53 protein-coding genes and 3 tRNA genes (1 of these 56 running past the window's edge) are annotated in these 57671 nt (G+C 64.7%); 25 read left to right on the top strand and 31 right to left on the bottom strand.

All coding sequences use genetic code 11. From position 1 onward, the window contains the following. The 3 genes from ACHIRB_RS19805 to ACHIRB_RS19795 all read left to right on the top strand — a co-directional run. Window positions 1–1537: the 3' portion of an oxidoreductase gene (locus ACHIRB_RS19805; protein ID WP_395124763.1), read on the top strand. Its footprint begins 491 nt before the window's first position; the window shows 1537 of its 2028 coding nt (coding positions 492–2028); its start codon lies beyond the left edge, outside the window; its stop codon occupies window positions 1535–1537. A 73-nt stretch (window positions 1538–1610) separates the two neighbouring features. Beyond that, entirely contained in the window at window positions 1611–2414 is an 804-nt protein-coding gene (gene cmrA / locus ACHIRB_RS19800) for a mycolate reductase (protein WP_395114512.1), read from the top strand. 138 nt (window positions 2415–2552) lie between these two features. After that, window positions 2553–3812 (top strand): diaminopimelate decarboxylase family protein, encoded by a 1260-nt coding sequence (locus tag ACHIRB_RS19795; protein WP_395114514.1) that lies wholly within the window; start codon window positions 2553–2555, stop codon window positions 3810–3812. 1 nt (window position 3813) lies between these two features. Here ACHIRB_RS19795 and ACHIRB_RS19790 read toward each other — a convergent pair whose 3' ends face one another. The 5 genes from ACHIRB_RS19790 to ACHIRB_RS19770 are packed head-to-tail and all read right to left on the bottom strand — an operon-like array spanning window position 3814 to window position 8430. Further along, a complete protein-coding gene (locus ACHIRB_RS19790; RefSeq protein ID WP_395114515.1) occupies window positions 3814–5463 on the bottom strand; it encodes a helicase HerA-like domain-containing protein in 1650 nt (549 codons plus the stop codon). 37 nt (window positions 5464–5500) lie between these two features. Beyond that, the gene (locus tag ACHIRB_RS19785; RefSeq protein ID WP_199707888.1) at window positions 5501–5734 is read right to left on the bottom strand and encodes a helix-turn-helix transcriptional regulator; all 234 of its coding nucleotides are present in this window, start codon (window positions 5732–5734) and stop codon (window positions 5501–5503) included. 7 nt (window positions 5735–5741) lie between these two features. After that, the gene (locus ACHIRB_RS19780; protein ID WP_395124765.1) at window positions 5742–6593 is read right to left on the bottom strand and encodes an ABC transporter permease; all 852 of its coding nucleotides are present in this window, start codon (window positions 6591–6593) and stop codon (window positions 5742–5744) included. Next, on the bottom strand, window positions 6593–7444 hold the full coding sequence (locus tag ACHIRB_RS19775; protein WP_395114519.1) for an ABC transporter permease: 852 nt from the start codon (window positions 7442–7444) through the stop codon (window positions 6593–6595). Before ACHIRB_RS19775 ends, ACHIRB_RS19780 begins: the two co-directional genes overlap by 1 nt. Then, the gene (locus ACHIRB_RS19770) at window positions 7441–8430 is read right to left on the bottom strand and encodes an ABC transporter ATP-binding protein (RefSeq protein ID WP_465254676.1); all 990 of its coding nucleotides are present in this window, start codon (window positions 8428–8430) and stop codon (window positions 7441–7443) included. Before ACHIRB_RS19770 ends, ACHIRB_RS19775 begins: the two co-directional genes overlap by 4 nt. Window positions 8431–8567: 137 nt before the next feature. Between ACHIRB_RS19770 and orn the strand changes: the two genes are divergently transcribed. Then, window positions 8568–9182 (top strand): oligoribonuclease, encoded by a 615-nt coding sequence (gene orn, locus ACHIRB_RS19765; protein WP_395124766.1) that lies wholly within the window; start codon window positions 8568–8570, stop codon window positions 9180–9182. A gap of 79 nt (window positions 9183–9261) precedes the next feature. Continuing rightward, a tRNA-His gene (locus ACHIRB_RS19760) sits at window positions 9262–9337 on the top strand. A gap of 132 nt (window positions 9338–9469) precedes the next feature. Here ACHIRB_RS19760 and ACHIRB_RS19755 read toward each other — a convergent pair. Next, entirely contained in the window at window positions 9470–10699 is a 1230-nt protein-coding gene (locus tag ACHIRB_RS19755; RefSeq protein ID WP_395114522.1) for a L,D-transpeptidase, read from the bottom strand. A gap of 298 nt (window positions 10700–10997) precedes the next feature. On the opposite strand from ACHIRB_RS19755, the gene ACHIRB_RS19750 reads away from it, so the two are divergent. Beyond that, window positions 10998–11070: transfer RNA gene (locus ACHIRB_RS19750), tRNA-Lys, on the top strand. A 233-nt stretch (window positions 11071–11303) separates the two neighbouring features. Continuing rightward, on the top strand, window positions 11304–11894 hold the full coding sequence (locus ACHIRB_RS19745) for a hypothetical protein (RefSeq protein WP_395124767.1): 591 nt from the start codon (window positions 11304–11306) through the stop codon (window positions 11892–11894). On the opposite strand, the gene ACHIRB_RS19740 is transcribed toward ACHIRB_RS19745, so the two are convergent. The 3 genes from ACHIRB_RS19740 to ACHIRB_RS19730 form a co-directional block, all read right to left on the bottom strand. Then, window positions 11882–12343 (bottom strand): hypothetical protein, encoded by a 462-nt coding sequence (locus ACHIRB_RS19740; protein ID WP_395124768.1) that lies wholly within the window; start codon window positions 12341–12343, stop codon window positions 11882–11884. The two genes, ACHIRB_RS19745 and ACHIRB_RS19740, sit on opposite strands and share 13 nt — an antisense overlap. Before the next feature lie 173 nt (window positions 12344–12516). After that, a complete protein-coding gene (locus ACHIRB_RS19735) occupies window positions 12517–12699 on the bottom strand; it encodes a hypothetical protein (protein WP_395124769.1) in 183 nt (60 codons plus the stop codon). Window positions 12700–12817: 118 nt separating this feature from the next. Continuing rightward, window positions 12818–13966 carry an alpha/beta hydrolase family protein gene (locus ACHIRB_RS19730; protein WP_395124770.1) on the bottom strand — a complete coding sequence of 383 codons (1149 nt, stop codon included), beginning with the start codon at window positions 13964–13966 and terminating at the stop codon, window positions 12818–12820. 202 nt (window positions 13967–14168) lie between these two features. On the opposite strand from ACHIRB_RS19730, the gene ACHIRB_RS19725 reads away from it, so the two are divergent. Beyond that, window positions 14169–14393, top strand: a complete 225-nt coding sequence (locus ACHIRB_RS19725; RefSeq protein WP_395124771.1) for a site-specific integrase — start codon at window positions 14169–14171, stop codon at window positions 14391–14393. A gap of 280 nt (window positions 14394–14673) precedes the next feature. Here the strand turns inward: ACHIRB_RS19725 and ACHIRB_RS19720 are convergent, their stop codons facing one another. From ACHIRB_RS19720 to ACHIRB_RS19695, 6 genes are all read right to left on the bottom strand, one after another. Next, on the bottom strand, window positions 14674–15825 hold the full coding sequence (locus ACHIRB_RS19720; RefSeq protein WP_395124772.1) for a lanthionine synthetase LanC family protein: 1152 nt from the start codon (window positions 15823–15825) through the stop codon (window positions 14674–14676). Continuing rightward, window positions 15815–16561, bottom strand: a complete 747-nt coding sequence (locus tag ACHIRB_RS19715; RefSeq protein WP_395114524.1) for an RNA polymerase sigma factor — start codon at window positions 16559–16561, stop codon at window positions 15815–15817. The genes ACHIRB_RS19720 and ACHIRB_RS19715 overlap by 11 nt, the downstream gene beginning before the upstream one ends. A gap of 189 nt (window positions 16562–16750) precedes the next feature. After that, a complete protein-coding gene (locus ACHIRB_RS19710; protein ID WP_199707918.1) occupies window positions 16751–16900 on the bottom strand; it encodes a hypothetical protein in 150 nt (49 codons plus the stop codon). A gap of 134 nt (window positions 16901–17034) precedes the next feature. Further along, the gene (locus ACHIRB_RS19705; RefSeq protein WP_395124773.1) at window positions 17035–20100 is read right to left on the bottom strand and encodes a lantibiotic dehydratase; all 3066 of its coding nucleotides are present in this window, start codon (window positions 20098–20100) and stop codon (window positions 17035–17037) included. A 14-nt stretch (window positions 20101–20114) separates the two neighbouring features. Continuing rightward, window positions 20115–22256, bottom strand: a complete 2142-nt coding sequence (locus ACHIRB_RS19700; RefSeq protein ID WP_395127751.1) for a peptidase domain-containing ABC transporter — start codon at window positions 22254–22256, stop codon at window positions 20115–20117. After that, complete coding sequence (locus ACHIRB_RS19695; RefSeq protein WP_395124775.1) at window positions 22253–22702, bottom strand: hypothetical protein; 450 nt, start codon at window positions 22700–22702, stop codon at window positions 22253–22255. Before ACHIRB_RS19695 ends, ACHIRB_RS19700 begins: the two co-directional genes overlap by 4 nt. Before the next feature lie 127 nt (window positions 22703–22829). Here ACHIRB_RS19695 and ACHIRB_RS19690 point away from each other — a divergent pair, with 127 nt between their 5' ends. After that, window positions 22830–23462 carry an FHA domain-containing protein gene (locus ACHIRB_RS19690; protein WP_395124776.1) on the top strand — a complete coding sequence of 211 codons (633 nt, stop codon included), beginning with the start codon at window positions 22830–22832 and terminating at the stop codon, window positions 23460–23462. A 103-nt stretch (window positions 23463–23565) separates the two neighbouring features. Then, window positions 23566–23736, top strand: a complete 171-nt coding sequence (locus tag ACHIRB_RS19685; RefSeq protein ID WP_199707926.1) for a hypothetical protein — start codon at window positions 23566–23568, stop codon at window positions 23734–23736. 78 nt (window positions 23737–23814) lie between these two features. Here ACHIRB_RS19685 and ACHIRB_RS19680 read toward each other — a convergent pair whose 3' ends face one another. Continuing rightward, on the bottom strand, window positions 23815–24789 hold the full coding sequence (locus ACHIRB_RS19680; protein ID WP_395124777.1) for a helix-turn-helix transcriptional regulator: 975 nt from the start codon (window positions 24787–24789) through the stop codon (window positions 23815–23817). A 125-nt stretch (window positions 24790–24914) separates the two neighbouring features. On the opposite strand from ACHIRB_RS19680, the gene ACHIRB_RS19675 reads away from it, so the two are divergent. The 4 genes from ACHIRB_RS19675 to ACHIRB_RS19660 all read left to right on the top strand — a co-directional run bounded on the left by ACHIRB_RS19675 (window position 24915) and on the right by ACHIRB_RS19660 (window position 28208). After that, window positions 24915–25310 carry a RidA family protein gene (locus tag ACHIRB_RS19675; RefSeq protein ID WP_395124798.1) on the top strand — a complete coding sequence of 132 codons (396 nt, stop codon included), beginning with the start codon at window positions 24915–24917 and terminating at the stop codon, window positions 25308–25310. A 43-nt stretch (window positions 25311–25353) separates the two neighbouring features. Further along, window positions 25354–25830, top strand: coding sequence for a DUF488 family protein, N3 subclade (locus ACHIRB_RS19670; protein ID WP_395124778.1), 477 nt, complete (start codon window positions 25354–25356; stop codon window positions 25828–25830). A gap of 273 nt (window positions 25831–26103) precedes the next feature. Further along, entirely contained in the window at window positions 26104–26589 is a 486-nt protein-coding gene (locus ACHIRB_RS19665) for a MarR family winged helix-turn-helix transcriptional regulator (RefSeq protein ID WP_395124779.1), read from the top strand. Window positions 26590–26657: 68 nt separating this feature from the next. Continuing rightward, complete coding sequence (locus tag ACHIRB_RS19660; RefSeq protein ID WP_395124799.1) at window positions 26658–28208, top strand: MDR family MFS transporter; 1551 nt, start codon at window positions 26658–26660, stop codon at window positions 28206–28208. Window positions 28209–28282: 74 nt separating this feature from the next. On the opposite strand, the gene ACHIRB_RS19655 is transcribed toward ACHIRB_RS19660, so the two are convergent. After that, entirely contained in the window at window positions 28283–28504 is a 222-nt protein-coding gene (locus ACHIRB_RS19655; protein ID WP_199707931.1) for a DUF3618 domain-containing protein, read from the bottom strand. Between the two features lie 127 nt (window positions 28505–28631). On the opposite strand from ACHIRB_RS19655, the gene bcp reads away from it, so the two are divergent. Then, window positions 28632–29105: a thioredoxin-dependent thiol peroxidase gene (gene bcp / locus ACHIRB_RS19650; protein ID WP_395114537.1), complete on the top strand. Its 474-nt coding sequence runs from the start codon at window positions 28632–28634 to the stop codon at window positions 29103–29105. A gap of 2 nt (window positions 29106–29107) precedes the next feature. On the opposite strand, the gene ACHIRB_RS19645 is transcribed toward bcp, so the two are convergent. After that, on the bottom strand, window positions 29108–29878 hold the full coding sequence (locus tag ACHIRB_RS19645) for a TetR/AcrR family transcriptional regulator (protein ID WP_395124780.1): 771 nt from the start codon (window positions 29876–29878) through the stop codon (window positions 29108–29110). A gap of 306 nt (window positions 29879–30184) precedes the next feature. On the opposite strand from ACHIRB_RS19645, the gene ACHIRB_RS19640 reads away from it, so the two are divergent. Next, entirely contained in the window at window positions 30185–31669 is a 1485-nt protein-coding gene (locus tag ACHIRB_RS19640) for a DEAD/DEAH box helicase (RefSeq protein WP_395124781.1), read from the top strand. 37 nt (window positions 31670–31706) lie between these two features. Here ACHIRB_RS19640 and ACHIRB_RS19635 read toward each other — a convergent pair whose 3' ends face one another. After that, window positions 31707–32465, bottom strand: coding sequence for a TetR/AcrR family transcriptional regulator (locus ACHIRB_RS19635; RefSeq protein ID WP_395124782.1), 759 nt, complete (start codon window positions 32463–32465; stop codon window positions 31707–31709). A 95-nt stretch (window positions 32466–32560) separates the two neighbouring features. Here ACHIRB_RS19635 and ACHIRB_RS19630 point away from each other — a divergent pair, with 95 nt between their 5' ends. From ACHIRB_RS19630 to ACHIRB_RS19620, 3 genes are all read left to right on the top strand, one after another. Further along, window positions 32561–33520, top strand: coding sequence for an ATP-binding cassette domain-containing protein (locus ACHIRB_RS19630; RefSeq protein ID WP_395124783.1), 960 nt, complete (start codon window positions 32561–32563; stop codon window positions 33518–33520). After that, window positions 33517–34284 (top strand): ABC transporter permease, encoded by a 768-nt coding sequence (locus tag ACHIRB_RS19625; RefSeq protein WP_395124784.1) that lies wholly within the window; start codon window positions 33517–33519, stop codon window positions 34282–34284. The genes ACHIRB_RS19630 and ACHIRB_RS19625 overlap by 4 nt, the downstream gene beginning before the upstream one ends. A 136-nt stretch (window positions 34285–34420) precedes the next feature. Then, the gene (locus ACHIRB_RS19620; RefSeq protein WP_199708022.1) at window positions 34421–35032 is read left to right on the top strand and encodes a TetR/AcrR family transcriptional regulator; all 612 of its coding nucleotides are present in this window, start codon (window positions 34421–34423) and stop codon (window positions 35030–35032) included. A gap of 70 nt (window positions 35033–35102) precedes the next feature. On the opposite strand, the gene acpS is transcribed toward ACHIRB_RS19620, so the two are convergent. Together acpS and ACHIRB_RS19610 are read right to left on the bottom strand one after the other, a co-directional pair. Then, window positions 35103–35522: a holo-ACP synthase AcpS gene (gene acpS, locus ACHIRB_RS19615; protein WP_395114546.1), complete on the bottom strand. Its 420-nt coding sequence runs from the start codon at window positions 35520–35522 to the stop codon at window positions 35103–35105. Further along, window positions 35519–44839 (bottom strand): fatty acid synthase subunit beta domain-containing protein, encoded by a 9321-nt coding sequence (locus ACHIRB_RS19610; protein ID WP_395127750.1) that lies wholly within the window; start codon window positions 44837–44839, stop codon window positions 35519–35521. Before ACHIRB_RS19610 ends, acpS begins: the two co-directional genes overlap by 4 nt. 386 nt (window positions 44840–45225) lie before the next feature. Between ACHIRB_RS19610 and ACHIRB_RS19605 the strand changes: the two genes are divergently transcribed. From ACHIRB_RS19605 to ACHIRB_RS19595, 3 genes are all read left to right on the top strand, one after another. Next, window positions 45226–45307, top strand: a tRNA-Leu gene (locus ACHIRB_RS19605). 17 nt (window positions 45308–45324) lie between these two features. After that, window positions 45325–45717, top strand: a complete 393-nt coding sequence (locus ACHIRB_RS19600; protein WP_395124786.1) for a transcriptional regulator — start codon at window positions 45325–45327, stop codon at window positions 45715–45717. Continuing rightward, complete coding sequence (locus ACHIRB_RS19595) at window positions 45717–46100, top strand: DUF3817 domain-containing protein (protein ID WP_395124787.1); 384 nt, start codon at window positions 45717–45719, stop codon at window positions 46098–46100. Before ACHIRB_RS19600 ends, ACHIRB_RS19595 begins: the two co-directional genes overlap by 1 nt. A gap of 8 nt (window positions 46101–46108) precedes the next feature. Here ACHIRB_RS19595 and rdgB read toward each other — a convergent pair whose 3' ends face one another. The 10 genes from rdgB to clpS form a co-directional block, all read right to left on the bottom strand. Next, complete coding sequence (gene rdgB / locus ACHIRB_RS19590; protein ID WP_395124800.1) at window positions 46109–46711, bottom strand: RdgB/HAM1 family non-canonical purine NTP pyrophosphatase; 603 nt, start codon at window positions 46709–46711, stop codon at window positions 46109–46111. A 97-nt stretch (window positions 46712–46808) separates the two neighbouring features. Further along, entirely contained in the window at window positions 46809–47606 is a 798-nt protein-coding gene (gene rph / locus ACHIRB_RS19585) for a ribonuclease PH (RefSeq protein ID WP_395124788.1), read from the bottom strand. 50 nt (window positions 47607–47656) lie between these two features. After that, window positions 47657–48421 (bottom strand): cyclic nucleotide-degrading phosphodiesterase, encoded by a 765-nt coding sequence (locus tag ACHIRB_RS19580; protein WP_395124789.1) that lies wholly within the window; start codon window positions 48419–48421, stop codon window positions 47657–47659. Window positions 48422–48544: 123 nt separating this feature from the next. Beyond that, a complete protein-coding gene (locus ACHIRB_RS19575; protein ID WP_395114553.1) occupies window positions 48545–49273 on the bottom strand; it encodes a rhomboid family protein in 729 nt (242 codons plus the stop codon). A 42-nt stretch (window positions 49274–49315) separates the two neighbouring features. Continuing rightward, window positions 49316–50287 carry a PLP-dependent cysteine synthase family protein gene (locus ACHIRB_RS19570; protein ID WP_199707945.1) on the bottom strand — a complete coding sequence of 324 codons (972 nt, stop codon included), beginning with the start codon at window positions 50285–50287 and terminating at the stop codon, window positions 49316–49318. A 3-nt stretch (window positions 50288–50290) separates the two neighbouring features. Continuing rightward, the gene (locus ACHIRB_RS19565) at window positions 50291–50563 is read right to left on the bottom strand and encodes a MoaD/ThiS family protein (RefSeq protein WP_199707946.1); all 273 of its coding nucleotides are present in this window, start codon (window positions 50561–50563) and stop codon (window positions 50291–50293) included. 56 nt (window positions 50564–50619) lie between these two features. After that, entirely contained in the window at window positions 50620–51042 is a 423-nt protein-coding gene (locus ACHIRB_RS19560; RefSeq protein WP_395124790.1) for a M67 family metallopeptidase, read from the bottom strand. A gap of 23 nt (window positions 51043–51065) precedes the next feature. Next, window positions 51066–52145, bottom strand: coding sequence for a P1 family peptidase (locus ACHIRB_RS19555; RefSeq protein WP_395124791.1), 1080 nt, complete (start codon window positions 52143–52145; stop codon window positions 51066–51068). Between the two features lie 31 nt (window positions 52146–52176). Beyond that, window positions 52177–52746 (bottom strand): oxidative stress transcriptional regulator AosR, encoded by a 570-nt coding sequence (gene aosR, locus ACHIRB_RS19550; RefSeq protein ID WP_395114559.1) that lies wholly within the window; start codon window positions 52744–52746, stop codon window positions 52177–52179. Window positions 52747–52829: 83 nt separating this feature from the next. Further along, window positions 52830–53162 (bottom strand): ATP-dependent Clp protease adapter ClpS, encoded by a 333-nt coding sequence (clpS, locus tag ACHIRB_RS19545; protein ID WP_199707953.1) that lies wholly within the window; start codon window positions 53160–53162, stop codon window positions 52830–52832. 68 nt (window positions 53163–53230) lie between these two features. Here clpS and ACHIRB_RS19540 point away from each other — a divergent pair, with 68 nt between their 5' ends. The 3 genes from ACHIRB_RS19540 (at window position 53231) to ACHIRB_RS19530 (ending at window position 57589) form a co-directional block, all read left to right on the top strand. Then, window positions 53231–54541 (top strand): nicotinate phosphoribosyltransferase, encoded by a 1311-nt coding sequence (locus ACHIRB_RS19540; protein WP_395124792.1) that lies wholly within the window; start codon window positions 53231–53233, stop codon window positions 54539–54541. A 27-nt stretch (window positions 54542–54568) separates the two neighbouring features. Continuing rightward, window positions 54569–55147, top strand: coding sequence for an isochorismatase family protein (locus ACHIRB_RS19535; RefSeq protein ID WP_395124793.1), 579 nt, complete (start codon window positions 54569–54571; stop codon window positions 55145–55147). A gap of 405 nt (window positions 55148–55552) precedes the next feature. Next, window positions 55553–57589 carry an ATP-dependent DNA helicase gene (locus ACHIRB_RS19530; RefSeq protein WP_395124794.1) on the top strand — a complete coding sequence of 679 codons (2037 nt, stop codon included), beginning with the start codon at window positions 55553–55555 and terminating at the stop codon, window positions 57587–57589. The last annotated feature ends 82 nt before the right edge of the window (window positions 57590–57671 follow it).

The raw sequence follows: 57671 nt of genomic DNA, 5'->3' as shown, positions 1-57671 counted from the left end.
TGGTGAAGGCTATTTCATCAACCAGTTCCTCGCCGAACGGGTGAACAAGCGCAAGGACAAGTGGGGTGGCTCGTCGGAGAATCGGCGTCGCATCGCTGTCGAGATCGTGCGCCGCATGCGCAAGGCCGTCGGCCCCGACTTCATCATCGTCTTCCGCCTATCCGTGGCCGATCTCGTCGAAGGCGGCCAGACCTGGGACGAAATCACCACGCTGGCAAAGGAAATCGAGAAGGCCGGCGTCACGATCATCAACACCGACATCGGCTGGCACGAGGCCCGGGTGCCGACCATCGTCACCTCGGTCCCCCGCGCAGCGTTCGTCGACATCACCGCGAAGCTGAAGAAGCACGTCTCGATTCCGGTATGCGCGTCCAACCGCATCAACATGCCCGAGACAGCGGAAGAGATTCTGACGCGCGGTGATTCGGACCTCATCTCGATGGCCCGTCCACTGCTCGCCGACCCCCATTGGGTCAACAAGGCCGCAGCCGATCGCGCCGACGAGATCAACACCTGCATCGCCTGCAACCAGGCCTGCCTCGATCACGCTTTCGTGCACAAGACCGTCTCCTGCCTGCTCAATCCCCAGGCCGGTCACGAGACCGAACTGAAGTTGCTGCCGACGCGCCGGACCAAGAAGGTCGCGGTCGTCGGGGCAGGGCCCGCTGGTTTGTCGGCGGCTGTGAACCTCGCCGACCGCGGACACGTCGTGCACCTCTACGAGGCGGACGACAAGATCGGCGGCCAGTTCGACATCGCGCGCCGCATCCCGGGCAAAGAAGAGTTCGCCGAGACGATTCGGTACTACACCCGTCGCCTCGAGGTCACCGGTGTGACCGTGCACCTCAACACTCGCGTCACAGTGCAGCAGCTGATCGACGCCAAGTACGACGAGGTTGTCCTCGCCACTGGCGTGAAGCCGCGCATCCCGAAGATCCCCGGCATCGACCACCCGATGGTGCTGTCCTACGCCGAACTGGTCCGCGAAGAAAAGCCGGTCGGCAAGAAGGTCGCCGTGATCGGTGCTGGTGGCATCGGGTTCGACGTCAGCGAATTCCTGACGGTCGAGGGCTCCCCCAGCCTCAAGCTCGACGACTGGAAGGAAGAGTGGGGTGTCGGCAATCCAGAAGATTTTGCCGGCGCGCTCACGACGCCCAAGCCGTCGCCGTCGCCACGTGCGGTCACGTTGCTGCAGCGTAAGAACGGTCAGCTCGGCAAAGGCCTCGGCAAGACATCCGGCTGGGTCCACCGCGCGGCGATCAAGGCGAAGGGCGTCGAGCAGATCGGCGGCGTCAACTACGAACTGATCGATGACTTGGGTCTGCACATCAGCTTCGGTGAGAAGCGTGAGCGGCGTCGCATCATCGAGGTCGACAACGTGGTCATCTGCGCTGGTCAGGAGTCGGTCCGAGACCTGCTCGACGATCTGCAGAATGCCAAGGTCAGCACGCACATCATCGGAGGAGCCGACCTGGCCGCCGAGCTCGATGCCAAGCGTGCGATCGATCAGGGCACGCGCCTGGCCGCAAAACTGTAGGGGCCTCCGGCCCTCGTGCGTCCTTTCGGAGGGCCCGCCCTCCGAAAGGACGCACGACCGATACGCTGCGCGGATGAGTTTGCCTACCCCAACAGCGGACAGCCGGGCCGTTGTCACCGGCGCATCGTCGGGCATCGGCGACGCCCTCGCCCGTGAATTGGCCGCCCGCGGCTATTCCCTCATCGTCGTTGCGCGACGAGGTGAGTTGCTCGAGGCTCTCGCCGCCGAGCTACGGTCCGCGCACAAGGTCGAGGTCGAGGTCCGGGCGATCGACCTGTCCGATCGGGACGCCCGTTCGGCGCTGTCGGCGGAGCTCGCCGAGCGAGATATCTCGATCCTCTGCAACAACGCAGGCATTGCGACCTTCGGTCCCGTCGCCAGCCTCGACCCCACCTACGAACGGGCCCAGGTCGAACTGAATGCCGTTGCCGTGCACGACCTCACACTCGCTGTCCTCCCCGGAATGTTGAGTCGTGGATCGGGCGGAATTCTCACGACCGGCTCGGCCGCGGGCAACATGCCGATCCCGAACAACGCCACCTACGCGGCGACGAAAGCTTTCGCCAACACCTTCACCGAGTCGCTGCGCAGCGAACTCAAAGGCACAGGCGTCAACGTCACGCTGCTCGCCCCCGGACCCGTTCGCACCGAGATCCCCGATCCTGCGGAAGCGTCGATCGTCGACAAGGTTGTTCCCGGGTTCCTCTGGACCTCCAGCGAGTCGGCGGCCCGAGTCTCGCTGGATGCATTGGCGCGCAACAAGATGCGAGTCGTGCCGGGCATCCTCAGCAAGAGCATGTCGGTCGCGGGCCAGTACAGCCCGCGCGCCATCGTCGCGCCGATCGTGGGCAATTTCTACAAGAAGCTCGGCGGCTGAGCAGCGTCAAAACTTCGTCAAACGCCGCCGGTCCGGCGTCAAGACGTCGTCAAGATCTGGTTCGGAGGTTCGATCCGGGCGTAGTCCTGTAAGCGCACCTGCCCGCGTTCTGCGAGCGGACCCGCCCAAGGAGACCCGGTGACCCTGCTCGATCTGTTCCCCTCGATGCATTCGGCGATGTCGCCTCGACTCGACCACGCGGTCTGGCCGACCGAAACGCACTACGATTCGTCGGGCCGCATCACTGTGGGAAGAGTTGCGCTGCAAGACATTGCAGATCAATTCGGCACCCCGACCCACGTGATCGACGAAGACGACGTCCGACACCGTTGCCGTGCCTATCGCAAGACCTTCCCGGAAGCCGACATCGCCTACGCCGCAGCGGCTTTGCCCATTCGCGCGATCGTGCGGTGGGTAACCGAGGAAGGCTTGTCCATCGGGATCGGATCCACGAGCGAACTCGCGATTGCGTTGTCTGCCGGCGTCGATCCGAAGCGGATCATCCTGCACTGCAATGCGATGACGGCGGACGAAGCACAATCAGCAGCTGCCATCGGCGTCGGCAGAATAGTCGTCGACTCCCCCGCCTGTATCGCCCATGTCTCTGCGGCGACGCGCAACCCGCAGCACGTGCTGATTCACGTTCAGCCCGAACCGCGACACAGCAACGAATCGGACGACGCCACCCGCGCCGCCGTTCGCCAATCCAACCTGAATCTTGTTGGGCTGCATTGCCACCTGGGCTCGCATCCGTCCGACACCGAATCGATCGCTTCGGCAATCCACGAGCTGGTCGCACAGCTCGATATGGTGCGCCACGATTACGGGACCATTCTCACCGAACTTGTCCTGGGTGGTGACCACGCCGTGCCTCGCACGCCGAATGGTACCGCCGTGCATCTTCCGGACTTGGCGGTCACGATCGACGACGCACTCGACAGCGCCTGTGCCACCTATCGCTTTCCGCGGCCGACGATCACGCTCGAACCGGGCAGGTCGATCGTCGCGCGCGCAGGGGTCACTCTGCACCGGGTCGTCTCGGTCGTCGGGGTCGGCGACGATCGCACAGTCGTTGCTGTGGAGGGCGGACGGAACACCGATCCGTCGACCTCCGAGGCCACCGTTGCCCTGGCCAACCGGCACCCGACCGGACCTGTCATCACCGCAACGCTCGTCGGGCGTCGCGACGAACCGCAGCAGGGCGTCGCCGTCACGTTGCCTGCCGACGTGCACCCCGGCGACGTCCTGGCCGTCGCGGGCACGGGCGCTCTTCGAAACGGTTTCACGACAACAACGTGCGTAGGTCGGCCGCCCATCGTCGCGGTGCAGCGCGGGCGAGCAACCCAACTCGTCCGCCGCGAGACCATCGCCGACCTGATGGCTCGCGACGCGGACTGACCTACCGCCTGCGACGGGTTCCGAAGATGCTGCGGCTGATCTCTCGACCCGCAGCCGATGCTGCCGACCGCAGAAAGCTCTTGACCGCAGGGTTTTTCATGATCTTCTCGGCCGCGGTCGGTTCGTTGTCCTCGCGCGCGGGGGGTGGCGGCGGGGCGTCCTGAATTTCAGGCGTCGCCGCGATCTTCGCGCTGAGCTTCTCGTAGGCCGACTCTCGGTCGATCGTCTGGCCGTACTTGCCCTGCAATGGGCTCGATGCCGCCGCCGCCTTGATCGCGTCCGCACCGATGGTGTCCATCAACGAACGCGGTGGCCGCAGGCGAGTCCACGCAACAGGTGTCGGCGCGCCGCGCTCGGACAGCACCGTCACGACGGCCTCACCGATTCCCAAGGACGTCAACGCCTTTTCGAGGTCGTAGACATCGGTCTTCGGATACGTGCGGACTGTCTTGTTGAGCGCCTTCTGGTCGTCCGGCGTGAACGCGCGCAACGCGTGCTGGATGCGGGCGCCGAGCTGACTGAGAACCGCGTTCGGGATGTCCGTCGGCAACTGCGTGCAGAAGAAGACGCCGACGCCCTTGGAACGGATCAGTTTGACGGTCTGCTCGACCTGGTCGACGAACGCCTTCGACGCGTCGTTGAACAGCAGGTGCGCCTCGTCGAAGATGAAGACCAACTTCGGCTTGTCGACGTCGCCGACCTCGGGCAACGTCTGGAACAGGTCCGCGAGCACCCACATCAGGAACGTCGAGAACATCGCGGGACGCGCTGCCTGGGCGCCGAGTTCGAACAGCGTGATGATGCCGTTGCCGCCGACCGACCGCAGTAGGTCCTCGGTTTCGAGTTCGGGCTCGCCGAAGAAGGTGTCGCCACCGTCGGCTTCGAGGTTGACCAGGGCACGCAGGATGACGCCCGCGGTCGCCGAGGAGACACCGCCGATGCCTTTGAGGTCCGCTTTGCCTTCGTCGCTCGTGAGGTGCTGGATGACCGACCGCAGGTCTTTCAGGTCGAGCAGCGCAAGCCCCTGGGTGTCGGCCCAGTGGAAGATCAGACCGAGGGTGGATTCCTGGGTTTCGTTGAGCCCCAACACCTTGCTCAGCAGAATCGGACCGAACGAGGTGATGGTCGCGCGGATGGGGACACCGATGCCGCCGGTGCCGAGGGAGACGAACTCGGTCGGGAAGCCGGCTGCAGCCCAATCGGTCGCACCGGTTTCCGTCGCGCGCGTCTTGATCTTGTCGTTGTCCTCCCCTGGCCGCGACAGACCGGACAGGTCGCCCTTGATATCGGCGAGCACCACGGGCACGCCAGCGCGCGACAACTGCTCGGCGATACCCTGGAGAGTCTTGGTCTTGCCCGTTCCTGTCGCGCCGGCGACGAGGCCGTGCCGGTTCACCGTTGCCAGCGGAATGCGCACTCGCGCTTCGGGATCGATCTGGCCGTCGACGATAATCGCACCGAGCTCGAGTGCAGCGCCCTCCGACGCGTAGCCCGCGGCAATCGCTTTCGCCTTCTCGGAACCGCCGCTGGCGGGCGCGGCTGCGGGGGCCTGCTGCTGCTCGGCAGCTTCTTTCTCAGCTGCCTCCAGTGCAGCGGCAGCGTCGGCCGCCGCCTTGCGCGCGGCGGCCAACTTCTCGTCCGGACTCGTCATGGGGAGTACCTTAGCGGCCACACCAGCGACGTGACGGCTATCCCGTCCGCTCGCCGATTCGAGGGAACGGGTCGAGCGAGAACACCACTTCGACGCTGACATCGAAATAGCGTGCGATCTGCAGCGCGAGCTGCAAGCTCGGCGAATATTCGCCGCGTTCGAGGTAGCCGATCGTCTGATAGTGCACGTCGAGCGCCTCGGCGAGGTCACGCCGCGAGATGCCACGTTCGGTTCGCAGCATCGCAATTCGGTTGTAGATGGAGTCGCTCATCGCACCCTCACTGGACCCTCTGCAGAACTTTCAACCGGCGCGCGGCCAGGTTTGCGCCTGATTCGCGGCGCGCCATGCGGCGCAACAGTATCGGAGCGAGGATCAACCCGATCACCGTCCACACACCAAGCACTCCGATCATCTCGAGGTGGCGCCAACTGCCACCGATTTCGACAGCTGCCATCGAGTCGGGCAACAGTGCCGACCGCATGCCGAGCCCGATCCAATACGTCGGCAAGATTTGCCCGATGGCCTGCAACCAGCCTGGTAGTGCCGTTATGGGATAGAAGATCCCCGAGATGGCAATCGTCGCGAGTACCGGCATTGCGATCAGGTCGATCTTCTTGGGGTCGTCGCCGAGTGAGCCGATGACGGCACCGATCGGCAGGGTTGCGAGCATTCCGAATACGAAGACCGCTGCCAGCGTTACCCACGCGGTTGCGCCCGCTTCGAAACCGTCGAACAAGATCAGGCCGGGTACGACGACGAGCACAACCGTGACGGCCGCGGATCCCGTTATGAACAACGACTTTCCGACCAGGTAGCCGGCAATGCCGTTCGGAGTGGCTCTTGCTCGCAGCAGGGTGCCGTCGTCCCTGTCGAGGTGCAGCCACATTGCAGCCGTGCTGATACCACTGAACACGATGGACATGCCCAGGATGCTCGGCAATGCCAACATCTGCAGTGCTGCGCCACTGTCACGGATCGTCGCATCGCCCATCACTACCAACGCCGCAATCGACACGATCGGGATGAAGAGGTAGTACGTGATGTCCTGCGCGTTGGTGAAGCTGTTTCGAAGATCCACCCAGCCGCCCTCGATGCCTGCCCGTACCGCTGCGGTCCGCGTGCTTGTCATCACTGGACCCGCTGCATGATGCGCTGACGACGTTCCGCCAGGTTCGAGCCGGATTCTCGACGCGCCATCCGTCGCATCACCACCGGCGCCAGCACGAAGCCGATGACCGCCCAGAGGCCAAGCATCCCAACCATTTCCAGGGTTCTCCACGATTCACCGATCTCGACGCTCGCCATCGCGTCCGGCAGCAAAACAGACCGCATGCCGAGACCGACCCAATACATCGGCAGCAACTGACCGATTATCTGCAGCCAGCCGGGTAGCGAGGTGATCGGATAGAAGATTCCGGAGACACCGACCATCGCCATGATCGGCAGGAACAGAAGTCCCATGTTGGCCGGATTGTTTCCGAGCGATCCGATGATCGCGCCGATGGGAAGTGTTGCCACGAAGCCGATCACGATGATCCCAACGAGCCCGATCCATGCCGCTGCATTGTTGATGTCGAGACCGTCGAAGATCAGCAGACCTGGCACGAACAACACCGCGACCGATACCAGCGTCACCCCGGCGAGGTAGACGACAACGCCGACCAAGTACCCGATAATGCCGTGTGGCAACGCTTTTGCCCGGAGCAGGGTGCCGTCCTCACGCCCGACGACGAGCGTTGCTGCAGCGCCCATCAGACCGCTGAACACCACACTCATGCCGAGCACACTCGGGAGCGTCAGCAAGGCAAGCGAATACGTCGTTCCCGGTGCGTCGGAGTTCCGCATCAAGATCATCACGATCAGCGAGATAATTGGAAAGATAAGGTAATTGGAGATGTCCTGGCCGTTGGTGAAGGTTTGCTTGAACTCGATCCAGCCTCTGCACAAGCCTGCCCGAACTGCGTTGACGCGCGAGTTCACAGCCGATCCTCCTGCACCGGATCACCGAATACCTGAATCACGTTGTCGTCGGCGTCGTCTCGTCCGGTCTCCACTGCATGCACCAACTTCATGTAGGTATCTTCGAGACTTGCTCTTCGCACTTCGAGGTCGGTCACGGCGCTGCCATTCTCGGCGAGCAGTTCGCGGACGAACTTCGTTGCGTCCGTTGTCGAATGGACGAATCGCTCCGGTCCGAGCCGCCATTTCACCTCGGCTTCGGTCGATACCCGACGCGAGAGTTCGTCTGCCGACCCGTCGGCGATGATGCGGCCGCCTGCGAGCACGAGGATCCGATCCGCCAGTTTCTCCGCCTCGTCGAGGTCGTGCGTCGTGAGCAGAATCGTTGTACTCGAGTCCGAGAGATGGTGGATAAGGTCGTGGAATTCGCGACGCGCTTCGGGATCGAATCCGGCAGTTGGTTCGTCGAGGAAGAGCACCTCGGGTCGCCCGACGATACCGATCGCAACGTCCATCCTGCGGCGCTGACCGCCCGACAGGTCCTTGAGCTTCTTGTTTGCATGTTCGGTGAGCCCGACGGCGTCGATCAGCGCATCGGTGTCCCACGGCCTGGTCACCTCGCCCGAATCGTAGGGGGCGTAGAAGCGGCCGAAATGGTCCAGTAGTTCCCGCGCGCGCCACTTCCCGTGATCGCGCCAGGACTGGAGTACGACGCCGATCCGCGCGCGCCACCCCTCGTCGCCGCGCGCGGGATCGACGCCGAGCACCGACACGTCGCCGGCCGACCGCATCCGAAATCCTTCGAGGACCTCGATGGTTGTGGTCTTGCCTGCGCCGTTCGGGCCGAGCAGCACAAGGACTTCGCCACGACAAGCAGTGAAGTTCACCCCCTGCAGCACATCGGTAGCGCCGTAGCGCATTCGCAGGTCACGAACGTCGAGCACCAGATCTCGCTCCCCGCGAGATGCCGACGACGCCGCGATGAAGGTCGCATTCGGAAGAGTCACGGACATTCCCCAATCTGTCTCATGTTCACCGCGAAATGTAGCACTCCTAGTACATTTGACACAAGGTGTCGGTCGCGTCGCGGATGCATCGCCCGCGGACTCGCCGACGGCGCCGCGCCAATGACTACTGTGGTCCCGTGCAAGACAAACTCGTATGGATCGACTGCGAAATGACCGGTCTGCGACTCGAGAGCGACAAGCTCATCGAGGTGGCCGCGCTGGTGACAGACAGCGATCTCAATATCCTCGGCGACGGCATCGATATCGTCATTCACGCCGACGACGCGGCGCTTGCGGACATGCCGGACGTCGTCGTTGCGATGCACGAACATTCCGGCCTCACCGAAGAGGTACGCAGGTCGACGGTGACCATGGCTGAAGCCGAGAAGCAGATTCTCGACTACATCCGCACGTTCGTCCCCGTCGCGGGAACCGTCCCGCTATGCGGCAACTCGATCGCCACCGATCGCGGTTTCATCGCACGAGACATGCCGGAACTCGACGCCTACCTGCACTACCGCATGATCGACGTCAGCTCGATCAAAGAACTGTGCCGCCGCTGGTACCCGAGGATCTACTTCGGTCAGCCGGAAAAGGGCCTCGCTCACCGCGCACTTGCGGACATCAAAGAGTCGATTCGCGAGCTCGAGTACTACCGCCGCACCGCATTCGTCGCCGAGCCAGGACCGTCGACCAGCGAGATCTCCGCGATCACCAGCGCACTCGGCGCACGTAGCGCCGAGGCCCGTTAACCGATTGGCGAGTTGCGCACCGGACACGCTAGTATCGACGACGGCACTTGGCGGGCAGTAGCTCATCCCGTGCCACATGGTGGGTGTAGTTCAGCTGGTAGAGCGTCAGGTTGTGATCCTGAATGTCGCGGGTTCGAGTCCCGTCACTCACCCCATAGAGAAGGCCCCTGATCCGTAGATCAGGGGCCTTTCTCGTGCTTGCTGGTAAAGCGACGAGCAGGCTGTTACTGCGGGACCCTCTCGGGCGATGTCGCAGTAACAGCCTGCTCGTGACGGGGTTTTTCGACCTACTGCTGGTTCGCGTTGCCAGCCTTCCAGGTGGACCACGGGATGTTCCAGTCACCGAGACCGTCAGTGCCGGAAAGTGTTCCACCAGCGGTGTTCTTGACGATCGCGATGTCGCCACGCTTGGTGTTGTTGAACACCCACAACGCATTCGAGGGGCTGAGGTTCAAGCAGCCGTGGCTCACGTTCGAGTAACCCTGCTGTCCGACCGACCACGGCGCCGAGTGGAAGAAGATGCCGCTGTAGGACATCCGGGTGGCCCAATCGACGGGCGTCTTGTAGCCGTCGGGCGAGGTGTTCGGCACGCCGTAGGTGGCCGAATCCATGACGATCTTCGCGTGCCGTTCGGCGACGATGTAGGTACCGTTCGGCGTCTCGTCGCCCGCCTTGCCCATCGACGTCGGCATGGTCATGACAACCTCACCGTTGCGGGTGACCGTAACCTGCTTCGTGTTGTCGTCGGCGGTCAGAATCACCGCGTCGCCGATCGAATAGTCCACGGACACATCTTCCGAGCCGAAGAGACCGCCCCCGAGGTCCTTGCCGTACACCTCGACCTTCACGCTCACCTTGGTGTTCGGTGCCCAATAGTTCTCGGGCCGCCAGCGGACCTCGCTGCCACTCACCCAGTAGAACGCGCCCTCGACGGGCGGATCGGTGACGACCTTGATCGCGTTCTCCGCAGCCTTCCGATCGGAAATGACCTCGTCGAAGTGCACGCCGACCGGCTGGCCGATCCCGACGACGTCACCGTCACCGGTCAATAGATACGGCTTCGTCAGATTCTCGGGAACGCTTGTGGTGAAGTTCAGCTCGGTGGCGGTCCGGCCGCCGAGTCCGTATGCCGACGCAACCAGGCGGTATTGGCGGTTGTAGCCGAGCGGCTCTGTGCTCTGCCACGACAGACCGTCCGGAGATATCGCCCCTGCGACCAGGGTGTTGTCGGGTGTGAAGAGCTCGACCTTGCCGAGTTTGCCGTCCGCAACGGTCGCGGTGACGGGAATGCTCGGCGAAACACCGACCTCACCATCCTTGACGACGGTCGTGAGCTTGGGCTTGATCAGCTCCGAAAGCGGGTTCGACTCGATCGGAACCATCGGCGCATCGCTCTTGTCGGACGTACTGCAACCGACGAGCATTGCGCCTACACCTGCTGCCGCCAATGAAAGAACGACCATTGCGCGACCCGACCGCGCCCCGGACCGGCGTTTACTGCCGCGTTGTACCTTCATGTGAAACCACCTCAGGTTCTCGATAGAACGAACACGTTCCTAGCCGACAATCGGCGAGCCCAACATCCCCGGGGTTACCCGCGTCGAGAGCGTGTGCTAACCCATTCTGCCAGTCAGCACCGTCGTGATCCAACCTGACGACGGCCCGTCGCGATAGGAGTTCAATCACTTAAATCGGACATTGCCTGGTGATCGTTAACGTGACGTCTCACACTGCTGCCAGCGCGTGAACTTACCGATTTCACTTCCGCGCCTCTCCCCTGTTATCGTCTCTTCCGCACCAAAACAACAAGTTCCGGCGCCATTAGCTCAATTGGCAGAGCAGCTGACTCTTAATCAGCGGGTTCGGGGTTCAAGTCCCTGATGGCGCACCCACGAAGTAGCACGACCTGCGGAAACGCAAAAATAAACCGGTCAAAACGGACACGCTGGCTCCACGAAAACGAAGTCACCCTGCGTTTACCCTTCGGATTCACAACCGAACAGGCACCAACCTGCACCAACGTGGACCAGTCGCAAGACACACCCGACCGTTCACAGCACTAACGTTCGAACGCCCCCGGCGATTACACTTCCGCCAATCAAACCGCCACAGGGGGCACCCATGAACCGCGTCACAGTAGCCGCAACCACACTCCTCGCAGGACTCACACTTACTGCCTGCGCACCTAGCAGCAGCGACCCTCAACCCGTCGCACAACCAGACACCACGTCCTCCACAACAACCCCGCCGCCAACCACAACGGCAGCCAAACCGGCTACCTCCAAGCGCGGCGCGATCATCAAACAAGTCGGCGAAGAAGGCGGCACCTGGACAAGCGAAGATGGCCCCAAAGCCTATTCGTTCGTGCTCAACTCAATGGAACTCATCACCGACTGCAAGGACTCCGACACCCCGTTGCTCAAGATGTCGTTCACCGTCGAGACTGGCCCCGCAGTCAAAGAGAGCCAAATCTTCAACGGGTTCAACTTCTACACCGTCGACGAAAAAGGACGCATAGACGACGACGTGTACGCATGGACAGTTAGCTCGTGCGTCTCCGACGCGTCCGGTGCCATCGACGCCCCCCTGCCGAACTCCACATACGAACCAGTCATCGTCGTAGAAGCAACCAGCCCAACCGGCATAGTCGGATACCGCCCACACTCGTCAGGCCCCGAAGCTGTCTCATGGGAATGGAACTACCCGGCCTGATCCGTTTCGGCGGCTTCTTCGATTCGTTGCAGCAGTTTCGCGGAGACGGCCAGCTTGGCGTGCGTCGCAGACTTCGCCCGCTCAACGATCCCTGATCCGTGATGGATACCGACGTACTGCCCGTCCGCCCCCTGCTCGACGGTGATGTCGTCGGGGTCGAAGAAGTCTTCCGGGGTGGCGAGCGGCCACGACCCGTCTTCGTTGCGTTCGATGAAGGTGCCCATGTCGTGTGGGTTGTTCGCACCGACACCAGGGGTCGGTACCCACTTCTTTTTGACGAGGTGTTCGTTGACGCGGACACCGAAGTCGTCGTAAAGGGCGTCGACAAGCCGGCGCGCTTGGGCGATCTGGATGCGGTCGGGCTTCATCTTCACAACAGGAGTGGGCGACCACTCCGGTAGGTGAACCACTTCCAGCAGTTCGAACAGGGCACGTTTCTCGTCGGACATTTCAGTATCGCCTGGGCCGTGCCTACCAGTGGTGGTCCCATTGAGCGCGGCCTGCACACGTTCACGGATTTCATCTAGGTTCGGAAACCCGTCAGACTTCGGCTTCTCAGGCTTCGCAGGTTTGTCCATGAACACGATTTCACGGACGGGCTGCTTCTCAGAAGGCACGTCTGTCATTTCATCAGTCCGCGGGCGTGCATCCAGTCGTACTGCATCGCCTCCATGATCTGGGTGACGACTTCCTTGCCCATCAGTTTGCGTTCGTCGTCGTCTTTCGCGGTGGCGAGGAGTGGTTCGACGTCGTTAGTTTGCCATTCACGGACGGCACGTTCGAGGTATTGCGACAAGGTAGGCACGAAACTCCCAAGGTCGAGGCTTATACACCAATCTTAGGGGCGACGTCAACCTGTAGACATGACAAAATCTGCCCCACCAACGAATGTTGGTGGGGCAGATTTCGTGCAGGTGGTGGAGCTAGAAGAACTGGATTTCAGGGAACGACCCCGACGCGCCGGCCAGCAAAGTCTCCGTCGTACCCTTCAGATAGTGATTGAAGAAGGCGAGGGTGTACGCCCTGCCAATCTCGATACCTCGAACAGGAGTGACAGAGCCGCAGTACAGCGCCTTGCTCCCCGCTGGTACGAGCGTGCAGGTGTCCATGAAGCTGTAGTGCCGTGTCCCGTTCGCTTTGACGTCGTACACGTCTCCGGTCAGCAGCGCTTTCATTGGTGCCCAGTGCGGGTCAGATCGTGAGTTGTCGTCGGTCGAGAGGAAGAAGTACGGTGCGGCGAACCCGTTAGTGGCGGCGAAGTTATCGTTACCCGTCCGGCCGGGGCTGCCGTCGTGGTTCATCGCCGCTTTGATCAGAGTCGGCTCCACGTAGGCCAACTCCCCCGCAAGGTAGCCGCCATAGGAATGACCAAACGCGCCGATGTTCGCCAGGTCCATCTGCTGATAGATGCCGTTGCCGAGCAGGGTGCTCAGGTTGGCAAGCAGATGGCGGGCGTCGGCGATGCGCTGCCGCATCATGTTGTTGTATTCAGTCGTCGTGTTGGTGTAGGTGATGTTGCCTTCGAGGCTGGACGGGAACTCCACCGATGGCGCTTCGTAGGTGTGCCCCAGCGCGAGGACGATGTAGCCGTGGGACGCCATCTCCTCGCACAGCGCCGACCCCATCTCGCGAGCGACGACACGACCTGGCGAGAAGATCAGCACTGGCATCTGCCCGAGGTCTGTTCGGATCGGGGCATTCAGATACGAGTTGACCAGCTTTGCCGCCATCGGTGGAATCAGCGTCGACGACAACCCCGAGTAGACCGCGGCGTTGGCTGTCGCCATCGCCGTGTCATTGCTCGTCTCCGTAAGGTAGCGTGCCCGACGCCCCGAGGTTGCCGTTGTCGGATACCACGCAGTGATCGCGTACTTGCGGTCGCCTGCCGCGGGTTTCACAAGGTCCGTGACACCAGTGATTGTTGCCCAGTAGTCCTGGCAGGCAGTCGGATACGGCCCGGTCGCCTCATAAAGTCCAACAGGGACGGAGGTCAGCGACGGCGCAGCACCGCCAACCAAGTCATAGACCCGGTACATGCCGATGCCTGGTTGTTGTTGCTCGACGCTGCTCACATTCAGGCAGTACAGGTACGGGCCACATCCGCGGCCCGTACCGCCGCTTGTGACTAGGTTGCCGCTGTCGGTCCACGTTGCTTGCGTCGTGGTTACGCCGGAGCGTATACGTCTGACCGTATAGACGTTGCCGTTCGCCTCTAGGTACATCGCGTCGCTTGCGGATCGGGGGACGTTGCGGTCGCCGCATAATTTTCGTCGGATGTGGCGGGATGCGCGGGGTGTGGAGTGGGCGTGGGTGACGCCGCATTCGTTTCGTAAGACGGTTGCGACGTTGGTGGAGCGTGAGCGTGGGATGGCTGCGGCGTCGAGTCAGATGGGTCATGCGGGTGAGGCGGTGACGGCGAAGCATTATGTGCAGAAGCGTGATCGGGCGGCGGATGTGACGGATGTTTTGGAGCGTTTGAGTGGGCGTGTCGAGTCTTGAACCGCCCTACGTTTACCCGACGGAAACGTGTCAGGAAAGCCCCTAACGTACACTATATGCGACGGTGCTAAATAGGCTGTTTTCGCACCTAAATGGGTGTTTTTGTCCGTTTCACGGTGTATGTTTTACCCCCCGAACGCTAACAGCGGGTTCGGGGTTCAAGTCCCTGATGGCGCACAACACAAGGCCCCTGACCTGGCATACAGGTCAGGGGCTTTGTTGTGTCTACTGACGAACCCGCTTTCGATACTTTTCAGAGCGGATCGTCAGGGCATTCGGGTCAGACAGACGACAACAACAGGGCACGATCCCAACCCGGGTCCATGTCGGTCGCCGCGGCGAGCAGCGCGAGAGCCACACCGGCCTGTCCGGAGAGAACGCCCGGAGTGTCGGGCAGCTGGCCGAATTCGGATTCACGCAGTAGTCGGAGCGCCCACTCCCGCGCTGCGGGTGCGACGGACTCGTCGAAGCCCGCGAGCCTGCCCATGGTGTGCGCGACGCCTGCAGTTCCGTGACACAGGCCTAGGCCGATCACACCCGAGGTCTCGTGGGGCCTCGCGGCCGCGGCCGCGGCGGCACGGGACGCGGCCTGCCCGATCGTGGGGTCCGCCAACACGTCGGTTGCGGCAGCAAGCGCAAGTGCCGCACCGGCGTCGCCGTAACACCACGCCACCTGGGTCGGTGCCGGCTGCACGCCCGGCTCGATCGTCGCAGGGTAGCGACTGTCGGACGAGGTGAGCGGAAACTCGTGTGCGAGAAGACTTTGCGCCGCCGAGGCAGCAAGGGCGCGGGCCAGATCGTCGCCCGACCGCGCCGCCGCACTCGTCAGCGCGAGCACTCCCGGCACCCCGTGCGCCAGACCGAGGTCGACGTACCGCGGGGGCCGTTGCGAGGCGGGGCCGAACAACGTCAGGGTGTCGGTCACCCAGTCGTCGGCAGCGACCTCGCACAGTCGCGCGAGCACCGTATCCAGGCAGCCCCCGCCGGCCTCCAATGTGTAGACCCCGACGCCGACCAACCCGTAGAGCAGTTCCCACGGACCGGCCCACTCCGCGAGCAGTGGGAGCACCAGGTTGTCCATGTCGCCGGACGTCGGTTTCACGCCCGCGAGCCGGTCGAAGTGCGCGCCGACCCACCCGACACCGCACGCCCCGGCGGCGAGGCTGATACCCGCGGCAGCAGGGTCTGCGCTGAGCGCGTCGTAGGCGGAGCCGAGGAAATCGTCGGCGGTCGACCCGTCGTCGCCGGTCGCAAGCGAGACGTAGGCGAGTGCGAGTGCGATTCCCGCCGAACCGTCACACAGTGACGGATTGAGCGCGTCGGGACGAAGCGACCGCAACCGCTGCGCGATGTCATCGACGACCCGCAACGCACGGTCGCGTTCGTCAGCGCGTAGCAGCCCGTGCCACGGCGACATCGGTTCAGGCCGCATCGCTGAGAATGGTGTCGGCGTTGAAGACGCTGCGCCGATAGTCGTCACAGCGCGAGCACGATTCGATATGGCGCGCAACGCGTTTGCGGAGCAGGACGGTGAACTTCCCGTCCGAACCGGCGAGCGTCGCGGCAAGCGTGGCGCAGCCGTTGTGCTCGGCCCGGCGCGCAACCAACAGCGCGCCGATGGATCGCGCGACAGTAGCGCGCACCCGCTGCAACATCTTCTTGGCCGAATCATGTCTTATACCAAGGGCGTTCGCCAGCTCCGGACCCGTAAGGCCCTGCTGGTAGGCGAGCTCGAGCACTCGACGATCCCGCTCCGACAAGCCATCTGTGGCCTGAGTCAGCAAGTTCGCCAGCTCGTTTCGTGACGCGACGGCGAACGGGTCCGGCTCGGACGACGGACTGTCGGCGACCTCGTCGCACGCGGCTTCACGGTTGCGATGACGCAGGGCGCGCAACGCGTTCCGGCGAACGATCGAATACAGCCACGGTGCCAGCCTGTCCGGGTCCCGCAGCTTCGGCAGTTCCACCGCCGCAGCACAGAAGGCGTCGTGGACACAGTCGGCGGCGAGGTGGTGATCGCGCACGACGGTCACGCAATAGTTTTGCAGCCGAACGGAATAGCGTTGATAGATCGCTGCGAACGCGGCGCGGTCACCTGCAGCGGCTGCAATGGCCAGGTCGGCGTCGTTGCGACACTCGCCGTTGGGCCGTCCGGATGTCGATGTCATAAAAGAAATGGTCGCCGAACTTGGCTGGTCGCAGAATCTCCCCAACACCAGAATCAACCCCCTGACAGGGAAGGTTTTCCTATCCGCGCGGCAAGTAACGTCGCGCACACGACGACCGCCCCATGACCGTGGGGCCATGGGGCGGTGGGGGGTGCGTCGACTTCACTCAGGATTCAGACCGGCGAACCACTACTTGGTCTTGCACTTGTCGGACGTCGCGCACTGGGTGCCGTGCTCGGAGAACTTGGGCTTGCCGCCGTGCGCGGTCCGCAACTCGTCGACCGTCAGCGAACGGATGCTGCTGCGACGAAGGGCAAGCTTCTCACTGTTGGTGTTCATTTCTTCTCCTTGGGGTGTTGTGTCGGCGTTGCCCCCGTGGGCCTCGCTCATAGGTAAGAGCATCGAATCGGTCTGGGGGAGACAATTTTTTCGCGAATCTTTTTGCTAACCAATGCTTTTGACGAGTCATCAGGCTACGCCGAACCTCGCGCGAGCCGGCTGACGTAGTAGCGGTCGAGGAAGCTCAGCAGGACAAGTTCGTGGGTACGCGCAGCCGAGCGGAGCAGCCGCACAGCGTTCAGGTGACTGATGCTGTGCACGACGTCGAGGTACGGCGCCGTCAACTCCTCACCCCGCGCGGCCAACTCGGCCAGCAGCGGCGTCAACCCAACCGATCGTCCCCGGAACACCTCGCGCACAGGCTCGTACGGATGATCGACGGTGTCGTCGAGAAGCCGGGTGAGATCCGCCCGCTCGGTGCGCCAACGCGCACCGATGCCCGGGTCGAGCCCAGAGGCGTTCGGGTATTCGGTTCGGTATCGGGCGGCGGCGTCCCTGACCCAGGCGCGCCGAGCCGCGATGTCGAGACCGGCGTCGGTCAGCAGCCGATCGGTCGCATACAGGCACAGCTTCCACCGCGCGTCGGCGTCGCTGTCCAACCTGCGCAGCGCCGCAACCACGGCAACGCTGTCGACCGAATGGATCCGCTCGGCAAGTTCGATGCCGACCCCACCGCCGTAACGTTCGATCTCGCGTTGGTAGGTATCGACCACGAACTTCCACACGGTGCCGTCGTCGATTCGCGGTGCCAGCGCATCGGACAAGGCGGGCATTGCCCTGCCGAGCAGCGCAGACGGTTCGCCATGCAGGCGAATCCGCAGGTGGTGGTCGGGGTCGCCGTAGCGAAGGAAGAACCACCGATCCACGATGCCCGCATCGGCGAGTTCGGCGAGCACGGGTCCGAGAGTGCCGGTGAGCACTCGGTCCGCTGTCGCCGTCCCGGTGTAGACCTTGAGGTAGAGCCACTCGCTGCCGGGGGTGAAAGTACGACGCACGGCGGCCGCGGTGGCGCGTGGCCGGTCCTCGTTGGCCGGCGCGTGCTCGGCGCGGCGCACGAACGGGACGATCAGTTCCTGCTCGAACCGACCTTGCGGGCCCTCTGCGACGCCGGTCGACAGGACCTCCTCGATAAGCGCTGACTTACGCCCGCGCAACACCTTTGCAGCCATGGCCGTCAGTGCAGCGCTGGCGGTATCCACGTACAGCCGGTTGTCACCGTCGACGATGAGCAGTTCGGTCGGCAGGCCGCGGCCGCTGCTCACATCGGCCCAACCGGCGAGCAGGTCGCCGCCTGTCACAGTGGCGATCTCAGCCGCCGACAGACGCCAGCGGGCACGGCTGAGCACCACGCGACCCGCGGTGCCGTTCGGCGTCGACCCGCCGAACGACGCGGTGACGCGGGGCAGCCACGGCGCCGACTTGCACGCGCCCCAATCCCAGCCGAAGGCGTCGGCTACTCCGTCGCCGGGCAGTGCCGCAAGGAACCGGTAGACCCCGAAGCCCCGCCATGCGGCGTTGTGCGCGGTCGTCAGGCGGGGTCGCACTTCGGCGCCAAGACGCGGGCAGAAGAGGACGATCCGGTCGCCGTCAAGACGAACCGTCAGCTCGTCGACGCTGATCTGCCGGTCCGCAGCCGCGCCCGAGCGGCCGAGCAGGATCAGCTCGTGGTCCCGTAGCACCGGGCGGGTGAGGATGTTGCCGATGCGCCCCTCCGGTAGATGGACCAGTTCGGCGAACACGACACCGGGCGCATGGGCTTCTTCGGCGCTCAGGTGCGTACGAACCGCCTGCTCCAGAGCGGCGTCGCCGTGACAGAACCGCCCGAGCAGTTCTGCACCGGACGGGCCGCAGACGCTCTCGATCTCGACGCCGTCGGCGAGCAGGTTCGCGCTCACCGCGAAAGCGTCGGGCAACGGCAACCGCGTGGGCATTTCCAGCCGCTTGATCAGGTCGGGATCGAGTTCGACACTGGTGGAACCACTTTCGCGTGCACGGAGCAGCACGTCGAGCAGCACCGTGTCGCGCTCGCTGAATTCGGAGGGCTGCGCTCCACCACCGAGGTCGAGGCCGGCGAGCAGCGGTGATTCGTCGGACGCCGGGTGGTGCGACCGGTCGTAGCCGATACCGAGTTCCTCGTCGAGCGCCTCCATGAGCGGCACCTCGCGGTCCTCGTAGCGTGCCGCGAACTCGGCCTTGAAACGCGTGAGGGCGGGATCCTCGAAATTTGCGGAAACTTTGTGCAGCAACGTCAATCCCTTGGTGAGGAGATCGACTGTGTCTGTGCCAAGGTGAAGGCCTGCCCCCGCGCGGTGCAGGTCCACCTGGATCAGGTGCGCGTCGTTGCCATCGGCGAATTCGCGCAGCGTCGCCGTCGCGGACTCGTAGGACGAGAGCGGGTTGCCGATCCCCGCCGCGTCAAGTGCGGCAAGGTCGTTCGATACCCGAGCCAGCGCGGCCACGGTCGAATCGTGCCCACGCAGGGACTCCAGGACGTGTGCCAGCGGCTCGGAGCCGGTTACCGTCGGCTCGGCCACGGGAGTGAGGACCTTTGCCTCGACGAGCGCGTCGACGTAGTCGCGTGCGTCGTCGAGATCGACGTCCACCGTAGCCGCGACAGCCTTGGCGACATCGTCGACCTCGGCACCACCTGTCGCCGCCGCAAGAGCGCACCGCAACGGGACGTCGTCCTCGACGACTACCAAATGGTGTGTGCGACGGCCCTTCTGGAGCCGGCTCTCGATCAGCCGCAGCGCGCCCGCCGCGTGATAGCGACTGGAGTTGGGTTCGACCACCATCGAAGGCCGCGTCGCAGGATCGGTGACGAGCCGCTCGACGAGCGTGGTGAGCACCTCTGTGTCGGGCCTGCTGCGCCTGGTGGTGCCGTCGGGTCCGTCGACAAGCAGGGCGGTATCGACTCCGACCGTGCCGAGCGAGCAGCCGGCGAACAGCCCGAAAGGCGTTGCCCGGGTGCACATCCGCACGAGGTAGGCGGTCACCGAGGCGACGACTCGGTCGTCCGGATCGTCGGCGTCGAGCCGCCGCAGCAGCGCTGGTGACGCCAGATGCAGCGCCTCCCGCACGTCAGGGCGCGAAACCATTGTGCGCCAATAGGTCTGGTCGGCGCGCAGCTTGTCGAGTTCTTCGAGTGGCAGCAGCGGGGCACGCATCACGAAGAAATCGGCGGCGAAAGATTCAGGCATTGCAGAGCTCCCAATCAAACCAGTTGCCCGGCAACGAGGTGGCTGTACGGGCCACCCGCGTCGACGAGCTCGAAGTGGGTACCGGACTCGACCACGCGGCCCGCGTCGAGCACGACGATGTGGTCGGCGTCGATGACGGTCGCGAGCCGATGCGCGATGACGACGACGGTGCAGCCGAGCCGGGCGATGTTGGCGTGCACCCTTGCCTCGGTGACGGTGTCGAGACTGCTCGTGGCCTCGTCGAGCAGCAGGATCCGCGGGCGCGGTGCCAGCGCTCGTGCCAGGGCGAGTCGCTGCCGCTGTCCGCCGGACAGCGACGCCCCACCGTCGACGAGCGCGGTTTCCCAGCCCATCGGCATCGCGTCGATGTCGTCGAGAATTCCGGCCGCCTCGGCAGCCTCCTCGAGTTGATGCATCGGCAGGTTCGGGTCCGCCATAAGCAGGTTGTCGCGAATGGACAATCCGAAGATGTACGGGTCCTGTGTGACGACGCCGATCTGGGAGCGCAGGCCTCGCGGATGCAATGTCGAGATGTCGAGATCGTCGATCAGCACGCGGCCCGACGACGGCGGATACAGGCCTAGCAGCAACCGGCCCAGCGTGGATTTGCCGGACCCCGATCGTCCGACGATGGCAACGACCTGACCCGGCTCCACCGCGAGGTCGATATCTTCGACGATCGGCGGACCGCCCTTGTGATAGCGGAAGCCGAGCCCGACTGCCCGCACGGAACCGGCAAGTTCGGGCGCATGACGCAGATCGCGCCCGGCGGTCTCGGTCGGTGTGTCGAACACGTCGTCGAGGCGTGCGAGGTAGCTGCCGAGCAACTGCACCTGCAGGGCCGTCGCGACCAGGACGCCGAGCGGCTCCAAGAAGCCCGACGCGAGGGCTGCGAGCGCGAGCATGGAACCGAGCGACATCTCACCGCTTGCAACCAGATGAGCCCCGACGAGCAGGACGGCAATCGGCGACAGCAGCGCCAGACCGTGGATCGCGGTCTCGACGAGAGCTTCGAGGCGACCCCGGCGCAGCGAGACGTTGAGTTCGGCGACGAACAGGTTGGTCCAGTGCGACACGGCTCGTCGTTCGGCGCCAGCGGCCTTGAGTGTCTCGACGGCCGAGAACATCTCGTACGCGTAGGACTGCGAGTGCGCCTCGGTCGCCAGCGCCTCACCCATCAGGTGCTGGTTACGGCGCCGGGCCGCCAGCAACACCGAGACCTGGGCTGCCCCGAGCACGGCCACCAGCACTCCGAGCATCGGCGACAGCATGACGATCACAACGAGATACAGCGTCGCGAGAGCGCCGTCGAGCAGCGCCGCGAGGGTGCCGGTCGTCAGGATCTCGCGGACGGTGGCGTTGCTGCGCAGCCGCATCATCAGGTCACCAGACGACCGCTTCAGGAAGAACGCGTACGGCAGATCCACGAGGTGCTCGAGGAAATCGAGTGTCATGGTGATGTCGAGTCGGCTGCGCAGGCGGAGCAGAAGATGGGCCCGCAGGTAGCTCGCGACAACCGAGTACGCGATGAGTGCGGCCATCACGGCGCCGAGGACTTTCAGCAGGTGACCGTCACCGTTGGGCACCACCCGATCGACGACGACTCCGGTCAGCACCGGCACGGCCATTGCCATGACCCGCACGACGACCGACGTCGCCAGCACCGAGCCGATCCCGCTCGAGCGGGTCAGCAAGCGGCGCGCGTGGTGCAGTGCGCCGGGTGCCCGTCGGCCGCCTGCGACGAACGATTCGGTCGGTTCGAGCATGATCGCGACACCGCTGTACAGGTCACTGGCGGTGCTCCATGAGACGCGGCACCGCCCGACGGCCGGATCGACGATGGTCACTCCACGCTTGGACGCCGCGACGAGAACGACGAAATGGGCTGAGCTCCAATGCAAGACAGTGCCGCGCGGCAGCAGGCGCAGGTCGTCGAGCTCGGTGGAAACCCCACGAGCACGCATGCCGTAGGCGGCGGCGGCCTCAGCGAGTCGAAGGGCGTCGATACCGTCGCGCCCGGTCCCGGTGGCTTCGTGCATCTCTGTCAGCGACACATGGCGGCCGTGATAGCCGAGTGCCATGGCCAACGCGGCGGCACCACAATCGGCGACCTCGGCTTGCGCGACGAACGGAATCGCTGCTCGGCGCGGCATCATCCGAGCCCCGGCACGAGGATGTCGATCAGTCGATCCTGGCCCGCGGGGACGACGAGTTCGCCGACCGTCAGCGCGCTCGGGCCGTCGACCTGGGCACGAACCTGCATCGTCGTGACCTCGACGACCGTCGCGGGCCACGACGCGCCTGACGAGTCACGAAACTCGGCGATCGCACCCAGCTCGGGTGTGGCTTCGCCCGACCGCATAGCCACGACCGAGTCGCCCTGCACCACTGCAGGCAGCGCCTCCGTGCTGGCAACGGTCACCGTGCTCGCCGCAGCGACGCCGACCGACAGCAGCACTGCGAGGGCGACGAGGCCTGCACCGATCCACTGCGGCTGCTCGACCAGTTTGCCCGGCCCCTTCGGCGCGGAACGGCTGTCGCGCCACGGCCGGCGAAAGATCGAATCCCGGTCCATCGCGACGGCGTCGGTGCCTGAAGTCATCGGCTTGCTCCCCAGAATGGTGGTCGTGTGTCAGGGGTTGGAGCAACATGGCGGCCTGGTGGGGACGCTGCTAGATGGGGTACTTCTCCCCACAGAGTTTTGCGTCCTTGCCAAATAGAATCGGCACATGGCTTCCCACCTCGAGATCTGGCGACCGTCTGGACGGGAGCTGTTCTCGTTGACCGAGCACACGGCGACGATCGGCAAGACCGTGACCATCGGCAAAGCCGTCACCAATGTGGTTTCGATCGACCACGATGCGACAGTTTCGCGCCTGCACGCGGTGCTCGAGAATCACGGGTCGGCGTGGTCGCTTCGTGACATCGGGAGCCGGAACGGTACCTATGTGAACGGCGAGAAAGTTGCAGGCGAACGCGTGCTTCGCTCCGGTGACGAGGTGCGAATCGGTAAGTCACGCTTGGTGTTCTGGGGTCGCAGTCGTCTCGACAGCACACCCGACGACGAAGCGACGCGGTCTGTCGAACCCCTCGCCGCACCACCGCGCCTGACGCCGCGCGAACTCGACGTCCTGCTGGCACTGTGTCGGCCGCTGGTCGCCACAGACGGGTTTCCCGAACCCGCGTCGACGCGGCAGATGGCACTCGAATTGGTCGTGACGGACGCAGCCGTCAAGCAACATCTGCAGAACATGTACGACAAGTTCGGGATCCCGATGGAAGGGGACCGACGCGTGCGCCTGGCCAATGAAGCCCTGCGCCGCGGGGCGGTCACACTTCCGATGCTGCGCGAGCAGCGTTAGTCGCCGTCTGGTCGGCACGAATGTGCACCTTCTGTCGCCTCCGGGCTTTGGGAGATACGTAAGTGCGCACTCGACTCAAGGCGTGACTCGCTAGGCTGGGCGCATGAACGAGGACGACCGCACGACTGCTGCACGCAACGCTGTACTCGACCTGATCGTCAAGTTGGCCAAGCAGATCGACGGGAGCTACCCCGCCGATGCGGGTAAGGCACGCGATCTCGCCGAGGCCTACGCCTGGATCGTGGAGCCGTCGCGCGGCGGTCCGACCGCCTGAGTCAGGCCGCGGGATCGGCCGTCCCAGTACGGAGCCGTTCCTCCGGCGTCCACACATTCGCTTCCTCGCCGACCGACCTCAGGACGAACGGTCGTAGAGGGTGGTGATCGCAGCGGCGCGATCACGCAGAGCGGCGCGTAACCATTGGGGGGCAATGGCTTCCGCGGTCGTTGCCAGCTGCCACAGCGCCCAGATCGCGTGTCTGGAATCTTGGAAGGTCACGTCGAGCCGCAGCCGACCGTCTGCGTCGGACTCTTCCGAAAGGACCGCCAGTGCCGTGCCGACCAGGTCTTCGCGCCGCGACGGATCCATGCGCACCGACACGGTGACCTGCTCGCCGCCGGTTCGGAATTGCGTGCTGCGTTGCTGCCAGGCCTGGTCCAGATCGACCTCGTCGGGTCGGTCTGCGGGTTCGAGAAGCTCTTCGGCGGCAACGATTCGGGACAGTCGGTAGGTGCGGTCGGCGCCGGACCTCGTGGCAAGGAGATAGCCCTGCTCGCGGACGAAGACAAGACCGATCGGGTCCACCGTGCGCCACGCGGGTGGTTGATCGGGAGCCGCGTAGTCGATGCGCAATTTGTGTCCGGCGAACACCGCGCGCCGAACTTCGGCAACGACCGCGTCGGGTACCTCCTCGGTAGCCACGCGTCGAGCGAGCAGGTCGGTCTGCGGGTCCACGAGCAAGCGCTCGGCCACATCGGTTGCGGTGTCCCGAAAGTTGTCGGGTAGTGCATCGACCACCTTGAGCATCGCGGACGAAAGCGCCGAGCCGAGGCCGAACGCCTGGGCACTGCGAACCGATCCGGCGACCAACAAGGCAAGGGCCTCATCGTGATTGAGTCCGGTGAGTTCGGTCCGGAAACCAGGGAGCAACTCGAAGCCACCGTCGCGGCCGCGCTCGGCGTATACCGGGACGCCCGCAGCAGACAGTGCATCGATATCGCGAAGCACCGTTCGAGTGGACACTTCCAGCTCGCGGGCCAGCGCGGTGGCCGACAGCCGACCGCGCTGTCGCAGCAGCAGAACCAGTGACACCAACCGGTCCGCGCGCATTCGAAAAGTATGGCACCAATACACGACACAAGATGTCGTGTATCGCTGGAAAGGTCACAGCCATGACAAACAAAATGGTCACCGCCGCACCCACCTTCGACGACTCGACCGCAGCCGATGCGCGAGTGAGCCGAACGGCAATCAACCCGTGGCCCTGGTCGCTGGAGATGGGATACAACCAGGGCGAAGTTGTCTCCGGTCCGGCGCGAACCCTGTTCTGCGCCGGACAAACCTCGATGAGCAGCGCCGGCCAGCCACAACACATCGACGACATGGCAGCGCAATTGGCACTGAGCCTCGACAACTTGGAAGCCGTCCTCCACGAGGCCGACATGACGCTGGCGAACCTGGTCCGGCTCAGCGTCTACACCACCGACGTCGACCTGCTGTTTCAGCACTACGGCGTGCTCGCAGCGCGATTGGGCGCCGCCAGGGTCGCACCGACCACCACGATGCTCGGGGTCAGCAGGCTCGCAATACCCGTCCTGATGGTCGAACTCGAAGGAACTGCCGTCGCCTGACGCGTCACCAACCGACAACCTACGGACAGGACAGGTGATTTCGGTGCTCGAAGTCGTCACAATCGGCGTCTACGGCCACACCGCCGACATCTTCCTCGACAAACTCACCGGCGCCGGCGTGGGGTTGCTACTCGACCTCCGCCAGCGCCGCGGGGTGCGCGGCCCAGACTACTCGTGGGCCAACTCGATCCGGCTCCAAAATGCCTTGCGCGCAACAGAAATCAGCTACCGCCACGTGAAAGGTCTCGCTCCGACGACCGAGCTGAGACAATTGCAATACCGCGAAGACGACCGCCAGGGCGTCGGCAAACGCAACCGCACGGCCCTCGCACCCGAATACACCGAGCGCTACACGCGCGAAATCCTGAACCCATTCGACGTCGCCGCACTGGTCGCCGAACTCCCGCACAACTCGGTAACTGCGCTCCTCTGCGTCGAGCGCGATCCCGAAGCATGCCACCGCTCCCTCGTCGCCGAACGCATGCGAATCGAGCACGGCCTCTCGGTCACGGGACTGTGACGGCGAGGGTCCACTCTCGGTGGACTGACGAGGTAGCGAGCGTAGTGACCGCGGAGGGTCAGCGTGCGCTGCGACATTGGCTCGCTCCGCTCGCTGGCTTCGGGCCTCTTACGCACGCGCTTCCCTCCTCCTCCAGTCGCTGCGCTCCCTCCCTCGTCAGTCCAGCGCGTGCTGACCCTCCGCGTCGCTACGCTCTTTTCCTCATTTACTTGCTTAGCACACGCAAACGATTTATAGTTAGCTTCGGTAAGCATGCATCAGCCGGAGGTAGCCGTGAGCGTCACACCGAGTACAGCGCAGGAGCTCGTCGAGGAGATCTTCCTGTTCGGTCGCGCGTTGCGGTCGGCTGTCATCACAAGCAGTGTCGATCCGATCCCGACGGCGCTGGTCGGCGTCCTATCGATCCTCGCCACCTACGGGGAATGCCGACAAAGTGATCTGGCAGGCGAACTGTGCATCAGCCAGTCCGTCCTCAGCCGCCAGATCGCGGATTTGGTCGACGCCGGCTACGTCTGCCGACATTCCGATCCTGCCGACGGGCGTGTCTCTCGCATCCGCGTCACACCCGAGGGCACCGCATTGCTGCACCGATCGAAGGAAGCGAAAGCAGCGCTGCTTCGCGCGACGTTGTCGCACTGGACCGAGGGCGACGCGCTCGTCGCTCTCGACGCGGTCCGCAAACTCGAGCGCACTCTTTTCGAGCACGCACACCGAGCTCGAGTATCAAATTCAGCAATTCATAGTGGGAGCTCGCTCTGATGACTCGACCCGAAACACACATACTGGAGACCAAGAATCCAGAAAAGGCCGTCGGCGCAAAGGCCGCGATGACCCACAAGGAAATCCTCGAAGCTCTGATCGGACTACTGGCCGCCCTGTTCACAGCGCTGCTGAGCACCACGATCGTTGCGACGGCACTGCCGACGATCATCGGTGATCTCAAGGGCTCGCAAACGGCGTACGCCTGGGTGATCACTTCGGCGCTGCTTGCAAACGCGGCATCGACACCGATCTGGGGCAAGCTCGCAGATCTGTTCAACAAGAAGGTGCTCGTCCAATCAGCGATCGTCATCTTCGTCGTCGGCTCGATCCTCGCAGGCTTCGCACACAACGTTCCCGTACTGCTCGCCGCACGCGTCGTGCAGGGCATCGGCATGGGCGGACTGACCGCACTTGTCGTCGCCATCATCGGCAGCATCGTGTCCCCGCGTGACCGCGGTCGGTACTCCGGCTACATGGGCGCGGTCATGGCCGTATCGATGTCTGGTGGACCCATCCTCGGCGGCGTCATCGTGGACAGTCCGCTCGGCTGGCGCTGGTGCTTCTTCGTCTGCGTGCCGCTTGCCGTCATCGCACTGCTCGCACTGCAGCGCACATTGCACATCGAGACCGACCGCAAGGACGACGTCTCCATCGACTGGTTCGGCGCACTGCTGCTCACCGCAGGTGTCTCCATCCTGCTGATCTGGGTCTCCTTCGCAGGCAAGGCCGGCTACTACGACTGGTTCTCCACTCAGTCCGCGACCTACGTCGGCGTCGGTCTTGCCCTGCTGGCGGCGACCGTGTGGGTCGAGTCGAAGGCCAAAGCCCCGATCATCCCGCTGAAGATCGTCACCGAACGGACGACCGGTCTCGCGATCATCGCCTCGATCGCAGTCGGTGTCGGTCTCTTCGGAGCGACGACATTCCTCGGCCAGTACTTCCAGACCTCACGCGGTTTCAGCCCGACCACAGCAGGGCTGCTGTCGATCCCATTGGTTGCGGGAATGCTCGTCGCATCGGTGGCGTCAGGACAGCTGATCACCCGCTTCGGTCAGTGGAAGCCGTTCATCGTGACCGGCTCGATTCTGCTGGTCATCGGCTTCGGCCTGCTCGGCACCATCGACCACACCACCAACCTGTGGACCGTTGGAGCCATGACCGCGGTCGTCGGACTCGGTACCGGCATGCTGATGCAGAACCTCGTCATCGCTGTGCAGAACACGGTCGGCGTTCACGACATCGGCACAGCGTCCAGTTCGGTCGCCTTCTTCCGAACCTTCGGCGGCGCGGTCGGCGTCTCGGTCCTCGGATCGATCCTGGCCACCCGAGTCGCAGACATTTCGGCATCGGGATTCGCGAAGCTCGGCATCGACACGAGCGCCGCAGGCAGTGGCGCGAACCTCGATCTGAACGCGTTGCCAGGCCCGGTCCAGGAGATCGTCCGCGCCGCATACGGCGACGCAACGGGACGCATCTTCTTCGTCGCGGCACTGGTCGCACTTGTCACGCTCATCGCGGTCGTTGCCATCCCGAACCGGCCACTTCGACGCACGATCGACATCGCGCCAGAGGAAGAACCGACTGAGGATCGCGATCTCGTGACGGCATCTGCCTGATCTCCGACGAGCCGCGGCTGACGCAATCGAGCCCCCGACCCAGCTTTGGGTCGGGGGCTCGATCGTGTGTCTTACTAGCGGAAAATCTTGACTACGACGAGAACGACCACGAGGGCGCCCGCGCCGATCAGGCTGTACTTGATCTTCGGCTCGTTGACCTTTGCAATCGCCTTCTGCTTTGCGCCTGCGGCGATGTGCTTGGGGTTCGCGCGGACACTGAGTTCGTCGAGTGTGCTGGCGAGCTGATTACGAGCGGCCTCGATGTCCCGCTCAATGCGCTCGGTGTCCTTTGACACGTGTCCCTCCAACTTTCTTCCGCGTTTGAGATGCGACCCGACCCTACCGCGCCGTCTACCAAAGGTAGAGCAGATCAGGCGCCCACAGCCAGCACGGTGTCGGACGGCTTCGCTACCCTGACTTGCTGTGACCGAGAACAGCAGACTTGCCAAGGGCGACGACGCGCCCGACTTCACTCTTTCCGATGCCGACGGCAACGACGTATCGCTTGCCGACTACCGCGGCCGGAAGGTGATCGTCTACTTCTACCCAGCGGCTTCGACACCCGGCTGCACCAAGCAGGCGTGCGACTTTCGCGACAGCCTCGCCGATCTGAACGGTGCCGGGCTCACGGTGCTCGGCATCTCCCCCGACAAGCCTGCCAAGCTCGCGAAGTTCCGCGACGCCGAGGCACTCACGTTCCCGCTGCTGTCGGACCCGGAGCGCACGACGCTCGAAGCCTGGGGCGCCTACGGCGAGAAGATGATGTACGGCAAGACGGTGAAGGGTGTCATTCGTTCGACGTTCGTCGTCGACGAGGACGGCAAGATCGAGGTCGCCCAGTACAACGTCCGCGCAACGGGGCACGTCGCGAAACTCCGCAAGGACATTTCCGTCTAGGTCTACGTCCGATCCTCGATCAGCGACGCGACGCCGTCCAGTATTCGACCGAGCCCGAATTCGAATGCCGTGGCGACGTCGCTCGCTGCCTGGTGGGCTTGCCCGGACGCAGTTCCGACGCGACCCGCGATCGGATACCGGTCGAACGGCACGACCTCCTCGAGCACCGGCGCACTTTTCGCCCACCACTCGGAGTCGGTGATCCCGCTGTGCCGCACGGCTTCCGCGGCGTCGGCGACGCGGCGCGCGGATGATTCGGTGTGTCCGAGGACGAGACTAAGGACGGAGTCCATTTCGAGGTCCGTCAGCCCGACGCCGTCGATGTAGGCGAGTTCGCGATCGTACTTCGCCATGACGTTCGGACCCAGCGGCGCACGCGCGGTAGATACGCCCAGCAGCCACGGATGCCGTTGGTAGAGTTGCCAATTCGCCCGAGCTACAAATTCGAGGTTGCCGCGCCACTCCCCTGGCTCGGCCGCACCCTCGTAGTGAGCCACTACGTCTGCCAGCGCACGATCGACCATCAGATCGACGAGCTCAGCCTTCGACGGCACGTAGCTGTACAGGTTCATCGCCGACACTCCGAGGTGGTTGGCCAACTGCCGCATCGACAGTCCAGCCAGACCCTCCGCGTCGGCAAGAGCTATCGCCGCGGCAGTGACCTGCGGGACCGTCAGCTTCGGCTTCGGACCTTTCGAGGATCGGCTCTGCACTCCCCACAGCAATTCGATCGTGCGGCGGGGATCGCCGGATCCGCTGTATTCGATCGCCACCGTGGCCTCTCACCTCGATATTCGTACGCTGTCCATAGTAGCGAGCCGACAACGTGATGCGCACGACACCGTGACCGCCACAGCCGGCGACTAGGTTACTGTTGACGACAACGGTGCAGTTCGTATGCACCATCCGTCGTGGATTGCTTCTCCTCCGCACCGGCCGTCGGCCGAGTGGCACAAGCTCTTTTGCGGCGATCGATATTGCCGACTGGCAATCTCGCCACTTTGTGCCCGCTTTGCGTGAACGACGATGTTCGCACCTGCCTGGGCGCAACCCGAAGCCCGAAAGGCCTCGACTTCTCTGTGAATACACCTACTTTCGCCACGCTCGGCGTGCGCGAACCTATCGTCAAAGCTCTCGAATCGGCCGGCATTACCTCGCCGTTCCCGATTCAGGTCGACACTCTTCCCGACACCCTGGCCGGACGCGACGTCCTCGGCCGCGGTAAGACCGGCAGCGGTAAGACGCTCGCCTTCGCAATCCCCATGGTTTCGCGTCTCGCAGGCGACCTCGCCGGTGGCAACCGCAGGCCCAACCGTCCGGTCGGGCTCATCCTCGCCCCGACCCGTGAACTCGCGACGCAGATCGCGGCCGCACTCGAACCGCTTGCCAACGCGTACGACCTCAAGATCACGACGATCTTCGGCGGCGTATCCCAGCAACGCCAGGTCCAGGCACTCAAGGGTGGCGTCGACATCGTCGTCGCCTGCCCAGGCCGCCTCGAAGACCTCATGAAGCAGCGTCTGGTCACCCTCGACGCCGTCGAGGTCACCGTGCTGGACGAGGCCGACCACATGGCCGACCTCGGCTTCCTCCCGGTCGTCACCCGCCTCCTCGCCGCCACTCCCGCGCACGGTCAGCGTCTGCTGTTCTCCGCAACGCTGGACAACGGCGTCGACAAGTTGGTCAAGCGCTTCCTGAAGAGCCCCGTCATGCACTCGGTCGACGAGGCCAATTCCCCCGTGGCGGCGATGACACACCACGTCTTCGACGTCAGCAGCGTCGAGCAGAAGCGTGTCCTCGTGCACAAGCTCGCGTCAGGTACCGGTCGCCGAATCCTCTTCATGCGGACCAAGCACCAGGCTCGCAAGCTGGCCAAGCAGCTGACCGAAGCGGGCATTCCGTCGGTCGATCTGCACGGCAACCTTTCCCAGCCGGCGCGCGACCGTAACCTTGCAGCCTTCTCGGCAGGAACTGCGCGCGTCCTCGTCGCGACCGACGTCGCTGCACGCGGCGTCCACGTCGACGACGTCGAATTGGTCGTCCACGTCGATCCGCCAGCCGAGCACAAGGCCTACCTGCACCGTTCCGGTCGTACGGCTCGCGCGGGCAGCGCAGGTGACGTCGTCACCGTCGTTCTGCCCGAGCAGCGCAAGGATCTCGCCCTGCTTATGCGCAAGGCCGCGATCAAGGTCACCCCGCAGCAGGTCACGGCAGAGTCGGCGCCCGTCGCACAGCTGGTCGGCGAGGTTGCGGCCTACGTCAAGCCGACGGTGCGGATCGAAACTCAGGTCGGGGGTCAGCCTCGGACCGGTGGCGGCGCACGTGGCGGCAGCGGCGGTGCCCGCGGTGGCGCACGTGGCAGCAATCCCGCGCGCGGCAATCGGCCACAGCACGCCGGCGCGAGCTCGGCGGGCGGCACTCGCTCCGGCGGCAGCAGTACAACTCGGTCGGCGCCTGCCGGCGCTCGACGCAGCAGCGGCACTCGCGGTGCTGCAGCCGCAGGTACAACCGGTGGGCTCGCGGCATTCTCGCGCGACGGCGCGTCACGCCGTCGTCGCGGCTAGTCCTAGCTGCCACCACTGAACGAACCTGCGTCGAGTCCTACTTCCCGTAGGACTCGACGTAGCTTTCGAAGCCATCGAGCAGACGATCGAGGCCGAACGAGAAGTCCGCGTCCGCCCAATCGATGTCGTCTGCTTCGAACATCTGCGCTGCGAGCGCTTTCGTCAGCACTGGAAACCGTGCAGGGTCGAGCACTCGGGCAAGTATGGCGGGATAGCTGTTGTCCTCCTGAGGCATTTCGCTCAGCATCCCGCGCATCAGCCGCGCTCTGCCCAATACATACAACGACACGTTCATCACGAGCTGCAGCTTGACCGGATCGGGTAGACCCGTTGGAGCCAAAGCCTGCAACCCGGCTTCCAGCCATGCCATGTTGTTCGGACCGGTCGGTGGGGCCGACAGCGGTATATCGACCCACCACGGATGGGCGAAGATCGCTGCGAACTCGGCAGCTGCCCACGCCTTCAACGCATCTCGCCACGACAGACCTTCGTCGAAAACCGGCGGCGGTCCGATCACGCGGTCCGACAGGACCTGGACGAGGGTGTCCTTACTGTCGACATATCGGTAGATCGACATCGTCGTGAAGCCCAGTTGCTTTGCCAGCCGACTCATCGACAGCGCGGCAAGGCCCTCTGCGTCGGCAACCTCGATCGCCGCGTCGAGCACCTGATCGAGACTCAGACCCTTCCGCGGTCCGCGCGTGCCGGGCTCGTCGAGACCCCATGCCAATTGGACCGCCATCGGTAGCGCGACCGCGTCGCTGCCGGGCCCGTCTTGCGCCGCACTGTCTGTCATTTTCACCATTCTTGTCCATCGGTCTTGCGATGAGTCTAAAACTGTGTACCGTATACATTCAGTGTAGTAAGTACACAGTTTAGAGACGAGGCGATATGACCACCCAACTTCCCCAACCCGCCATTTCAGCGACGGGACTGCGAAAGTCATTCGGCGACACCAAAGTTCTCGACGGCATAGACCTGAATGTCGCTGCGGGATCGATCTTTTCACTGCTCGGGCCGAACGGCGCAGGCAAGACGACGACCGTGCAGATCCTGTCGACGCTCATCCCGGCGGACGCAGGCGAGTGCAGGGTGGCGGGCTACGACCTGGCACACGACGCGAATGCGGTCAGGACCGCCATCGGCGTGACCGGCCAGAATTCCGCGGTCGACGAAGTACTGACCGGCACGGAGAACCTGATTCTGCTCGGCGACCTCGCACATCTGGGCAAGCGCGAATGTCGTCGTCGCGCAACCGAACTGATCGCCAGATTCGGTCTCGTCGATGCCGCGGACCGACGCGTCTCGACGTACTCCGGCGGTATGCGCAGACGCCTGGACCTTGCGATGAGCCTGATCGGCGACCCACGAATAATCTTCCTCGACGAACCGACCACCGGCCTCGACCCACGGAGTCGACGCAACATGTGGCACATCATTCGCGAGATGGCGGACGCAGGCGTCACCATCTTCCTCACGACGCAATACCTAGAGGAAGCCGACCAACTTGCCGACCGCATAGCCGTTCTCGACGGCGGTCGGATCGTCGCAGAGGGAACCTCCGCCGAACTCAAGCGACTCGTACCCGGCGGACACATCGAGCTGCGCTTCGCCGACACCGACGGGCTGGACGCCGCCACGCAAACCCTCGGGGTCGGCAAGCGCGATGACGACGCATTGTCGCTGCAGGTGCCTTCCGACGGCAGCGTCGGCGCGCTCAAGTCGCTACTTGCGCGTTTCGACGACGAATCGATTGCGATCGAAGACCTCTCGATCCACTCCCCCGACCTCGACGACGTCTTCTTCGCGTTGACAGGTGACACCACAGCACAGAAAGCCGCGACCCGATGAGCACCCTGACCCTGGCCGCCTCCGACTCGGCAACCATGCTCCGCCGCAGCCTGCGGCACACACTGCGCAGCCCCGAAACGATGATCACGACGATCGCCCTACCGATCGTGATCCTGCTGATGTTCGTCTACGTCTTCGGCGGTGCGATGAACGTCGACGGCGCCTACATCGACTACGTCGTCCCCGGCATCATTCTGTTGTGTGCCGGCTTCGGTGCCGGATCGACTGCTGTGAGCGTCGCGACCGACATGTCCAACGGCATCATCGATCGCTTCCGCACGTTGGCGATATCACGTACGTCGGTGCTGACCGGGCACGTCGCAGGCAGCGTGATCCGCAATCTTGTGATGACTGGGCTCGTCATCTGCGTCGCAGTACTGCTCGGCTTCCGTCCGACCACCGACCCCGTGCGTTGGCTCGGAGCCATCGCTGTGCTCGCTCTGTTCATCCTGGCGATTTCGTGGCTATCGGTTGCGCTCGGACTTGTCGCCGGCACACCGGAGGCGGCCAACGGGTTCACGTTCGTACTTATGTTCCTGCCCTACGTCAGCAGCGCCTTCGTGCCACCGGAATCCATGCCGAACGCCTTGCACTGGTTTGCCGAAAATCAGCCCGTGACGCCGATCATCGAGACCGTCCGAGGGCTCTTGATGGGCACAGCCATCGGTAACAACGCGGTCCTTGCGGTCGCCTGGTGTGTTGGAATTTCGGTGCTCGGATACCTGTGGGCACGTGCGCTGTTCAGGAAGAAGACCGCACGCTGAGCGCCCGGACCCTGCGCTGGGTGCGCGCCCGGAGCGAATAACCGGCTAGCCTATTACCGTGGAGTCGCGAGCCAGTACCAAGCCTGTGCGACGTCCGGACCCCGCTCTCGAGCTGCAGAACGACCCTCAAGAGCTGATGCCGAGACGTCGGCCAACACAGGAACGCAGCAAGAAGAAGTTCGACGCACTGCTCGCGTCGTCCCGCGAATTGCTCACCGATGTCGGTTTCGAATCCTTCACCTGCGAGGAAGTCGCAGCGCGCGCAGAGGTGCCGATCGGGACGCTGTACCAGTTCTTCGCTAACAAGTACGTGATCGTGTGCGAACTCAATCGTCAAGACCTGGTTGCCGTCTCGCAGGAACTCAACGACTTCAACGGCGAGATCCCGTCGCTCGACTGGTTGCGCTACATGAACAACTTCGTCGATCACCTTGCGCAACTGTGGACCTCGGACCCGTCGCGGCGCGAAGTGTGGCTCGCAATGCAATCGACCCCGTCGACGCGTGCGACGGGGGCGATTCACGAGAAGGAATTCGCGGAAGTCATCACGAAGATGCTTCGACCACTGACGCCACGAACGTCACGTGAGCGTCGCAAGATGATGGCCGAAGTGCTTGTCCACGTTGTGTATTCGATGCTGAACTTCTCGGTCCAGGACGATCAGAGCCATGCCGACGCCGTAGCCGAGCTGAAGCGGCTTATGGTCGCCTACCTGCTCGTCGCCGAGAAGGAATCCCGGACGAGGTAGGCGGCTTCGCCGCTCGTGAGTCCTTTCGGAGGGCCCGCCCTCCAAAAGGACTCACGAGGCGCGTAGCGCCCTACTCCGCCGGTTCGTCCGTCGGAGCCGGATCTTCCAAGATCACGACCGCACCCGCGGTGTCGCCATCGTGGGTCAGTGACAGATGAATCTTGGCCCGCGGCAAGAAGTCCTGCGCCAGACCGTGCAACCGAATGCTCGGCCGACCCCACGCGTCGTTGACAACCTCGATCAGCAGATAGGGGTTGTCACCGACCTGCGGACGACGGGCGAACCGCGACGACGCCCACGCTTTGAGCACCGCCTCCTTCGCCGCCCACCGAACGGCATAGCTGCGTGCCGGATCCGTTCCCTTGCCCTGGCAGTACCGCCGCTCGCCCGGGGTGAAACTTTCCCGGACCATCGTCGTACCCGCGCGTTCGAGCTGCTCGCCGAATTCTGACACTGTCACCAGGTCGAACCCGATTCCGATGATGCTCACGCGCAACCCGTCCCAGCGTTGTAGACACCGTCGTTGCCGAGGCGTGCGGTCTCCGACAGGAGCATGTCCGCTTCGAGCTGACGGATCTTGCCTGCTGCGACGTCGTCGCCACCGAGGCGGCGATCCGCCGGACGCTGATACAGGTTGTCGCCACCGCACATCGACTGCGAAAGCTTCTGCCTACCGTTGGCCGCACGCTCACCGGCGCGCAGCACGTAATCGGCGCGGCGTGCCGGCGCGATCGACTGAACGAACGCCTCCGGGTGCACGATCGCGACGAGACCCGACACGTGACCGAAGCCGAGGCTGGTCACCAGACCGGCCTTGAGCCCGTAGCTCTCACCGAAGCGCAGTGGCTGACGTGCCCAGACGAGGTGACCGAACTCGGCCATCTTGTCGTCGACACAGTCGAGGCTGCGGTTCGGCGGCACGACGCCCTGGCTGAGCACCTGGCACAGACCGTTGATCTGGAAAGCGGCTGCGCCACCCTTCGCGTGACCGGTGAGGCTCTTCTGCGACACCACGAACAGCGGTGCACCTTCGGAGCGGCCGATCGCCGCGGCGAGCCGTTCGTGCAATTCGGCTTCGTTCGGGTCGTTCGCATTGGTCGACGTGTCGTGCTTGGAGACGACAGCGATGTCGTCGGCCGTGACGCCGAGCGCATTCAGTGCTGCCGCCAGCTTCGATTCGCGGCCACCGCGTCCTGCACCGAGCGCACCGAGACCGGGCGCCGGGATGGACGTGTGGACGCCGTCGCCGAACGACTGGGCGAATGCGACGACACCGAGAACGGGCAAGCCCATCTCCAGCGCAACGTCACCGCGGGCCAGCAGCACAGTGCCACCGCCGTTGGATTCGACGAAGCCGCCACGCCTGCGATCGTTGGCACGGGAGAATCGACGATCGCTGATTCCCCTGGCGTGCATGACATCTGCGTCCGCGGTCGCGGACATGTCGGCGAAGCCGATGATCGCCTCGGTGCTGAGGTCGTCGAAGCCGCCTGCGACCACGAAGTCGGCCTTGCCGAGCTTGATCTTGTCGACGCCTTCTTCGACCGAGACAGCTGCGGTTGCACACGCTGCGACGGGGTGAACCATCGCGCCGTAGCTACCGACGTAGGACTGTACGACGTGTGCTGCGACGACGTTGCCGAGCGCTTCCTGCAGGATGTCGTTCGCGTGCGGTTCGCCGAGCATCGTGTCGACGTACATCGACCGGATGGACGTCATACCGCCCATGCCGCTGCCCTGGGTGTTGGCAACGAGGCTCGGGTGGACCCAGCGCATCAGTTCCGACGGCGTGAAGCCCGAGCTGATGAACGCGTCGACCGTGGAGACGATGTTCCACAGCGCGACTCGGTCGATCGAGCTCGCCATGTCGGCGGAGATGCCCCACTTGGTCGGATCGAATCCGGTCGGGATCTGGCCGCCGACCGAGCGGGTCAGCCTCATCTTGCGCGGCACCCTGATCTCGGTGCCCGCTCGACGAGTGACCTGCCAGTCGGTGCTGTCGGCAACCGGCGCGATGACGGTGTGCTCTGGGTCCGCGCTGTAGTAGGACCGCGCTTCGGTCTCGTTCGTGACGATGAACTTGAGGTCGTCGTCGAGGAACACCGAGGTGAGCAGCGGCGCGTGATTGTCGACCATCGAGCCGTCGTCTTCGTAGCGCCGAATGCCACAGCGTGCGACGACGGCGTCGTGGTACTTGTCCGCGATGTCGGCCTCGGCAACGAGGTCGCCCGACTCGGCGTCGTACCAGCCCGGCTTGGGATCGTTCTCCCACGTGACCAGACCGGTTGTCCACGCCAGCTCCAGAACTCCTGCGGCGGAGAGCTCTTCGTCGACCTCCATCTCGAAGCGGGTGCGAGCCGAACCGTACGGACCGACCTCACCGACGCCGACGATCACAACGAGATCGGCGGGATCGGCGGTGACCTCCGACCATGCGGGCGGAGCCAGCACGGTCGCAACCGACGGCGGTGCCGCCAGTGCGGAGATCGTCGCGAGGATTTCTTCGTCCGCCTCGGTCAGCGTGACGGACGGCGCCTCTGCGGCCCGCTTCGCCAGCGCTGGCAGGTCGAGGTTCGCCTCGGCCAAACCGCCGGTCAGGTCGACCTGGTTCGGCTTGTCGGCTGCGGCCAGACGCGCGTCCGGTGTGCACAGTTCGAGCAGTGCACTCGCCATGTCGAGCGTGGACCAGGTCCGCACTCCGGCTTCTTCCACGGCGTCGACCAACGGGTCGTTGTGACCCATCAGCCCGGTGCCGCGGACCCAACCGATCAGCGCATGCGCGATGGTGACGCGCTCTGCCCAGCTACGTTCGGCACTCCAGCGAGCGACGACGGCATCGAGGGCCGCCTTCGATTCGCCGTAGGCACCGTCGCCACCGAACAACCCACGGTTCGGGGAACCTGGTAGGACCACGTGGAGACGGCTGTCGACGTCGTGGTCGTAGCCGATCTTTCCGAGCCCACCGATGAGGCGTTCGACCGACCAGAGCAGTACGCGCATTTCCATTTCGGCGCGGGCTCCGGCATCGGCCAGATCGCCTGCGACGCGCGGCGCTGCGAACGGGAAGAGCAACGTCGGCGTAATTGCGCTCTTCGTGACCTTCTTCGCACCACCTGCGGTGTCGACCTGCTCGCTGCCGACCCAGTCGATGAGTGCGTCGACGTCGGCGTAGGACGCCATGTTCGCCGGCACGACCCAGAGTGCTGCGCCTGCCCGTGCGTTGTTGCGGTACAGGTCGCGGTAGAAGCCGAGCCGTTCGTCGTCGAGGCGCGAGGTCGTGACGACGACGGTCGCACCGCCACCGAGCAACTTGCCTGCGACAGCGGCCGCGATCGAGCCCTTGCTGCCGCCGGTAACGACTGCGACGTCGCTGCTGTACTCCCCGATTTCGGTTCGTACGGCGGCATCGGCAATCTGCCCGTAGGCAGCGGCGAGCACAGCCTTGTCGGCCACGGTTGCCCGCTGCTGCCACCACAGTGCCTGCGCTGCAACGGCTTTGCCAGCGCCGACGAAGGTGTCGGCAGTGATCGACGAGATCGAGTCGTCACCGATCCAGAGCCGTGCAAGATCTTCGCGAGCGGTCGCCCAGCGGTCGTCGAGCAGGACCGCACGCTTCCCGTCGAAGGACGGCGCAACGAGGCGTGGCCAGTCGGAGCCGAGCTCGGCCGACACGAGGTCGGCGAGGTCGGTTTCGGTGGACAGTGCCGCGACGGTCACTTCGTCGGTGAGGCCGAGCTGTTCGAGAACTAGGCGGGCAGCCGAGGCGAGGACGCCGTTGCGACCGGTGATGTTCTCCGTGAACTCACCGAGCGCGGCTGCGTCGACGGTGCCGCCGCCACCGCCACCGGTGGACGGCAGCGCAACGGAGATGCCACGACGCGAGGCAACTGCAGCCACAGCGGCGTCGATCACCTTGTCGACTGCGGCAGCGTCCGCGAGTGCACCGTCGGCGAGACCGCCGAGGCTGCCACCACGCACACTTGCACCGTCTCTGGTTCCGAGGGAGACCTCGGCCATAACGTGATTGGCCCAGCCGTCGCCGAGTTCCCAGACCTTCTTCACGCGATCGGTGATGGCGGCCGGACGACGGCCCGACGGACCGAACACCTTGCGAAGGTGGTCACCGATCGAATCCGACAGCACGGACCCGAACGGCTTGTAGGTACGGGCGAGCTTCTCGACAGTTCCCGCAAGGGCTGCCATGTCCGCATCGGCAGCGCCGTCGATGGCACCGAGCGACAGCTCCGAACCGAGGTCGACGAGTAGCTGGTTGCGGCGCGAGGAGACGCCGTCGCACAGTGCCTCGATCGTGTCGACCGGTCCGATCTGGTCGAGACGCAGCTTGGTCCAGAGTGCGATGAGCACCTTGGTCGCATCCGCTGCACTGAAGACGATGTCGTCCGGACGCGGACCACCCGACGATGCTGCGGGAGCGGCAGCGGGAGCGGCTGGTGCGGCGGCTGCTGCTTCGGGGGCCGCTGCGACTGGCGCCTCGTCCTCGTCGGCAGGAGCCGCGTCGACGTCGGTTGCGTAGACGACTGCGGCGTCACGCTCGATGTTGAGCACCTCGACGGGACCGCCGATGCGGCCGGGCAGCTTGAGCGTGTTGGTGGCGAGACCTGCGACGGTCGGAGCCGACGCGAGGCCGACCTCGATGAAGCGCTCGACGCCGAGGCCACCGTGCGCCTCGTCGGTGAACAGCAGATCCTGCGTCTCGATCCACCGGACCGGGCTGGCGAACTGCCATGCGAGCAGTTCGATCAACACGACGCGGCAGAGGTCGGCCGGGCGCGCTGCCCAGTCGTCGAAGTCTGCGAGCACCTCGTCGAGCGGCTCGGACGGAACGAGGTCGGCGATCTCCTGCACGAAGTCACGCTCGAGCGAGAACGGCTTCGGCACCAGGTTCGGAATGTAGCGTCCGACAAGGATTTCCGGATGCAGATCGGCAGGAAGCAACGCTTCGAGCTTGTGCCGGAACTCGGGAACTCCGTCACGAAGGACGGTCGAGTGGAACGGCACGTCGATGCCGGGAACCAGGATGAATGCCCGCTTGCCGCCGGTCTGCGCGCGGCGTTCGTCGATCTCGGTCTCCAGTTCGGCCAAGCCTTCGACCGTTCCAGCGATGGCGTACTGCGAACCGCGGAGGTTGAGGTTGACGACCTCGAGGAATTCACCGGTGCGCGAAGCGATCTCGGCGATGAAGCTCTGCACGTCGGCGTCGGCAAGGCCGATCTGGGACGGGCGGATCGCTGCCATGCGGTAGTTGCTGTTGCCCTTGTCGTCACGCGGCACCAGAGCGTGCATGGCCGAGCCACGCTGGAAGACGACCTCGAGTACTGCCTCGAGTGGCAATACTCCTGCCGCTGCGGCGAGTGCGTTGTACTCACCGACCGAGTGGCCCGCGAGGAGCGCGCCTTCGACGAAGGCACCCGACTCACGCAGTTCGGCGATCTGTGCGACACCGAGCACGGCCATCGCGACCTGGGTGAACTGCGTCAGGTGCAGCACGCCGGCGGGGTGACGGTGTTCGACACCACGTGCCTTGATGTAGGTCGGGTTGTCGCGAACGACCGCCAGGATCGAGAATCCGAGAACCTTGCGGGTGTGCTTGTCGGCACGGTCCCAGATGGCCTTGGCAGCCTTCGACCTGGTCCGAGCGTCGAGGCCCATGCCGGGCCGCTGGATGCCCTGGCCGGGGAACGCGTAGATCGTCTTCGGTACGGCGAGGCGTCCGGTTGCGACCATGACGAGGTCACCATCGACACGGCACGACACCTCGACGACCTCTGCGCCTGCATCGATCGCGATCCGGTCGACCCGGACGTCGATCTTGGCGCCGGGGCGAACCATGCCGAGGAAGCGTGTGGTCCACGCGGTGAGCCGACGGGCAGGAACACCCGCGGCGGCATCGGCAGCCGAGACGACTTGCTGGGCAGCGGCCGAGAGCCACATGCCGTGCACGATCGGGCTGCCGAGCCCGGCGAGCAGTGCCGCAGCACCCGAGGTGTGGATCGGGTTGTGATCGCCGGAGACCTTCGCGAAAGCCGCCATGTTGCGCGGCGCCTCGATCGTGGTGTCGCGGCGACGTTTGCGCGGTGTATCCGCAGCATCCGTGCCGAGTGCGCCACCGGCGCGCGGCGGATCCGTCAATTCGCCTGTGCCACTGCGACCGCGGATGGCGAAGCGCTCGACGAGCGTCGCGACGGTCGGTGTTGCCAAGCCGTGGTCACGCATCACGCCGATCTCGACGTGCACCTCGACGACGCGGCCGAGGTCGGTGTCGAGCACCGACGTCGATTCTGCGCGCACCGCGAAGATCGATGTGTCCGAGGGCAATTCGCGAACGAAGTTGACCTGGTGATCGAGGTGGACGAGATCGAGCATGCCTTCGATGACGCTGGTGCCCTCGGCCGTTCGCGTTGCGCCGAGCACGGCGAACACGGCGGGCCAGCAGGCGCCGACGACGACGTCGGGAACGGTTGTGCCGACCGTGTCGAGCTGTTCCGGCAGGCCGGACGACGTCACACCGCCGTGGTCGGCGACGAGGTCGGGCGACCAGGCGAGATTCAGATGCGCGACGGGCTTGCCCGCCGTGACCTTCACCTCCGGCAACTCGCCTGCGGCTGCGACGGCGAGCAGTGCCGACATCGCAGACTCTGCGTCGGCGTCGCTGACGACCGGTGCGCCACCGTCGTGTGTGGAGGACGGGACCGCGATGCGGATCTTCACCGAGGCGCCTGTGCTGTTGAGCGGCACCTCCAATTGCACGTTCTGCGAGTCGATTTCGACGAGCGAAGCGCCGGTGCGCTGATGTGTCGCACCGGATCCCGCTGCGTTGACGGTCCACTCCGAGACTTCGCCGAGGCGACCGACCGGGTTGCGGGTGAGGCGCGAGGACCACGTGACGTCGGGTGCCGCGAGCACGATGTCGACGGGGCCGACGGCAACGCCGGCGTCGCGTCGGCTTGCGACCTTCGTCGGGGCGACGCCGGCAGCGAGGAGCGCGTCCGTCGTGGCCTTCTCGAAGCGGTTGAGCAGATCGCCGACCGGCTCGTCGACGCGGGTGATACCTGCGACGGCGACGGTGCCGGGGATGACGCAGACCTGGTCGGCCGTGTAGCGCGGGTCGTGTGCCTGCCACAGCGAATCGGAGCGCCACCAGCGGCGTACGTCGCCGTCGACGACGGGAACGAAGTTGACGGGCTTGCCAGGCGTCTTGCACAGCGAGACGAAGAACGAGACGTCTGCGGGGTGCAGGATCGCGGTGTCGGTCTCCGGGTAGCGCGCCTTGAGGGCGCACAGGGCCGCGACGGGACGTTCGAGCGTTTCGGGATCGGAGAACAGCGTCGGGATGGGTCCGCGGTCGACCGGGTGCAGACGTGCCTCGGCGCGCTGCAGCATGTCGGCGAAGCGGTCGCGCCAGGTGCGGTCGAGCCACGGCGATTCCGTCGCGGCGTTCAGCACGTCGCCGAGGTCGGAACCGCAGTCGAAGTCCTGGTGCGGGTCGAGGCCGACGGCCAACTCGACGTAACGCTGCAGCCACTGGCCGTAGGTCATCGTCGCGATGTCGCCGAAGTACGGCTTCGCGGTGACGTCGAGTGCGGCGATGATCTCGTCGCGACGCTTCGCCACTGCTTCGGCGTCGCCCGCGACCTCGTCGAGGAGACGGCCGGTCCGCGACGCGGCGTTGTCGATTTCGTGGATGTCGGCGCCGAGCTGGCTACGGCCCGATGCCATGCCACCCTCTGCGGTACCCGCACCGACCCAGTCCGGCGTTCCGGGGGTATCGACGAGCAACTGCTTGACCTGAGGCGATGTGGTGGCCTCCAGCGCTGCCATGGCTGCCGTGCCGACGAGGATGCCGTCGAGCGGCATCTCCGGGTAGCCGTGCGCGGTGGACCAGCGGCCGGTGAGGTAGTCGGCAGCGCGTTCCGGTGTGCCGATACCGCCGCCGACGCAGACCACGAGGTTGGGTCGGGTCCGCAACTCTGCATAGGTCTCGATGAGCAGATCGTCGAGGTCTTCCCACGAGTGGTGACCGCCTGCGCGACCGCCCTCGATGTGCATGATGACGGGGACGTTCGGGACCTCGTTGGCGATCCTGACGACGGACCGAATCTGTGCGACGGTGCCTGGCTTGAACGCGATGTGCGCGATGCCGGCCTCGGTCAGCTCTTCGATCAGAGCGACCGCTTCTTCGAGTTCTGGAATTCCCGCGGTGACGACGACGCCGTCGAACGGGGCGCCCGCGGCGCGTGAGCGCTGCACGAGCCTGCGACCGCCGAGCTGCAGCTTCCAGAGGTAGGGATCGAGGAACAGCGAGTTGAACTGCGCTGCGCGGCCCGGCTCGAGCAGGGTGCGGAGTTCGGCGACGCGATCGAGGAAAATCGGTTCGGTGACCTGGCCACCGCCGGCAAGCTCGGCCCAGTGGCCTGCGTTTGCCGCTGCCGCAACGATTTTCGCGTCGACGGTCGTCGGGGTCATGCCCGCGAGCAGGATCGGCGAGCGACCGGTGAGCTTGGTGAACGCCGTCTCGACGACGACGCGACCGTCAGGAAGCGTGACGGGCTTCGGCGCGAAGGTGGACCACGCTGTGCGGACCTCCGGCGTCGCGCCCGGGGTGAGCAGGTTGCGCTGACCGCCGCGAGTCGCGACGGGGATAACGCCGATGTCGGTGCCGCGCAGGGCAGCCGAGGTCATGCGGGTGAGCAGGTCGCCCGGACCGAGGTCGAGCACCCAGCGGGCACCACTTGCGACGATCTTCTCGGTCTCGACGACCCAGTCGACCGGCTCGAAGAGGCAGCGTGAGGCGATTTCACGGGTGCGCTCGACGTCGATGCCACACTTCGCTGCCCAGTCACCGGCAATGTCGACACATTCTTCGATCGTCGGGTGATGGAACGCCAGGCCGACAGCGATCGGCTCGAAGACGGGTGCGAATACGGCTCCGCCACGCTTCTTGGCGTCGCGTTCCTTCGTCTGTTCGGCGGTGATTTCCTTGCAGCGATCGCGGAGTCGTTCGAGTTGCGCGGGTGCGCCGGATACGACGACGCGACGGCGGCCGTTGCGGATGGACACGAACGGCGCGATCTTCGGGTCGACGCCCTCGGCGACCTCTGCGACGACGGCGCGCAGTTCGTCGGGATCGACGTTGGCGACCGACATCATCGGCGAGCGCGGCGAGGAACCGATCAGCCCGCGGCGGCGGCCGACCAGCGCTGCGGCAGCACCGGACAGCTGTGCGATCGCGAGCAGTTCGGCGTCACGTGCCGCGTCGTCGCCTACCGAGTAGACGCCGAGGAGGCCCTGGGAATGGCCGACCGAGACCACCGGACGGGTGACAGCCGGATCGATGCCCTGCAGCGTCAGCGCGCGCAGTGCTGCGAGCTGGCACAGGAAGATTCCGGGAGGCGACACGGGCGCAGACGTCAGCACCGTGTCGGACGGACCGGGGTTGCCTTCGCCTTCTTCGGCGAGGTCGCGCTCCAACATCCAGCCGATGGGGTCGAAGCCGAGCGGCCGCACGACGAGGAGGTCGTCGGCGACGGGTGCGATCAGCCGGGTTGCCTCGTTGACGAGGTCTGTGATCTCGGGTTCGATGCCGCTGTCGCGGGTGATTTCTTCGAGTGCATCGAGCCACGACGATCCCTGGCCGCCGAATGCGATTGCGTAGGGCTCCCCTGCCAGCAATCTGTCGATAAGCGGTGCCCTGCTCGGTGCTTGTGGCTTCGAGCCGTTGGGGGCTGGGCGTGGGGACGATTGCGAGCCTCGTCCGTTACCGGGTGCTGCGCTCTCGTTTATCGTCACGCGGGGGTTCCTCTCGTGGACTACATGTGTTCAAGCCGGAATGAAACGAGCCACCGACGGGTCTGCGGTGACCGCGCTAGCCGACTGCGAGTGCCTTGATCAGGTATTTCAAGGGTGTCACAGAATCATGAGGAATCCCTCAGGTTTCTCCGCTGTGCATGTTTCCAACGGTGACAAAAGTGGTACGAACGAACCAGTAACTTACGGACGAGTAGCCGGGTTTGCGCAGGCGACAGCGGTGGACAACCGACTAAAACCTGAGGGATTCCTCATGTTGATTGTTATCAATTCGTTATATAGTGATTTCGCGTACTCGCCAGTAGACCGAAAAGCGCCCTACCAGGGCTCGAGGCGGTGGCACGGATGGCGTATCTTTGGACTCGCTCGCGCGAGTGGCGGAATTGGCAGACGCGCCAGATTTAGGTTCTGGTGTCTAAGGACGTGGGGGTTCAAGTCCCCCCTCGCGCACAGGTACCGTCTTAAGGGTGACGAGCGTGCCCCGCAGGCGTAGACCAGCATTGATTCTGCTGGTCGTCCTCGTCGCACTCGGGTGTCTCGCCCTCGGCTGGTGGCAGTGGACCCGATACGAAGCCACCGGCGGCACCGGCCAGAATCTCGGCTACGCACTGCAGTGGCCCCTGTTCGCCGCCTTCTCGGTCTATGCCTACCGACGCTTCGTACAACTCGAAGAAGTCGCCGCCGAACCCGAATCCGCGGCCAACACCGCCGACCGAAGTCAGGCGCGAGAGATACCGGCAGACATCCTGCCGCCGCGGCCTGCCGCGCTCGTCAGCGACGACATCGACCCCGCAACATCGGAATACAACCGCTATCTCGCCGAGCTGCACGCCGGCGACACCGACAGGAGCACGGCTTGATGGCCAGCCCGGACAACGTCACCTCGGCCCAATCGACCCAGGATCAGGCCGAGCGGACCGCTACCCCGGCCGACTCGAAGATCCCAGGCGCTCTGCTGCGCTACCGGGTCCTCGCCTGGACGACCGGCCTGTGGCTACTCGTACTCACCGTCGAAGTGATCGCCAAGTACGGCTTCGACGTCGACAACTTCGGCTGGGTCGGCATCGTCCACGGTTGGGTTTATTTCGCATATCTCATCGTGACGATCGATCTCGCCGTGAAAGTGCGCTGGCCCGCGCTGCGCACGATCGGGACATTGCTCGCGGGCACGATCCCGTTGCTGTCGTTCGTCGTCGAACACCAGCGCACCGCACAGGTCAAACGCGACTTCGGCCTGAAATAGCGGAGTTTCTAGCGGCCTGCCGCGTAGTCGGACAGGGCGGCAACGAGCAACCGCAGGGCGCGGCCACGATGGGAGGCCGCGTCCTTTTCGCTCGGTGAGAGTTCGGCCGCCGACCTGGTTTCGGACTCGGGCACAAAGATCGGGTCGTAACCGAAGCCACCGTCCCCGCGCGGCTCGTGGGCGATCGTTCCCGGCCATTCGCCGCGAACGACGATCGGCTCGCCTCCTGGAATCGCGAACGCGCACGCCGAGACGAACTTCGCGCCGCGACGCTCGTCGGGGACATCGCCGAGCTGGGCAAGCAAGAGCTGCGTATTGGCGGAGTCGTTGCCGTGCACGCCGGACCAGCGAGCCGACAACACTCCCGGCATACCGTTCAACGCGTCGACCTCGATGCCGGAATCATCTGCGACACAAGCCAATCCAGTTGCCGCGGCACCATCGACAGCTTTGACGACCGCATTGGCCTCGAAGGTTGCGCCGGTTTCGGGCGTCTCGTCGAACGCCTGCACTTCGTCCAGACCGACGACCGTCAGGCCCTCGATGCCGCTCTCGGTCAGCACCCGCCGCAACTCGTTGAGCTTCTTCGCGTTACGGCTGGCAACGAGGATAGGGCGCTTCGCGCCTCGTGAGTCCTTTTGGTGGTCGGGCCCTCCGAAAGGACTCACGAGCGGCGTAGCCGCCCCCTCTGCATCAGGCATCGTGGGGTCAGGCATCCTTCGGGGATACTCCGAACTTCTTCTTCGGCGGTTCGACCGGTTCCGGCAGTTCCCCCGGATACGGAAGTGCGAGTGCATCTTTCTGCACTTCGAAGATCCGCTCGCAGCCGAGCAGTGCCGAATCGAGCAACTTGTCCAGCGTCGACCGCGGGAAGGTCGCGCCTTCGCCCGTGCCCTGAATCTCGACGAGCGTTCCGGTGTCGGTCGCGACGACGTTCATGTCGACTTCCGCGCGCGAATCCTCTTCGTACGGGAGATCGAGCCGGACCCGACCGTCGACGACGCCGACGCTCACTGCGGCGATCGCGCACGAAATGGGTTGCGGGTCTTTCAGCCTGTTGGCTGCACGCAGGTACGCGACCGCATCGACGAGCGCCACATAGGCGCCCGTGATCGCCGCTGTGCGGGTACCGCCGTCGGCCTGGAGTACGTCGCAGTCGATGGCGATGGTGTTCTCACCGATGGCTGCCAGATCGATACACGCGCGCAGCGACCGACCGATCAGGCGACTGATCTCCTGGGTGCGTCCACCGACTTTGCCCTTGACGGATTCGCGCCCGTTCCTCGTGTGCGTTGCGGCGGGGAGCATGGCGTACTCGGCGGTGAGCCAGCCGAGGCCCGACCCCTTTCGCCAGCGCGGGACGTCGGTCTCGACGCTCGCGGTGCACATGACCCTGGTGTTTCCGAACTCTACGAGCACCGATCCTGCTGGGTGACTTGTGAATCCACGGGTGATGCGAATTTCGCGGAGTTCGTCGTCCGCCCGGCCATCGGCTCTTCTAGACACCTACGGGAGCCTAGACCGTCCACCGTTGCGGTCGGTGATCGGCCGTGATCTCAGAAGTCGAACGTCTCCCCGCACGACACCGCATGAACCGGCCCGGAGAACTCCGCCTTCGCCTCGGCGATCACGTCTTCGCGCGACGTCCACGGCGGAATGTGGGTCAGCAACAACTCCCCCACCCCGGCGCGAGCGGCGATCTGACCGGCCTCGGTACCGGAAAGGTGAATGCCGGGAGGACGATTCCCGGGATCGTGGGTCCACGAGGCTTCCGAAAGCAGCACGTCGGCGCCCCTTGCGAGGTCGTCGACCATCGTGCAGACCCCCGTGTCGCCGGTGTACGCGACGACTTTGCCCGTATCGGTTGTGAACCGCAGACCGTAGGACTCCGGTGGGTGATCCATCCGATACGGCGTGACGGCGTTGCCGCCGCCGAAGTCGACTTCGACACCTTCCGACCAGGGACGCATCTCGATCGTGTCCGACCAATCGTCGGTCTGACCGCCGTATTCGGCTGACGCGTTACCGATCCGCAGCGACGTGTCCGAGGGTCCGTAGACGATCGCCCGGCCCTTCGGCGGATTCGGGTGGTATCGACGCCACACCAGCAGTCCGGGTAGATCGAGGCAATGATCCGCGTGCAGGTGGGTGAGGAAGATCGACACTTCACCGGGGTCGGCATATCGCTGCAGGGCACCGAGGACACCTGGACCGAACTCGAGCACAACCGATCGCATGCCCGGAGAGGTGAGCAAATAGCCCGACGCAGGGGAATCCGGGCCGGACACACTGCCCGAACAGCCGAGCACGGTAAGACGCATAACGTCATGCTGCCATGCTCGGCGCGCTGCCAAAAAGCTTCCACCAGATTCGTCGGCACCACATCGAGAAAAGCGTCGGAAATGTGACCTTTGCACGACCTACACGACGACGTCCCAGCTAGCTCAGGCAGCGACAGCGCGCCGCTTGCGCGCCTCGCGATCGTCCGAGGAGACCGCCCACGCGGCGATCAGGCCACCGATGGCGCCGAACAGATGCCCCTGCCACGAGACGCCGGAATCACTCGGCAGCACGCCCCAGAGAACGCCGCCGTAGACGGCGAGCACCGCAAGTCCGATCAGAATCTGCGTGATGCTGCGGGTGAACAACCCACGCGCGAGCAGGTAGGTCAACCAACCGAAGATCAACACCGACGCACCCGCATGGTTGGTGCCCGCTCCGCCGGTCAGCCATACCCCGACGCCACCGACCACCCAGATGATCGCCGTCGCGTAGATACCGCGTGCGATGCCGGCGACCAACGTCAGAAAACCGAGTATCAGAACGGGAATCGTGTTGGCGATCAAGTGTTCCCAGCCGAAATGCAGGACAGGGGCGAACGCGATTCCCCACAGTCCGTCCGCCTCGCGCGGCTCGATGCCGAGTTGGTCGAGAGGATGGTTCGGGACGACTACGTCGACGAATTCGAGCACGTAGAGCATGACCGCGAAGCTGCCGACGAGCAGCGCCGCCGTCTGCCACGACGCCCGCTTCCGCGGTGCCTTCTTCGCGCCTGGCGGCGGCGGGCTTGCTGGAACGGACGTCGTTTTGGTTCCAGGTGTATCCAGTGCTGCGCGCAGTGCAGCGATCCGGTCGGGATCGAACGACGCGCCTATTCCAGACCCTTGCGTCATGTGCGCGCCCCTTCGTCGTCCATTCCAGATTCCGGCGTTCGCTCAGGCCCAGAGCTGGCCTTCGAGCCGGTCTTCCGCTTCTTCCAATGTACCGTCGTATGCCCCGGTCGACAGGTACTTCCACCCGCCGTCGCACACGACGAAGGCAATGTCCGCCCTGGTACCGGCCTTGACAGCTTTGCGCCCGACACCGAGCGCCGCGTGCAGAATGGCGCCGGTCGAGATGCCGGCGAAGATGCCTTCCTCGGCGACCAACTCACGAGTCCGACGCACCGCGTCGAACGGGCCGACCGAGAACCGCGACGTCAGCACATCGGCGTCGTAGAGCTCGGGGATGAAGCCTTCGTCGATGTTGCGCAGCCCGTACACGAGCTCGCCGTAACGCGGCTCCGCAGCAACGACCGCGATATCCGGCTTGTGCTCGCGCAGGTACCGACCTGCACCCATCAACGTTCCCGTCGTGCCGAGTCCCGCGACGAAATGTGTGATCTCGGGCAGGTCTGCGAGCAGTTCCGGGCCGGTGCCCTCGTAGTGCGCGAGTGCGTTCGCGGCGTTGCCGTACTGGTAGAGCATCACCCAGTCGGGGTGCTCGGCAGCGATACCTTTCGCCATTGCCACAGCCTGGTTCGAGCCGCCTGCCGCAGGCGAAGTGATGATCTCGGCGCCGTACATGGTCAGCAGCTGCCTACGCTCGATCGACGTGTTCTCCGGCATGACGCAGATCAGCCGGTAGCCCTTCAGCTTCGCCGCCATCGCAAGCGAGATACCGGTGTTGCCGCTTGTCGGCTCGAGAATCGTGGCGCCGGGGCTGAGCGTGCCATCGGCTTCCGCCTGCTCGATCATTCGAAGCGCGGGCCGGTCCTTGATGGAACCCGTCGGATTACGGTCCTCCAACTTCGCCCACAGCCGGACCGCCGGACCGTCCGCGTCGTCGTTCCAGCGCGGTGACAGTCGCTGCAGGCCGACCAGCGGAGTGTTGCCGAGCGTTGCAATCAGCGAGTCGTACCGCGCCACGCGTCAGCCGCCTGCAACGGCAGGGAGGATGGTGACCGAATCGCCGTCGGCGACCTCGGTGGCGAGCCCGCCGGAAAAGCGGACGTCCTCGTCGTTGACGTACACGTTCACGAAACGGTGCAGTTTGTCGTCGGCGATCAGGCGGCCCTTGATCCCGCTGTGATTGGCGTCGAGGTCGTCGATGATGGCAGCGAGGGTGGATCCTGTTGCCTCTACGCGCTTTTCGCCGCCCGTGTGCGTGCGGAGAATCGTCGGGATGGACACGGTGACAGACATGGTGTGCTCCTGGTTTGGGCTGTGAGAAAAGCTGCGTTGATTAAAAGCTGCGTTGACTACTTGGACGGATATTCGGACACGATCTCGACCGGTTCTTCGGTCACGACTCCGTCTGCGATCCGGTAGCTGCGCAGTTCGTGCACATCGGGATCACGGGTCGAAACAAGCACGTAGTGCGCGTCCGGCTCGGAGGCGTAGGAAACGTCGGTTCGGCTCGGATACGCCTCGGTCGCCGTGTGGGAGTGGTAGATCACAACAGGGACTTCGTCGGCATCATCCATCGCTCGCCACAACTTCAACTGCTCGCCGGAGTCGAAGCGGTAGAAGGTCGGCGAGCGCTCTGCGTTGGTCATCGCCACGTAGCGCTCGGGACGGTCCGAACCCTCTGGACCTGCGATGATGCCGCATGCCTCGTCCGGGTGATCGGCGCGCGCATGCGCGACCATCGCCTCGACCAGGTCAGCCTTGATGACGAGCAAACTTCACCCCTTGTGGTCGGTGATCATCGGTCCGGGCCGTCGGACCCGATCGCCGACGACAACAGCTCACGATAAGCGGGTATTCCCGCGACCGGCGTCGCTGCCAGCACGGCGCCGACGATGGCCCGCTCGACTGCAACAGCAACCGCTGCGCAGATCGCGTCGGTCAACGGCAGTTCCGACGCGAATGCCGCAGGTATGGGTACTGCGCTCGGCGCGACTTCGAAAGTTCCTGTCGCGAGAGCGAACATGGTGTCCCCATCGAGCGGTGAGTGCGCAGGACGGATGGCGCGGGCAAGCCCGTCCTGCGCTGCGATCGCCAACCGTCTACAAGCCGATGCGCTCAGCGGGGCGTCGGTTGCGACGACACCGATCGTCGTGTTGAGGCTGGTGTCCTTCTTACCGAGGTCGTTTGCCGCAGCGAGTTGTTCGGCAGATGGAGCAACAAGTCCGAAGAAATCCGCGCCGTCGCTACCCGCTCCCCACGGCAGGCCTGTCCGTGGATCGAACACCGACCCGACCGGGTTCGCAACGACGACCGCTCCGACTGTGACCCCCGCCGCGGGTCCGTCGGCGATGACGATGCTGGCCGTCCCGACGCCGCCCTTGATCGAACCCGCCCGCGCGCCGACGCCTGCGCCGACCGAACCCGTTTCGAAGTCGACGGCCGCAGCATCGGCCGCGCGATAACCGAACTCCGCTGTCGGGCGAATACGCCAATCACCCACTGGCAGATCGAATATCACCGCAGCGGGAACGATCGGAACCAGTTCGTCGGGCTTGCCCATCGGGATGCCTTCGCGGTGTTCCTCACACCAGGCCATGACGCCGTCCGCCGCCGCAAGGCCGTACGCGCTGCCGGCGGACAGGACGATCGCGTTGACCTGCTGGACCGAATTACTCGGGTCGAGGAGGTCGGTTTCCCTGGTCCCCGGCCCTCCCCCGCGCACGTCGACCGATGCGGTCGCGCCACCAGGAACCAGGACGACCGTGCAGCCGGTCGCCGCGCCCGACCCGAGTGTGGCGTCGGCGTCGCGCTTGTAGTGATGGCCGACGAGCACTCCGACGACGTCGGTGATCGAGTTGTGCGGACCGGGTCTCATATGCCGTCCTCCGGCTCGGATGGGCTAGGTCTTACGGAGACAGTGCGACGATCAGCGAATCCTGCATCCACGTGAGCCAGTGGTAGACATCCAAATGCGGTGCACGTGGATCCGACGGATCGAGATGATCGGGAGTATCCGCGTCGATTCCCAACGTTGTTCCCAGCGCCAGCCGTACGTCGTTGAGACCGGCAAGCCAGGCGTCGGCTTGCTCGGGCGTGAGCAGCACTCGGCCGCCCTCGGCGGGGAGCGTGTCGAGAATGATGTGACCGGCGGTCAACTTTTCGTCGATGATCTCGGGCTCGTGCAGACTCCGCAGCGCGCCGTTGACATCGGCGTTGTCGGCTTCGGGTGAATCTGCCTCGCTGCGATAGAAATCGGGCAGCAAACGCGCAAGCGACGCATCGTCGGGCGGGGCGCTGCTGCCGACCCTGAGTCCGGTGAGCGCTGCGAGGTCGTCCTGCGGCGTCGCGTCCGCTCGTTCCTGCAACAAACCGAGAACGGACGAGACGAGCGACCGTAGGACCGCCGCCTCCCGCGCATCCATCTCGGAGCGAAGCTTCACTCCACCCAACGAATTCTTTCGGCTCCACGTCCGCAACTGAAGTCCCTTTGTTCCTTACCACCCCGGCAAGCGGGGCATGTGTCTGCGCACGTCCGTTTCGGTATCGACGAACGTGTTCGCTAGTCGTCGCGCTGCATCGTTGCCCAGAGCCCGGCGGCATGCAACCTGCGCACGTCGTGTTCCATCTTGTCTCGGGATCCGGAGGAGACGACAGCCTTACCTTCCTGGTGTACCTGCATCATCAGTTCGGTTGCCTTGGCTTTGCTGTAGCCGAAGAGCTTCTGAAAAATGTAGGTCACGTAATGCATCAGGTTGACCGGATCGTCCCATACGACGGTCACCCACGGCCGGTCCTCCGATTCCAGCACATCTTCGACCTCTGCTGTTTCCGGAGTGGCCTGTGGAGTCGCCGATAGCGTCGCTGTCGGGGTTGAAGTCATGCACAGAGCCATAAATCAAGGGTACGACCTTCTCCGTGGACGACACCACCCGTCCCGGCTCGTGCTCGTAAGGTGGTCTGGTGCCAATCGATATCGCGCCGAGTACGGCGCTGCTGACCGACCAGTACGAGCTGACGATGCTTGCCGCTGCGCTGGCGGACGGTTCCGGTAGCCGTCGGTGCAGCTTCGAGGTTTTCGCTCGCCGACTCCCCGATGGGCGAAGGTACGGCGTCGTCGCAGGCACAGCACGACTGCTCGATGCGCTTGCTCGATTCAGGTTCGGCGAGCCCGAGCTCGAGATCGTCGGAAAGTTCCTCGACGAGCGCACCCTCGACTGGCTGCGCAACTACCGCTTCTCCGGTGACATCGACGGCTACCGCGAGGGCGAACTCTACTTCCCAGGCTCGCCGATCCTCACCGTTCGCGGCACGTTTGCCGAAGGCGTGCTGTTGGAGACGTTGGCGTTGTCGATTCTCAATCACGACAGTGCGATCGCCTCTGCCGCGGCACGAATGGTCAGTGCCTCCGACGGTCGGACGATGATCGAGATGGGCTCTCGGCGGACCCACGAGATGGCAGCTCCCGCGAGTTCTCGTGCGGCCTACCTCGCCGGATTCACCGCTACGTCGAACCTCGAGGCCGTGCGGCGTTACGGCGTGCCAGGCACCGGAACCAGCGCACATGCCTTCGTACTGCTGCACTTCGATACCGACGGTGCGGGCGAGGCGGAGGCGTTCCGCACCCAGGTCGAGGTCCAGGGTGTCGGCACCACGTTGCTCGTCGACACCTACGACATCACCGAGGGCGTCAAGACTGCGATCGAGGTGGCCGGACCCGAACTCGGTGGCGTGCGAATCGATTCCGGTGACCTCGGCGTTCTTGCCAGGCAGGTCAGGCAGCAACTCGACGACCTCGGCGCGACGAAGACCAAGATCGTGCTGTCTGGCGACCTGGACGAATACGCGATTGCGGCTTTGCGTGCCGAGCCTGTCGACGCATACGGCGTCGGAACGTCGCTGGTGACCGGCTCCGGAGCCCCGACCGCAGGCATGGTCTACAAGCTGGTCGAGGTCGACGGTGTTCCGGTCGCCAAGCGCAGCAGCCACAAGGAATCCCGCGGCGGGACGAAGCGTGCCGTGCGGTTGTCGCGCGACACCGGCACGATCGTGGAGGAACTGATCTTCCCGGCTGGCTCGCCGCAACCCGATGGCGGGGAATTTCAGAGCAGGGAACTGCAGACGCCGTTGGTCCGCGGCGGTGAACTTGTCCCGGAGCTGCCGACGTTGGAGCAATCCCGTGAACTTGTCGCCCGCGGCTTGGTCAGCCTGCCATGGGAGGGTCTCAAACTCTCGCGCGGCGAACCTGCCATCCCGACCACCTATTCGAGCTGAAACCCGCCGACTGGAAAGGCACGCTAGATGACCGGAAAAGCGCTGATCATCGTCGACGTCCAGAACGACTTCTGCGAAGGTGGTTCCCTCGCGGTTGCCGGGGGCACCGCGGTCGCGAAAGGTGTCTCCGAACTGCTCGGCAGCGAATCCGAGTACTCGGCGATAGTCGCCACCAGGGATTATCACGTCGATCCGGGCGATCACTTCTCGGACAACCCCGACTATGTGGACAGCTGGCCACCGCATTGCAGGGTCGGGACAACGGGAGCGGATTTTCACCCGAACCTGCGAACCGAACGTGTCGAAGCCGTCTTTTCGAAGGGCGCCTACTCTGCGGCGTACTCGGGGTTCGAAGGCACCGGATCGGACGGCGAGACGTTGGTGTCGTGGCTGCGTGACCGTGACATCAGCGCTGTCGACGTCGTGGGTATCGCGACGGATCATTGCGTCAGGGCGACCGCTTTGGACGCCGCGGCGGCGAGTTTCGACACGCGGGTACTGCTCGATCTCACAGCCGGGGTCGCACAGGAGACGGTCGATGCGGCCTTGGACCAGATGCGCGCGGCTGGCGTCGTATTGACCGGAGCGGTACCGGTTCGGGGCTGATCGGTCGGCTACCGATCGCCTCTGCATCGGCGGCGGCCTCACGGGTAGCGAAACCGTTGAGGCGGTAGCAATGCTCTAGCGCATCCTCGGCCTGTGAGCGTGGCCACGAGTTCACAACACAGCCCTCGCCGTATGCCGCGCGGTTGCGCAGCTCCCAACGCAATCCGCCGGCCAGCCGGAGCGTGAATCCGCTACGTGGGACCAAGCACAATATCGTTGCTGCCATGGGGAATCGGCGCCTCTCTCGTGGTATTTCACGTGCAATCGCCAAGCACGGCAAACCGTCTCACGAGCCACCGACAAGAACGCCGCGGAACCGATTCCTTCTCGATCGGCGGTGTTCGAATCACCTCCCGACGGCCCGGCCTGGCGACCCGCGACGGTGACTGGCGCTAACCTGCTTCGGTGCCCGCACTTCCGTCCGTCCCCGAGCTGCTGTCGCTCGCTGTGCGCGGACTCGGCGGCACCGAGCGCGCGAGTCAGCTCACGATGGCCTCCGCCGTCGGCGGCGCCATCGAGTCCGGCGAGCACCTTGCTGTGCAGGCCGGGACCGGCACCGGCAAATCACTCGCCTACCTGGTCCCGAGCGTGCGGCACGCTGTCGAAACCGGACGGACGGTGGTCGTCTCGACCGCCACGATCGCTCTGCAGCGCCAACTCGTCGACCGCGACCTCCCGCGCTTGGCAGATGCGCTCGAACCTGCGCTCGGCCGCAAACCCGAGTTCGCAATACTCAAGGGTCGCAACAACTATCTGTGCCTCAACAAGATCAACAGCGCCGTCGAGGAACCACCCGACGACCAACTGTTCGACGCATTCGCGGTCTCCCGACTCGGTCGCGAGGTACAGCGCCTGAACAAGTGGGCGTCCGACACCGAAACCGGCGACCGCGACGAGGTCGTCCCCGGCGTCACCGATCGGTCGTGGCGGCAGGTAAGCGTCACCTCGCGGGAATGCCTCGGCAAATCGCGATGCTCCTACGGCGAGGACTGTTTCGCCGAGCGCGCCCGCATCAAGTCGGCGCAGGCCGATGTCGTCGTCACCAACCACGCCCTGCTCGCGATCGACGCGATAACCGGTATCGCTGTGCTGCCCGAACACGACGTCGTCGTCATCGACGAAGCTCACGAACTCGTCGACAGGGTCACAGCCGTTGCGACGGCCGAACTCGGCGAAGCCGCGATCGCAATCGCGGCCCGGCGGTGCACGAAACTTGTCGAAGAGCAGGATCTCGACCGCCTCGAAGGTGCGGCCGAGGCATGGGGTGGCGTACTCGACGAACTGAACGCCGGTCGCTGGGACTCCTTGCCGAACGGCGTCGACGCCGCACTGGCCCTGATCCGCGATTCGGCATGGTCGGTACGCACGGCACTCGCACCGACGCGTGGCATGGCGGCCGCGGATCCAGAGTCGGCGGCAGCACGCAACGCTGCGCTGTCCGCCATCGACGAAGTTCACGACTCTGCCGTCCGCGCGTTGACGGCATTCGACGAGCCCGATCCTTCGAAGCGTCGCGACGTGGTGTGGCTCGCCGTCGACGAGCAGCGTGGCAAGTCCGCAAGGAGGGTCGTGCGGATGGCACCGCTCTCGGTCGGTGGTTTGCTACGTTCGCGCCTGTTCGCCGAATCGACCGTCGTGCTCACCTCGGCGACGTTGCAGGTCGGCGGATCCTTCGACGGCCTTGCCATCAACTGGGGTCTGCCTGCGCAGACCCTTGCGCGCAGCGATACGGCGATGGCATCGGCGGTCGAGCCGCCGTCGGACGACGAGAAGATCAAATGGAGCTCCCTCGACGTCGGGTCACCGTTCGATCATGCGAAGTCCGGAATCCTCTACGTGGCAAAGCATTTGCCCGCTCCGGGCCGCGACGGACTGGCACCGGCGTACCTGGACGAGATCGAGGAATTGATTACGGCGGCGGGCGGTCGCACGCTCGGACTGTTCTCCTCGATGCGGGCTGCGAAGTCCGCGGCAGAAGCCCTGCGGGAGCGGATCGACACCCCCGTCCTGTGTCAGGGCGACGATTCGACGGGTGCGCTCGTTGCAAAGTTCGCAGCCGACGAGGCGACGTCGCTGTTCGGCACGCTGTCCCTGTGGCAGGGCGTCGACGTACCTGGTCCGTCGCTGAGTTTGGTCATTCTCGACCGCATTCCGTTTCCGCGTCCCGACGACCCGCTGCTCGTCGCGCGGCAGCGTGCGGTCGAGTCACGTGGTGGCAACGGCTTTATGGCGGTCGCTGCAAATCATGCGGCCCTGTTGCTCGCCCAGGGCACGGGACGATTGCTGCGAAGTGTCGACGACCGCGGTGTGGTCGCGATCCTCGATCCACGTCTCGCAACCGCTCGCTACGGCGGCTATCTGCGGGCGTCGCTGCCGCCGTACTGGGAGACCTCCGACCCGGCGATCGTCCGCAAAGCCCTAGAGCGGCTCCGCAGCTCGTGAGTCCTTCCGGAGGGCGGGACCACCGAAAGGACTGGCTCGAAAATGGGTAGGTGAGTGGGCAGGCGACAGCACCCGGCGCAGC

Source organism: Antrihabitans spumae, from assembly GCF_043944905.1.
Lineage (GTDB): Bacteria > Actinomycetota > Actinomycetes > Mycobacteriales > Mycobacteriaceae > Antrihabitans > Antrihabitans spumae.
Note: the sequence above shows the minus strand (reverse complement) of the source record. Positions and strands in the feature narration are given on the sequence as shown.

Coding starts and splice junctions, on each gene's coding strand:
- cmrA (WP_395114512.1), top strand. CDS start 1,611: ATGAGTTTGCCTACCCCAACAGCGGACAGCCGGGCCGTTGTCACCGGC.
- ACHIRB_RS19790 (WP_395114515.1), bottom strand. CDS start 5,463: ATGACGAGTCCGGACGAGAAGTTGGCCGCCGCGCGCAAGGCGGCGGCC.
- ACHIRB_RS19785 (WP_199707888.1), bottom strand. CDS start 5,734: ATGAGCGACTCCATCTACAACCGAATTGCGATGCTGCGAACCGAACGT.
- ACHIRB_RS19780 (WP_395124765.1), bottom strand. CDS start 6,593: ATGACAAGCACGCGGACCGCAGCGGTACGGGCAGGCATCGAGGGCGGC.
- ACHIRB_RS19755 (WP_395114522.1), bottom strand. CDS start 10,699: ATGAAGGTACAACGCGGCAGTAAACGCCGGTCCGGGGCGCGGTCGGGT.
- ACHIRB_RS19745 (WP_395124767.1), top strand. CDS start 11,304: ATGAACCGCGTCACAGTAGCCGCAACCACACTCCTCGCAGGACTCACA.
- ACHIRB_RS19740 (WP_395124768.1), bottom strand. CDS start 12,343: ATGTCCGACGAGAAACGTGCCCTGTTCGAACTGCTGGAAGTGGTTCAC.
- ACHIRB_RS19725 (WP_395124771.1), top strand. CDS start 14,169: ATGTGGCGGGATGCGCGGGGTGTGGAGTGGGCGTGGGTGACGCCGCAT.
- ACHIRB_RS19720 (WP_395124772.1), bottom strand. CDS start 15,825: ATGCGGCCTGAACCGATGTCGCCGTGGCACGGGCTGCTACGCGCTGAC.
- ACHIRB_RS19715 (WP_395114524.1), bottom strand. CDS start 16,561: ATGACATCGACATCCGGACGGCCCAACGGCGAGTGTCGCAACGACGCC.
- ACHIRB_RS19710 (WP_199707918.1), bottom strand. CDS start 16,900: ATGAACACCAACAGTGAGAAGCTTGCCCTTCGTCGCAGCAGCATCCGT.
- ACHIRB_RS19705 (WP_395124773.1), bottom strand. CDS start 20,100: ATGCCTGAATCTTTCGCCGCCGATTTCTTCGTGATGCGTGCCCCGCTG.
- ACHIRB_RS19700 (WP_395127751.1), bottom strand. CDS start 22,256: ATGATGCCGCGCCGAGCAGCGATTCCGTTCGTCGCGCAAGCCGAGGTC.
- ACHIRB_RS19695 (WP_395124775.1), bottom strand. CDS start 22,702: ATGACTTCAGGCACCGACGCCGTCGCGATGGACCGGGATTCGATCTTT.
- ACHIRB_RS19690 (WP_395124776.1), top strand. CDS start 22,830: ATGGCTTCCCACCTCGAGATCTGGCGACCGTCTGGACGGGAGCTGTTC.
- ACHIRB_RS19685 (WP_199707926.1), top strand. CDS start 23,566: ATGAACGAGGACGACCGCACGACTGCTGCACGCAACGCTGTACTCGAC.
- ACHIRB_RS19680 (WP_395124777.1), bottom strand. CDS start 24,789: ATGCGCGCGGACCGGTTGGTGTCACTGGTTCTGCTGCTGCGACAGCGC.
- ACHIRB_RS19660 (WP_395124799.1), top strand. CDS start 26,658: ATGACCCACAAGGAAATCCTCGAAGCTCTGATCGGACTACTGGCCGCC.
- ACHIRB_RS19635 (WP_395124782.1), bottom strand. CDS start 32,465: ATGACAGACAGTGCGGCGCAAGACGGGCCCGGCAGCGACGCGGTCGCG.
- ACHIRB_RS19630 (WP_395124783.1), top strand. CDS start 32,561: ATGACCACCCAACTTCCCCAACCCGCCATTTCAGCGACGGGACTGCGA.
- ACHIRB_RS19625 (WP_395124784.1), top strand. CDS start 33,517: ATGAGCACCCTGACCCTGGCCGCCTCCGACTCGGCAACCATGCTCCGC.
- ACHIRB_RS19620 (WP_199708022.1), top strand. CDS start 34,421: ATGCCGAGACGTCGGCCAACACAGGAACGCAGCAAGAAGAAGTTCGAC.
- ACHIRB_RS19595 (WP_395124787.1), top strand. CDS start 45,717: ATGGCCAGCCCGGACAACGTCACCTCGGCCCAATCGACCCAGGATCAG.
- ACHIRB_RS19580 (WP_395124789.1), bottom strand. CDS start 48,421: ATGCGTCTTACCGTGCTCGGCTGTTCGGGCAGTGTGTCCGGCCCGGAT.
- ACHIRB_RS19575 (WP_395114553.1), bottom strand. CDS start 49,273: ATGACGCAAGGGTCTGGAATAGGCGCGTCGTTCGATCCCGACCGGATC.
- ACHIRB_RS19565 (WP_199707946.1), bottom strand. CDS start 50,563: ATGTCTGTCACCGTGTCCATCCCGACGATTCTCCGCACGCACACGGGC.
- ACHIRB_RS19555 (WP_395124791.1), bottom strand. CDS start 52,145: ATGAGACCCGGTCCGCACAACTCGATCACCGACGTCGTCGGAGTGCTC.
- clpS (WP_199707953.1), bottom strand. CDS start 53,162: ATGGCTCTGTGCATGACTTCAACCCCGACAGCGACGCTATCGGCGACT.
- ACHIRB_RS19535 (WP_395124793.1), top strand. CDS start 54,569: ATGACCGGAAAAGCGCTGATCATCGTCGACGTCCAGAACGACTTCTGC.